Source organism: Wolbachia endosymbiont (group A) of Gymnosoma rotundatum, from assembly GCF_947250765.1.
Classification (GTDB): Bacteria; Pseudomonadota; Alphaproteobacteria; order Rickettsiales; family Anaplasmataceae; genus Wolbachia; species Wolbachia pipientis.
In genome coordinates, this window is the sequence record NZ_OX366347.1 from 461,372 (window position 1) to 519,042 (window position 57,671).

Genomic DNA, 57,671 nt, shown 5'->3' on the forward strand with positions numbered 1-57,671 from the left:
AGTATTATTTTAGCGATGTAGGGGGCTACGTTGAGTTTTTCAATTGTTTGAATGCAATAAGAGTTGATGTTGTATACGAAGCTGGTTATGACAATGTTCCTGAGCAGATAAAACTAGGTATTATGCGGCATGTTTCTGCTCTTTACAAAAATCGTGAATCGGAGGTAAGTAGCCATTTATCTGAAGTGAAGAAGGTATATTCTCCATTTCGCGAACCAAAGGTTGTTTTGTAGCTCTTTCTGGTCATTCAAACTGGGCTACTACGTCATACCGTTACGGATAGATCCCGCTAACAAGCAGCGGGATGACGAGTTTCTATATATCTTTCGAGGGTTAATCATGGAAAAAATTCAAGCTATAAACGAGTTGTACAATAGCGTTTATGCAGCACTAAAAGCAAATTCTGATTTAAGGAAATATGTTACTAACATTTATGACTACTTACCTAAACAGGTCACCATTCCTTACTTGAGATTGCGCGCAGTGAATTATAATAACCTGCATATGCTGTCCAATTTTGCTACAAAGGCAAGATTTTCATGCGACATATATACTTATCATATAGACAGTATGTTTGCCATTATAAGGCATATTAACTTGATACTTAAGAGCATTGAAGGTTTTAATAATGAGGCCATTTTAGAAAGTAATTGTGCTATGGATCAGCACGATGAAATTTTACATTCAACAATTAATTTTGATATTTTAATAAAAGGAGGTGATAATGAGCAAATTACAGCTAAAAATTAAAGATCATGACAATAATTTTATTGTGTTAAATAATATAAGAAACCTAAGGTTTACTTTGCGTAATAACAGAGAAGAGGTGAAAGATATTTCTTCTTTTGGCTGGAGGAAAGTGCTCGATTGTGCTGGAAGCAGACACATTACGATAAAAATTAATGGAATTTTAGACTCTGTATTAGCTGATGAATTATTACGTAATTCTGCTATGCTAAACTCTAATAATGATTATGAAATTAGTTTTAATGCTAAGGAAAAGATAAGGCTTAGGTGTTCAGTTGAATTGTATGAGAGGTATTATGATCCTGTTACTTTTGACAGCTTTACTGTAGTTTTAACTAGTGCTGAAGTTGTAAACGCTTTTCATTAATGTTAATTTAATTTTTTTATATACAATAGTAACTGGTGAGAATTTTAACTAAATTAAAAAAAATCATGAACGACAAAGACCTTTTCGAGGAAGACGGTGATAATATTGAAGAAAATAACGATGATAAAAGAGAGAGAAGTTTAGAGAATGAAAATCAGTTAAATCAAGAAAAACAACACAAAGAGGAAGATAAGCAATACATAATACAGTATATTCAAGAATATTTAAAAGCTTTTGAGGATATTCTAAATCAGATCGACGAAGGAATTGATAATTCGGATAGTTACGAAAGGACTATGCAAATAAAGCGAAGCATAGATAGGCTCATAGAGACTTTATATAGTCAGGCTGCGTCCGAAGATATTGATGCAGAACTTGAAACTACCAAACACACTCGCGATAAATCAGAATCTATGAAAAGAGTTAGAGAGAAGAGAAGAAAGCAAGTGATAGAAGAAGTATTAAGTAGCATGTTTGCCCAGCAACAAAAGGAGCTAATGAACGCTAAACACTTAAGTCATGGACATGAAACAGCAAAAGATGGGGATGTCCACGAAGCAAAGGAAAAAGTGAAGTCTTCAATCAGGGGAGTGTTGTTTTCGGTGATTGCTCATAGGATGGATCCAAGAAGGAGGGCAGGGGAAACTGCTGACGGTAACGAAAAGCAAGCTCATATATATGGCAGGGAAGCAGTTGGTGGAGCTTTAGGTGCATTGTTAAAAACGTTTTTAACAGCAGTTATTGCCGTTGTGCGTGAAATTGCTAAGCCACTTCAGAAACCGGAAACATCTTTTGCAAAACAAGTTGAAGAAAGCAGAAACGCAGATTCACAAAAGGGTCGATCTGTGTAGATTTCTCCTTGTAATAATCTTTCGATTCTACTGTCTGTTAATTCAAATTAGGGTTATAAAATTTTAGAAGCCAGCTCTTATATAACCAATTTATAGCAAGAAATTACGATACAAAAATCAGCGTCCGTTAGAAAATAAACATAACACAGGGTGATAGAGTTGCCCCTATCCATAAGCGTCAGTTAAGCTCAAAATTGTAAGCTTAAAATATGGTTGAATAATTATTAATAATAGTATATAATTATTAACGTTTTTCAGGCATTTTTGTTATGGGTGCGCCAAGTAAGCGTTTAGAATACAATTGGTGAAAATCCAACTGACCTTACCCAGAAAAAGTGGAGAGAAAGTGTGGAATGTTTTTTACAAAAAGAATGATGCATCAAATTGTTCTGGAATGCAATAGTTAATAGTGACGTTGTTTGTTATAAAAAATTTCTATGTATTCAAATATTGCAGTTCTAGTTTGTTGAGCAGAGTGTTGTGAAGTATCAATAAGTATTTCTCTTTTCAATGAGCTAAAGAAGCTTTCTGCAACAGAATTGTCGTAACAACAGCCTTTATTACTCATCTATATTCTTTACAGCTAAGAGATATTGATACCCTTGCGCAGTATATTGTGAACCTTGGTCACTGTGCAGCAGTAGATTTTTAACAGGTTTACGCCTATTAATGGCCATTAATAAAGAGTTCATAACCAATTGTTTATTTATTGCACTACTCATTAACTACCATACGTGAGAATTATTGCTGCCAAATATAGCCATCCCTCCTTGGTTTTGATGTAAGTAATCCCATACTTTATTTGGTTGATCAACAATAAAGTTTTGATCTAGTATATTGGGAGCTACAGCTCTATTATCTGTTTGTTGTTTTTTAATTTTAAACTTTCTTTTCAGTATAGCCCTGATGTCATTTTTCTGCATAATACTTTGCACCGTTTTCAAATTGCAACTTTTACCCAAAGCCTTCAATTCAGCATGAATTTTAGGAGCTCCATATCTACATTTAGAAACTTGATATATTTTTTGAATAGCTTCGAGTAGCTCTTTATTTGCTGATTCTCTACTGCTTATTTTTCTTGTGGTCCACTTATAGTAGCCACTAGCAGAAAATCCTACATAATTCCTGTACTTTATAGCAGTTACTATATAAAAAAATATTTTACTCTTTTTGACTGGCCAGGGCTTTTTTTTAAATGTCTCTTTCCCTTGTTACTCTTGCTTTGTAAATCAAACCTCTCTTTGTCGTAAGGAGCCATGTTACCTCTACCTGGAAATGCATCTGCTGCCGACTTTTTTTCGTTGTGTTTCTTTATCCATTTTCCTAATAAACCACCCTTTATTCCTAAATCCTTTGCTGTTTTTGTAATTGTTTGACCTGCCTTTCTTTGTTCATTTGCCAGCTTAACAGCTTCCAATTTGAATTCTGCCGTATATTCTCTTGCCATTTCTAATCCTCCAAAATTTTATTTTACCCAAAAAAACTCTTTTCTTTCTCTCCACTTTTTCTGGGTAAGGTCAGTCTTTAGGCACCCAAACAAAGGGAAATGCTGGATAAAAAGAAAATACTTTAAAAAGTATAATAACGATAACTGGCGTTTTATGACAAGTAACAAGATACATCTTATTATACACAGCGATCATGATATTAAACGACATATCAAAGTGCAAAAAACCAGATCTCCATATGATGGTGATTGGGTATATTGGGGTAAACGTCTGAGAAAAATACCAGATAAGCCGTTAAGAGTAATAAAACTATTGAAGTTACAACAAAGTAAATGTGATAATTGTAGACTATGGTTTAAAAATGATGATACAATAGAAATACATCACAAAGACCGGAATAGACGAAACAACATGATCAAAAACTTATCTTTGTTACATGGACATTGTCACGATGAATTACACAGGAGGTGTGCATGAAAAGCACCAAATTGGAGAGAAGCCGTATGAGGCGCAAAGTCTCACGTACGGTTTTGAAGTCGAGTGAGGAGGGGCGACCTTCTTCACTTAGACAACAATATGTAGATGAAACTACGGAAGAAGACTTAAGGAAAATAGCAGAAAAAGCACCAATAATAAAGTTAGTCTACGATGAATTAGACAGGTTTAGCTGGAATGAAAAAGATTTAGTAGCATATGAAGAAAGAATAATGGATCTGCGGAAAGAAGAAGGCATCCTCGCTAAAAAACTTGATGAGGGAAAGATTGAAGGAAAGATTGAAGTAGCAAAAAACCTACTTAAGGCTGACATCTCTATTGATATTATCTCTCAGACAACCGGCCTTCCTCAAGCTGAGATTAAACGACTTCAGGAAGAAATCACCTAAAAGGCTAATGATCAACGAAAAAATTGTAAGAGAGAACTTAAAAAAAGTCATAGAGCAAAAAAGCGGTAAAGATGTGACCGCTCTTGGCATAATATCCTCAATTATTATTAAAGGTCAAGATGTTGGTTTTGTGCTTGAAGTTGCCGGTAACACGCAAGCAAATGAAGAATTAAGAAAAAATTGTGAGCAAGCTGTTAAAGCTATACCGGGGGTGACAAAAGTGACCGTGGTTGCTACTGGTCAAAAACAAACTGGGCAACAAAAAGCTAAATTACATATCGAAGGAGTGAAAAATATAATCGTTGTGGCCTCTGGTAAAGGCGGTGTGGGCAAGTCCACAGTTGCGCTAAATCTTGCTCTCTCATTAGCAAAGTTAAAACACAAAGTTGCGCTGGTTGATGCAGATATATATGGTCCTTCAATTCCTAAAATGCTTGGCGCTGAAAAATTAAAGCCAGAAATACAGGATAGTAAAGCAATGCCTATAGAAAAGTATGGACTGCATACTATTTCAATTGGCTATTTTATCGATAAAGATCGTGCAGCAATATGGCGCGGACCTATGATTACAAAAGCACTTTATAGTCTGCTAATGGGAACAAAATGGTCCGATATAGAGTATTTGATAATTGATACACCACCTGGAACTGGCGATGTGCATTTAAGTCTTATGGAAAATTTTAACTTAACTGGGGCGATAATAGTTTCAACTCCACAGGAGCTCTCTTTAATCGATGCTCGCAAAATTTATGATATGTTTACAAAGCTCAGCGTACCGGTTATTGGCATTGTAGAAAATATGAGTTATTTCATTCAAAGCGGCTCAAAAATATACATATTTGGAAAAGACGGTGCAAAAAAAATGTCTGAGGAGCTGGGCATCAAACTTCTAGGCAGAGTTCCTCTAGATCCACAAATATGCCATGCTTCTGATTGCGGAAATCCTTTAATGTTAAGTGAGGATTTGGCAGAGATTTATGAAGACATTGCTCAAAGTATAGTTAAACAATAGAATAAGCGTGAGAAACATGCGAATCAAAGTCCTCTTTTGTTAGTTACAAAATAGACTGCTTGCATAACCATTATTTACATGAAAAATTAGCAGCTTTTGTCATTCCAGCGCGTGACGCTGGAATCCAGAAAAAAAGAAGAATGGATCCCAGTGGGCTTTGTTGCATCGCTAGCTATGATGGATTAAAGATAAAAAAGATGGAGAATATCAGTAGCTTATTATTCTGGTATTTATAACAAGAACGGTCAGTGAATACCTAAATTTGAGTAAAAGAAATTTCACTACCACTCACTAATCCGGCTAAAATTCAAGAATTTCAATGCTTTAGCTATTTTCAATAGAATTAAATTTATTAATGTAAATAATAAATTACTATTCTTAAATTTGATCAGATTGATTGCAAAAAAACAAGATTTTCAATAGGTTACTTATAATCCTAACTATAGTTAGCCTTTCATAAGTAGCGATGCAACAAAGCCATCCCAGTGTCAAGCACTGGGATGACACCTTTATGTTTGAGGCAAAACCGGCCATAGCATTTAACATACTGCCTTCGCAAAATGTTCGTACAGTTGTTCGTTACGTGCTGGAATGACAAGGTGGAGTGTCTTTAGATGTCATCCAAGTAGCTGACACTGGGATCTAAAAAATTTAATTTATATATAAAGTTTGTTTAAACTATTTTCAAAACAGATAAAATATAATTTTACAATTAGCGTAAATAAAATGAATTATGATGTAATCATTTCAGGTGGTGGGTTACTTGGTCTTATTACTGCCATTGGCCTCAGTTGTGACTCTGTGTCTGTAGCTGTGATTGAAAAAAATAGTCTACCACGTGTAGTAGATGATAATCGAGCATTTGCTATTTCTCAAGGCTCGAAAAAAATATTGGAAAAGTTAGGGATTTGGCAGTTTGTGGAAAGTGAAGCTGAGCCAATACTTGATATATGCATATTAGATGCGGTTACTGTGCATTACAATCATAAAATGGTTAGCGAAGAGCCAATGGGTTATGTTATCAACAATGCTACTATATGGAATGCAATCAACAATAATTTTCTAAATAAACTGAATATATACTCTCCACATTCCTATAAAACAATTGCTTGTGATTCAGGATATGTGGAAGTGATTCTTGATAATAACCAGGAATTAATATCATCGCTACTTATCTGCGCTGAAGGCAAAAACTCTAAATTACCAGAGTTATTTTCTATACCGACAGTGAAATTTGACTATAAACAAAGTAGCATAGTATTTAATGTAAAGCATGAACTGCATCACCAAAACTTAGCTGTGGAGCGTTTTTTCCCTGGCGGTCCATTTGCAATTCTACCGATGAAGGGTGGCTATACTTCTTCGATAGTTTGGACAGAAAAATCTGAAATTTCAAAAATGCTAATGGATCTGTCTGAAGAAGAATTTATTATAGAGCTTAAAAAAAGATTTGGTTCTTATTTAGGAGAGATAAAATTAGAGGGTGAAAGAAAACTTTATCCTTTAAGTTTTGCTTTTGCAAAAAAGTTATATAAGGGTAGAGTTTTGCTTATCGGCGATGCAGCACATTCAATTCATCCAGTTGCAGGTCAAGGGCTTAATCTTGGAATTAGAGATGTAGAAAGTGTTATAAAGCACGTAGTTGCTGCAAAAGCGGCTGGTACTGATGTTGGCAGTAGTTATTTATTAAAGAAAATTTCACGTAACAGATACTTTGATAATTTTACAATGGCGCTTGCAACTGATGGATTAAATAGGATGTTTTCCAACAGAATATTCTGCGCTAAAGCACTAAGAAATCTTGGCTTGATTGCAGTTGAAAATTCAAATTTCCTCAAAAAACGCTTCATTCGGCATGCTATGGGATTTATATAAATCACTATTTTATAGCTAATGCAAGTCAGGTTTCCCACGTCATACCGCCGCGGTATCTTGGCCGCTAACACGTAGCGGGATGACGAATGTATCTGTTCAGCAGTTGTGTTAAAAGTCAATAGAAAAATTGATGTAGCTGTGGATAAGTACTTTTATCTGTATAAACGTGCTTATCCACAGCTATGCTGGCTCTTAGATAGAAACAGACAGAGAGTTATATTCCTCAGTAAAAACCCTGTCATCTCTGACTAAAGAGTTAGCAAGAATAAGCAATTTCCTCATGGCAGCAGTGGAAGCAATTTTATATGGCTTTTTATATTGACTATATAATCTAGTAAAGAAAGGTTTGATATAGGAATTAGGGGGGGAGGGGGGGATGTATGGTCCCAGAGTGTGATGGTATGATAAAATATGAGAAAACAATACCATCAAAGGAGGAATTATGGGACAAATATTACATGGGTGCGCCAAAACAACAGAGACAATTCGTAGAGCAATACAAAATAGTAAAGAGAGCATAGCAAAACTCTCCAGGTACTATAACCTTAATCCAAAAACTATCATTAAATGGAGAAAACGGTCTTTTGCCAAAGACGCTGATATGTGTCCGAAGCATGCAAGATCAACTGTTTTAACTTTAGAAGAGGAGGCTGTAATTGTTGCATTTCGTAAGCATACTCTATTGCCATTAGATGATTGTCTCTACGCTTTGCAAACCTCAATCCCACACTTGACTCGCTCTAGTCTACATCGTTGCTTACAGAGGCACAGCATTAGCAGACTACCAGATGTTGATGGCGAAGTTAAACCAAAAAAGAAATTCAAACAATATCCTATAGGCTATTTCCATATTGATATTGCAGAAGTCAGAACAGAAGAAGGAAAGTTATATTTGTTTGTTGCAATAGATAGAACATCCAAATTTACGTATGTTGAGTTGCATAAAAGTGCTACAAAACCTATAGCTGCTGAGTTTCTACGTAATTTGATTAAAATTTTACCATATAAAATCCACACTATTTTGACAGATAACAGTGTACAATTTACCAACCAAAAACGCCATAAATACGCTTTTCAACATATATTTGATAGAGCTTGTGAAGAAAATGACATTGAACACCGTCTAACAAAAGTTAGCCATCCTTGGACAAATGGGCAAGTTGAGCATATGAACAAAACTTTAAAGAATGCCACTGTTAAGAAGTATTACTATCAGTCTCACCAGCAACTCAAAGAGCATCTTTATGACTTTGTTATGGCCTACAATTATGCTAAAAGACTCAAAACTCTTAAGGGTCTTACACCTTTTGAGTTTATATCTTTACAGTGGACAAAATCTCCTGAATTGTTCATACTAAATCCACACCATCACACTCTGGGACCATACACTCCCTGTGTTTCGTAATATTATACAATCAAATTGATAAAAGCTGTATTATCTCCTTGCAGCATTAAGTGTATATTTTTTGCTATTTTTTCCACTAAGGGAGTAACATTATCAAAATTTGAAAATTTTGATAACACATAATCTGCTAAGCTTCTTTGATCTTCAGGTCTACCCACTCCAAATCTCAAGCGCCAATAATCGTTGCCAATAAAACTATCTATGGATTTAAGTCCATTATGTCCAGCAGAACTACCACCTTTCTTTACTTTTATTCTTCCAAGTTCCAAATCAGCGTCATCATGTATGACAACGATATTATCTAGCGATAATTTGTAAAAGTTTCGTATTTTTGCAACAGGGATGCCTGAATTATTCATAAATGAATAAGGCTTTATTAACATGATTTTATTATCATTAATCATGCCAGAGGTTATCAGATAATCGGCTTTTTTAGAGAACAACTGAAAACCCCAATATTTGCAGATTGCATCAACGGTGATGAAGCCGATATTATGATGAGTTAGCTCATATTGACTGCCAGGATTACCAAGCCCAACTATCAGGTGCACTATTCCTCTGTTTCTGCTTGAGGTTCTTCAACGTCACTATCGGCAGCAGAAATTGTAACAATGGTAAAATTTTCTTCTTCATGAGCTACAAACTTAACACCTTCTGGTAATTTTACATCATTAATATGTATAGACTGGCCAATCATTTTACCGGATAAATCAACTTCAATAACCTGAGGTATTTTATTAGGAGAGCATTTAACAGCAATAGAACGACACAAAACATTAAGCACTCCACCTAATTTGATTCCTGGAGCTTTACTTTCATTCACAAATGATAGAGGTATGTCTATTTTAATTTCACTGCCTTTATCAACAAACTGAAAATCAACATGTTGCACAGTATCCTTTACTACATGCAATTGGATATCGCGAACAAGAGCATATTCCTTTTTGCCCGAAATATTCAGCTCTATCAAATGTGCAGAAAGAGAGCCTGACTTATATTGCTTTGTGAATTCCTTTGCAGACAATGTCAAATTTACATTATCATGGCCCTTTCCATATATGATTCCAGGGATGTTTCCTTTCTTCCTTAGAGAATGCATCGCTTTTGTTTTTGTTATATCACGTAACTCTGCATTAATTGTTACTATTTCCTGTTGCGTCATCGGTTACTCCTATTCAGCTAATCCTTTTAATATAATTTAATAATAATATAACATAAAAATATTTATTTCAAACTTCATTCTTTCATACTAATTGTTTGTGAAAGGATTTATTTAGATATATATTTAAGCTTATTTAACAAGAACTATGGGCATTGACGATAAAGTAGTTTTTAGGATTTATAGACCAACAAGAACTGCAACACAATCTGGTTTAGGTAATACAAATTTCTGGCACCTGAAAATTGAATCTGGCTCTTACTACATTGAACCTTTAATGGGGTGGGTTGGCTCAAAAGATCCAAAAAAACAGATTGTATTAAAGTTTGATTCTCTTGAAAAAGCAGTATTCTACGCAAAAAAACGCAACGTTAAATACATAATTGAAATGCCAAAAAATGTTAAGAGGCTGCCAAAATCTTACGCAAGCAATTTCATACTAAAGTAAGTTGCACAACAAATGGTGTTATGCAAGTAGCTGACACTGCTTTCCTTTGTCATCCCAGTGCCCAGACACTGGGATCCAGGAATTTTATTAAGTTGGTAAGCATAAAAATAGCTGTTTTACGTTAAAATACAATGTTTTTGATGATTATGGAAAGGCTGGATCCCAGTGTCAAGCACTGGGATGACACCATTTGTTGTAAACTCACTTTTACTCTATGGTTATACTACCTTGCCGCTATCCTGAACGGATACAAAGTAAGTTTTATTGTGATGTGCTCATCTGTAAAAAATAAGACTTAATCTCACTGTTGATCATGGATTTTAAGTTGTGCTAGCACACTGCGGCCATTTAAAGAGTCAAGATTTTTAACCTGGCTAGCCAGTATTAAAGAGTTATTTTTCAGGTATTTCTTTACAAGGCTTGCAAGTCTTTTTGGATTATTCAAATAGCTCCACTCTGCTTGTAAAACTTTTATATCACTTTGTACTAAATTAATTTCACTTTTTATTTTTATTAGCTCTCTATTTAACGACTGAACATGTAATTTTACCTTAAATAGTCCTACAATGCTAAGAAAAAACATAACTATTGAGATGATGCAGAAAGTTCTCACGACAACCTCTGTATAGCTCTTAGTTTTGCTGAGCGTGAACGCGGATTTGCACTTACTTCTTCTATACTTGCTTCGATCACTTTTTTATTTAGCAGAGAGAATGTCTTGCAATCAGTAGCACATAAATCTTTAAAAAAAGTTTTGACTATACGATCTTCTAAGGAATGAAAGGTGACGACAATTAATTTGCCATTCTCACTTAAAATCTCAGATGCAGCTTTAATACCCTTTTCAAGTTCTCCCAGCTCATCGTTTACCCATATTCTGATTGCCTGAAATGTTCTGGTTGCAGGATCAATTTTGCTTTTTCCACGAAATACCACGGAACGTACAATATCCGCAAGCTCAAATGTAGTTTTGATAGTTTTCTTCTTCCGTACATTTATTATTGCTCTTGCAATTTTGCGAGAATGACGTTCGCCTCCGTAGTTATATATAGTATTTGCGATTTCTTCTTCGCGTAAAGCGTTAACAAACGTTGAAGCGTTTATATAAGAAGAGTTATCCATGCTCATATCGAGTGGACCATCATGTAAAAATGAGAACCCTCTATCTCCATTATCAAGCTGCATAGATGAAACTCCGATGTCAAAGACCACTCCATCCACCCCGTTTGATGTCATTCCAGCGTGTGACCAGTTATTTTTTCCAGTATCAAGTACTGGGATGACAGGAGATGGCTCAACGCTGCTTAGTATACTTTTAATATTACTAAACTTCTCAATGAATAGTTTTATTCTATCTGGATATCTAACGCTTAAATCATCATAAAACTTAGTTACCGTTTCATCTCTATCAATTGCATATACTTTGCAATCAGCTGACTCCAATATTGCTTTGCTATACCCTCCAGCTCCAAATGTGGCGTCCACGTATATGCCACCATCCTGCGGTGATAGTAGTGATAGCATCTCTTTTAACAAAACTGGAGTGTGTGTCATATCAAAAAATTTAAGTACAGTTGGTGTAGATATCCTACTCTACTCTACTCTTCACATCAATTTTATTTATGTACATAGATTTTCTTGCCAAAATATGGTATCTTATCGGAATATATGAGCAATAATATTAAAATCAAGGTTTAATATTGTTAATATAATATTCACATAACGTTCACATTTTTTTTTATATATAAGATCAAACAGGCTATAGGGAAATTATGCAGCAAATAACAAAAGTAATATTTTCAAGTTTGATTTGTAACACTTTATTGTGGTATGACCACATGCTTTTTGGCCACTTAATAAACATAATAGGTGGTGTGTTTTTTCCATCGGATGATCAACTAACCAGCGTATTGAAGGCTTTTGGAGTGTTTGCAGTGGGTTTCTTAATGAGACCAGTCGGTGCTGCTATATTTGGTCACATTGGTGATAAACATGGCAGAAGAGTTGCCTTATTGCTCTCGATTATATTAATGACTTTATCAACCGTATTAATTGCTTTTGTTCCAGGTTATCAAAGCATTGGAATACTAGCGTCAATGCTGGTAGTGTGTTTAAGATTATTGCAGGGTATATCTCTTGGAGGAGAAGCAGGAAATGCACCATTTTTAATAGAACATGCTCCTAAAAACAAAAAAGGATTTTTTGGCAGCATTGAGGTATTAAGTGCAATTCTTGGTTCAATATTAAGCCTGATAGCGGTACTCATATGCAAAAAAGTATCTGATTTTGAATCTTGGGGGTGGAGATTACCTTTCATTTTCAGTTTAGCAATGGGATTAATTAGCATATATATGAGATATATACTTGATGAAAGCCCAGAGTATAAAAGACAAAAAAATCCGTCTAAATTGCCACTAAAAGAGTTATTAAACAATTACAAAAAGCCTGTTCTAATATCAATAGGTATTGACTTGGTTGAAAATGCGTCTCTCTATATATATTTGGTATTTTTCAATGTGCTTACGAATAAAATATTAACAGTAAATACTCATTTTAATCATATAGTGGAAATACTGAGTCAAATTGCGCTCGGAGGATTGACAATATTATTTGCTATACTTTCTGATAAGGTAGGAAGAGAAAAAGTTATGAAATTTGCATTTATAGCTTTTGTAATAGTAAGTTATCCAGTTTTTTCAATGTTATGTAGTGGCAATTACTTGCTGGCACACATTCTTTTTATAATTCCAATAGCTGCATCGCTTGGTCCTGTCAGTGCACTTATGTGCGAATTATTTCCAACAAAGGTTCGGTACAGTGGATTTGGTTTATCAAGAAATATAGCTGCTGGATTTTTTGGCGGCCTTGCACCATTTATATGCACAACAATTATCAAGGTTACAGGACAAGAGACTTCAGCTAGTTTTTACATGATTTTCTGTGCATTAATTGGGCTAGTTGCTATATCGCAAATTAAGGGTGAGCTTTCTTCAAAATTACCCAAAGTAAACCAAGTATAGTTGCAGTATAGCAGAATTTAAAAAAATCTAATTATAAGGCGGGAAGTGCCAATTTTTAGGTGATAATGTGAATATTTCAGCACCATCTTTTGTTACTCCGAGCGTATGTTCAAATTGAGCAGAAAGTGAAAGATCGCGTGTTGTCACTGTCCAATCATCGAGTTTACTGAGCAGAGTCTCATGTTTTCCAGCATTAATCATTGGCTCTATTGTAAAGAACATACCTTCCTTCAAGACGAGATTTTCATCTTGATCATAGAAATGCACTACATTTGGTGGAGCATGAAAGACTTTTCCTATACCATGTCCGCAGTAGCTGCGTACGATAGAATATCCAAAATCTCTAATATATTTCTCTATAGCAAGCCCTATTTCATTTAACTTATTGCCGGGCTTAACTTGTTTGATTGCTTCCATCAATGCATGATAAGTAGCGTCACACAAGCGTTTTGCTTTTATTGATGGCTTGCCAACCCAAAACATGCGACTTGTATCACCATGCCAGCCATTTAAAATCACCGTGACATCAATATTTAAAATATCTCCATCTTTAAGTGGTTTATTATCGGGAACACCATGGCACACAACTGCATTTTTTGAAGTGCAAATCGATTTTGGATACCCCCTATAGTTTAGTGGTGCTGGAATTGCACCTGCATTAATTATAAAATCATGACATAGATCATTTAACTCATTAGTTGTCACCCCTACCTTTACGTACGGTGCAATGAAATCAAGAGTTTCAGCAGCAAGCCTGCCAGCCTTGCGCATAAATTCAAAATCTTCTTGTGAGTGTATAGTTATGTTCATATTTTCCATGTCTTATTGTAATTGGTACGCTTACTCGCAAGTACATAAACATAATAATTTTACATATTATAAAAATAAGTCCTATGGATCCTAGTGTCAAGTCATTTGTATGAAAGGTGGTAAAACAGAAATCTAGACTGTAACTTTTGATTTAACCCAATTATACAATTTACTCATTTTACCATCCTGACCTAAAATACCAGAATTATTTTTATAAAAAGTGTCAACTATTAGCTTTATAGAGCCTATAGCAGCAGAAAATACAGGATTTTTATCATATTCGCCATCAAGACCGCTACAAGACTCAGGGCACCCAATTCGAACTTGCTTATTGAATATATAGCCTGCAATTTCCTTCATGCTTGTGAGTTGACTAGTTCCACCTGTGATCACTACTTTATTAATTGGATCTTTCTGCTCTTGAAATTGCTCTCTTACCATTTCAAGTATTTCTTCAACTCTTGGTCTTATGATGTTAATAAGCTCAGATTTGAATACTTGAGTAGGTTCATCATTTTCGTTGTTTTGCATTGTAATGTACTCATTCTCATCTATTGAAGTTACGATAGTGCTGCCATACAGTATTTTTATATACTCTGCACGTTCTATGCTTGTGCATAGCCCGTAAGCAATATCTCGAGTGATATGAACACCACCAATTGGAACGCTGCTTGCATACACAAGTTTCCCTCTTTTGAAAATTCCAATTGCAGTGCATCCACCGCCTATATCAACAATAGCAGTCCCGAGCTCTTTTTCATCTTCACTCAGACAGGCAAAACCTGCAGAATATGCAGAAGCAATACAACCTGCCATATTTAATCCACCATTATTGGTAATACAGTTTTCAATATTGGTAAGCGCTGGACGCGAAGCAGTGACAACATTAACATCAGCAGATAGTCTTTTTCCGTACAATCCACCAACTTCTTTTATGTCAGTCATGTCATCTAAGTGATATTTCAGTGGTATATTGTGAATGATAACATTCTCTTCAATATATTTCTCAAACGTCTGAAAAACTACACGTTTTATATCCCGGTCAGAAATTTCATGATTAGCTGCAATAATTTCATTATGTACATTGAAAGATGAGATGCCACATCCAGCAATATTCACATATATCTGATCTATAGTTTCCTCTGACACTTGCTCAGCTAAACCTATAGTTGATGAGATGGAGTAATTTGCGTGTTTTACATTAGTTATTGATCCACCGTTTACACCTTCTGCAATCTTATAACCCGTTCCTGTTACTTTATAGCTGAAGTTGCCATTTATCTTAACGATTAGACAAATAATCTTTGTTGTACCTATGTCTAAAACAGCAAAAACATTTCTCTTTGGTTTTGCTATTACTGCAGAGTACATTAGTTAACCTTATTACGCAATTTCATTTAAATTGTAGCTTTCTTTAATAATTTATATTTCTATTATAGATATAGCAACATTTTAATATACACTAAATTCTGGACAAAAGGAAAAGCAAAACATAGAATTATAATTTTTATGTCCATATTACCAATTGTAATTGCTCCTGACGAAAGACTAATCACACGTGCCAGTGAAGTAACAGATATAAACGATAAAATTAAAGAATTAGTAAACGACATGTTCAAAACTGTGTACGACGCAGAAGGTTTTGGCCTTGCTGCAGTGCAAGTTGGAGTGTTAAAGAGAATTTTTGTTATGGATGTTCAGCTAGAAACAATTGAAAATGAGCCAGCAGGATATGAATCAACTGGCAAATTTTGCATGATTAATCCAGAAATTACGGAATTATCTGATGAACAAGTAATTCTCAAGGAAGGATGTCTTTCTATTCCAGAGCAAAGCTATGAAATTAAGCGTCCAAAGTATTTAACTGTGAAATACAGAGACTTAAATAACGAAGAACAGACGCTAAAAGCTAGTGGTTGGCTTGCAAGGTGTATTCAGCATGAATTAGATCACTTAAACGGCATATTATATATTAGACATTTATCTAAGTTGAAGTATGATATGGCGATGACAAAAGCACAAAAGATTAAAAAGCAATATGAGCAATGAAGACCTAGAATTATTAAAATTTTACCATGAAGTGGGCGTTGATTGCACACTAACAGAGGGTGAAGAGGAAAAAAAGTTGGAGAGCAAAGAGAGTGTACAACCCTCTGTTATCCAAACTGGAACCAAGAAGAAAGATGCAGATACGCGCTGGAATGACACTAAAGATGGGAAAGAGCAGCAATCCATGTTTCCAAGTGACTGGATAATTGAAGCAAGGAAACTTGCAGGTAAATGTGGTAGTGTGGATGAATTAAGAAGTGCAGTTGAATCATTTGAAGGTTGTGAGATAAAAAAAACTGCAACTAATACTGTCTTTTCTGATGGTAATCCAAATGCAAAAATTATGCTCGTTGGTGAAGCTCCAGGAGCAAATGAAGACCTTCAAGGCATACCATTTTGTGGTGCAAGTGGAATGTTGCTCGATAAAATGTTAAATGCAATCAATCTTGATCGCACCAAAGTTTATATAAGCAATACCGTATTTTGGCGCCCACCTGGCAATAGAAAGCCAACCGACCTAGAGCTTGATATGTGCAGACCATTTGTTGAGAAGCATATTGCACTAGTTTCACCACAGGTTTTGGTTTTAGTTGGTGGAATTGCGTGTTATAGCCTTCTTGACAGCACAAAAACTATATCGAATTTGCGTGGTAGATTTCATACGTACACTAACCAATATTTGTCCAATTCAATCACCACAGCCGCTATATTTCATCCAGCTTACCTACTTCGCCAACCGGCACAAAAACGTTTAGCCTGGGAGGATTTGAAGAAGATTAGGGAGTATCTTGATAACACCAATAACTGCACAAATACCTAATAAAGTGGTAGACCTCTTGCATAGTTTTTTGCAGCATGTTAACAATCGTTAGAAACGAAAAACTTCCTTGACAAGCCTCGCCAGCTCCCTTATCATGATAGTGAAGCTATTGTATTTGCTTTCGCCAATCTGCAGATTAAAAGGTAAGGATTACTTAATGTATCGGCGTCTTATGTTCAATTTTTTGCAGTATATAGATACTGTATGTCTTTACAAAACTTCATCTACATCTAGATTTTTATCTAAATAAGCTGAACGCGCTTATAAAGCGTTACAAGACATCAAAAAATGCCAATACTCGACAGAGATAGTAAAAGACTAGCTAACTCGGGGATTCTTTGTCTTTTTTTCTGCTTAGTAAATTTCTTAAACATTTGCAGCGTAAGTTAGTTGCAATTAAAAGCAGCTTAATCTTGCTTGTCAAGCGTTTAAAACATAAAAAACGCCAATATTTTAAAGCGGATAATAACCCCAGGGCTTCTTTTGCCTTTTTTTTCATTTGGTAAATTTCTTAATATTTATGGCTAAACGACAATCGTCATCCCGCTGCTTGTTAGCGGGATCTATGCTTTGAGATACCGCGAATAAATCGCGGTATGACGTAGAGCTCGCGTTAGCTATACTTTTATGCTTACCAACTCAGTATCCAATCAAAATCCTGGATTTCAGTGTCAAGCACTGAAATGACACCAAAAGGGCTACTGCTGTTTTGGATGGAAACCAGTGTCAGCTACTTGAATCTGCCACGCAAATTGCCTGCAAATTGCAATGTTCGTACAGCTGTGCGTCATGCGCTGGAATGGCATCAAGGGGTAACTTTTTATTTAAACAATGATTGTAAAATGATTATAATAAGAGATCTATTGAAATTTTAAAGTTATTAAATATTGACGCTGTATACTTAAGTGTTAAAATAGAATGAAAAGTTTTTAGGAGTTTATATGGCAGCAGGTGGGAAAGCAAAGACAGCTAGTAAAAATAACCCTACTCAGCGTAAGAAGGCCGAGCAAAAAATGTATAAAGATAAACCGGTAAAACCTGTTAGATATATAGATCGTGACTCGCGCATGAATTATATGTCTGCTCAATATGACAACGGCAATCTGGTTGAAGATGAGGTAAGCGGCAATCCTATAAAGTGGGAAGCTGTATAATAGTTGTGGTTAAAGTTACTATTAATTCTAAGGAATGTGAAGTAGAGCATGGGCTCACTATAATTCAAGCTTGTGAAGTTGTGGGCGTTGAAATTCCACGTTTTTGTTATCATGAGCGTTTAGCAATTGCTGGTAACTGCAGAATGTGTTTGGTTGAAGTGGAGGGTGGACCTCCAAAACCAGTAGCCTCTTGTGCAATGCCAGTTGCAGAAGGGATGGTTATTCACACTGATACCCCTAAGGTTAAAAAAGCACGTGAAGGTGTGCTTGAGTTTTTGCTAATTAACCACCCGCTTGATTGCCCAATTTGCGATCAAGGTGGTGAATGCGATTTGCAAGATATCACGATGGCTTATGGGAAAGGAACCAGCAGACTTGATGAGCATAAGAGGGCTGTGCCAAAAAAACACTTCGGACCACTGATTGAGACTGCGATGAATCGATGCATTCATTGCACTCGGTGTGTTAGATTTTTGTCTGATGTTGCAGGTACAAATGAACTTGGAGGAATCGGAAGGGGAGAAAATGTAGAGATTAGCACTTACATAAAAAGGCATATTAGTTCTGAATTATCTGGAAATATCATAGATCTCTGCCCGGTAGGGGCTTTAACTTCAAAGCCTTACTCCTTTACAGCGCGTCCATGGGAGCTATCACATTGTGAGACTATAGATGTGCTAGATGCTGTGGGTAGCGCAATTAGAGTTGATTATCGTGGCCCGGAGGTTATGAGGATATTACCAAGGCTGAGCGAAGAGGTAAATGAAGAATGGATATCAGATAAAACCCGCTTTGCCTATGATGGACTAAAAGTTCAGCGTCTTGATCGACCTTATGTAAAAAAAGATGGTAAATTAGCCCCAGTTGATTGGAATGAAGCATTAATTATTGCTGCAAAGAAATTAAAGAATACAAAATCAAATAAAATAGCTGCAATTGCAGGTGATTTAGCAGATTGTGAGTCTATGCTTCTACTCAAAGAAGTGATGCAGAAGCTCGGCTCGGGGAATATAGACTGCAGGCAGGATGGTGCAAAGCTTATACCAAGTAATCGTGGGTCATATGTGTTCAATACCACTATTGAAGGTATAGAAAATGCAGATTTATGTCTGCTTATAAATACAAATCCAAGGATAGAAGCACCGATCATTAACATAAGATTGAGAAAGAGATATTTACAGGGCAACTTTCCTGTTGCAAGTGTTGGTCCTAACATTGAATATTTATATCATGTTGAGAAATTGGGCGATAATCCTGGTATTTTGAGTGAAATAGCAAATGAAAATCATAAATTCTGTGAGCTGCTGGTAGCTGCTCAAAACCCTATGCTGATTATCGGTCAAGATGCGTTGATAAGAGATGATTCTGAATCAGTTCTAATTCTAGCTGGCAAAATTGCAGAAAAATTTAACATGGTCAGAGATGACTGGAATGGCTTTAATGTGCTGCATAAAGCTGCAGCAAGAGTTGGTGGGCTAGATATTGGGTTTGTTCCTAAAAAAGGCGAAAGGGATATTAATCAAATATTGGAACATGCAGAAAGTGGTGAAATAGAAGTGGTTTATCTTCTTGGTGCAGATGAAATTGACACATCAAAGTTAGAAAACACATTTGTAATTTATCAAGGTCATCACGGTGATAAGGGTGCACATGTGGCAGATGTTATCTTGCCTGGTGCTGCATATACAGAAAAATATGCAACTTATGTAAACACTGAAGGTCGAGTGCAAAGAACAAATTTAGCTGTATTTCCTCCAGGTGAAGCAAAGGAGGACTGGTTAATTATTAAAAATCTCTCGCAATATTTGGATCTCTCCTTACCATATGATAGTTTATTTGACGTGAGAAAAAAATTAGATACTATCGGTCCACAGTTTAGAAATGCTGATCAAGTGATAAAAAACACATGGGTGCCAATTAGCAATGGTAAAATAAATTTAAGTAATACACCTTTTACTTTAAAGGAGTGTAATTTTTATATGACGGATTCAATAAGTCGCGCTTCAAAAATAATGGCAGATTGTACTAAAGCTTTTTATGAACACGCTAGTTAATATTTTATTTATTTTAGTACCGCTACTACTTTCAGTTGCATATTTGACATACTTTGAGCGTAGGGTCCTTGCTGCAATTCAACTGAGGCACGGCCCAAGTGTAGTTGGACCTTTTGGGCTATTGCAGCCATTTGCAGATGCTATTAAACTACTGATTAAAGAGCCGATAATACCATTTAGAGCGAGCACCATACTGTTCATTATGGCTCCAATGCTTACCTTTATCTTGGCATTAATTGCCTGGGCAGTTATACCGTTTGGTGCTGAAGTAATTGTAGAAAATGGCCAGCAAGTAGTTATTCCTAAGGTTATAGCAAATATTAATGTTGGAGTGCTTTATGTGCTAGCTATATCGTCGCTGGGAGTATACGGCGTGATTATTGCAGGCTGGTCAAGCAATTCTAATTATGCATTTCTTGGCGCTATACGGTCGGCTGCTCAGATGATTTCGTATGAAGTTTCAATAGGCTTAATAGTTGCTACAGTCGTTATTACCACTGGAACATTAAATCTTGGAGAGATGGTGGTAGCGAAACACAATATGCCATTTTGGGTTGATTTACTACTAATGCCTATAGGAATAATATTTTTTATTTCTTTGCTTGCAGAAACTAATCGTCACCCATTTGATTTACCAGAAGCTGAAGCAGAGCTTGTCTCTGGATATAACGTTGAATATTCATCCATGCCTTTTGCCCTCTTTTTTCTTGGAGAATATGCAAATATGATTTTAGCAAGTGCTATGATGACAATATTCTTTCTGGGGGGATGGTATCCTCCGTTAGAACTTGGTTTGCTTTATAAAATTCCAGGTTTAATTTGGTTCGTTTTGAAGATAATTATACTTTTATTCGTATTTATTTGGATTAGAGCAACAATACCTCGTTATCGATATGATCAGCTAATGCGCCTTGGTTGGAAAGTATTTTTACCAATATCAGTGTTTTGGGTGATACTCATTTCAGGGGTGTTGCTCTTTACTGGGAATTTGCCTGGATCCAATGTTTAATTTCCCAAATACAAGATTAAGACGCAGGCGCTCGAGCAAATGGGTTCGCAATTTAACAAGTGAAAATAGTTTATCAGTAAATGATCTGGTTCTTCCTCTGTTTGTTCATGACAGAGAAGAAACAACTGAACCAATTTCTGGCTTACCAGGCGTAAAGTGTTATTCAATAGATGGATTAGTGTCTATAGTTAAGGAAGCTAAAGATTTAGGGATTAATGCTGTTGCAATTTTTCCTGTAGTTGATAGTAAACTAAAATCTGAAAACGCTGAGGAAGCATATAATTCTGACAACTTAATCTGCAGAGCAATTTGTGCTGTAAAATTAAAGGTACCTGAAATTGGTATTATTGCAGACGTTGCATTGGATCCATACACTATTCACGGCCATGACGGCATTTTAAAAGATAATCAGATGGATGTAGAAAACGATGAAACTATATCAGTGCTGTGTAAGCAAGCGTTTGCTTTAGCGAAAGCAGGATGTGATATAGTTGCTCCTTCTGATATGATGGATGGTAGAATAGGAAGAATCAGAAAATCATTAGATGATAACAACTTTCAAGACGTATTAATATTATCTTATGCAGTGAAATACTGCTCTAGCTTCTATGCTCCATTCAGGCAAGTCGTTGGTTCATGTGGGCTATCACATTCTATAGACAAAAGTGGTTATCAAATGGATTATAAAAATGCGCGCGAAGCAATGTGCGAAATTGAAATGGATATAAATGAAGGTGCAGATTTTATTATGGTTAAACCGGGTATGCTATATTTGGATATTATCAAAACAGCAAGTGATAAGTTTAATTTTCCGATTTTTGCTTACCAAGTAAGCGGTGAGTACGCAATGATAAAAGCTGCTGCAAATAATGGCTGGCTAGATTATGACAAGGTGATTTATGAATCTTTGATTGGTTTCAAACGTGCGGGTGCAAGTGCAATATTCACTTACGCTGCACTTGATATTGCAAAAAATTTAAGTGCATAAGCCCTATAAAATTATTAAATTTTTGGCGCACGTTCTTCTACTGTTGCTGCATATTACCTAAAATCTTCCAATACATGTTTTAAGCTATTGATAAGTCTATTACAATACAGTATTATAAATAATATAAACCAAGTGTTACTTAGAACATGGGGATTTTTTTTAAATTTTTGGGGAAGATGCTAGGCAAGGTTTTTCCTGCTAAAACAGTAAGCTCTCTTTTAGGAATAGGATATTTACCAAGTTGGCAGAACTATTGGTCTTCTTTTTTAATATTATTTATTGTCGATGTTATATTAATTCTTACATATGGAGGCGAATACTTACTATATAAAATGCCAGACTCAGGAATAGTTGTAGCTGCTGTTTTTACAAAATTGGCAATAGTTATGTTAGTAATGCAATTAATTGGAATATTTATTTTTCATGCTCAAGACCCTTCAGCAAACAGTGGTGAAGAAATAGTAATACAAATAGCGTCAGGGCAAGTACTGACTGTAGCACTTTCAATGCCAGCAATAATGTCAATTTATTATGCTGTAAGTAAACTCTATGGGAATATATGTAAGCAGATGTTTCAATGCCCATTTTGGTTTAATGATTTTATGCACTTTTTCTTTTTTCTTATGATACCTTACGTATTTTTTAATGTCGTAGAAGTGATAAAACCATGGCCAATAAGTTCAATACAGCTCAGCTATAATAATGCAATGTCAATTACATTTGAGGGGATTTTTCACACATTTTATGCGGTGATTTTACTGTATTTAACAGCATTTATATTCTGCGATTTAACTATGCATGATGCAATTGTCCTAAATAAAAGCATAATTCAGTATGTGAGGGAAAGTTCAGCAGTTTTAGGTGATTATTTACATGATACTGTTAAAAAAATAGGTATTGAATAGTACTTATTTATTTATATATTTAGTATAAAAAGTGTGCAATTTGTGTGAACTTACAAAGTATAATAAAAGAGTTACAAGATTTTTGGGCTAGTGAAGGATGTGTTATACTTCACTCATACACATCTGAAGTTGGTGCTGGCACATTACATCCTGCAACAATTATGTCTGCAATTGATACAAAACCGGCAAAAATTGCATATCTACAACCAGTAATTAGGCCAGCAGATGGGCGCTATAGTGATAATCCTAATCGTTTGTATCAACATCACCAATATCAAGTTATAATAAAGCCATCTGGTAATAATTTACAAGACGTCTATTTAGATAGCTTAAAAGTTCTTGGCATATCTACAGAAAAATATGATATTAAGTTTGTTGAAGATGATTGGGAAAATCCGAGCGTTGGAGCATCAGGACTTGGATGGGAAGTTACATGCAATGGAATGGAAGTAACACAGCTTACTTATATACAGCAAGTTGGAGGGATTGACTGCAAGATGATTCCTGGTGAGGTGGCATATGGGTTGGAACGTTTAGCAATGTGCATACAAGGTGTAGATAATGTTTACGATATAATTTGGAACGATAACGGTGTAACTTACGGAAATATTTTTAAACAAAGAGAATATGAATTTTCTTATCTAGCATTAGATTATTATGATACTAAAGTGGTACAGCAGCAATTCGAAGATACGGAAAAATTGTGCAAGTTCCTTATTGAAAAGGAGCTACCAATGGCAGCTTATGACCAATGTATTAAAACTAGTCACCTACTTAATCTGCTTGATGCAAGAGGTGTGCTTGGTGTGAATGAACGTACAGCTTATATTGGTAGAGTTAGAGAGCTGACAAAAAAATGTTGTGAATTGTACATGAGTAAATAGCGTATGTCGTTGCAGTTGTTATTTGAGTGCCTTTCAGAAGAAATACCACCGAGAATGCAGAATTCAGCTACAGTTCAAGTTAAGAGCTGTATTGCCAATGTTTTTAACAAAAATAATGTAAAATTTACATCAATGGAGGTTTTTATAACGGCACGTCGCATTACCCTATTTGTCGACAACATAAATGCTTTGGAGCTAAAGGATTCCAATAACGAAGTTAAGGGACCAAACATTAACGCACCAAAAAGTGCTATCGAAGGTTTTTTAAGAAAATATCAGAAAAATGAAGAAGATTTGCTCGTTCGAAAAGTAAATAATGAGGATTTTTACTTCATTAAAAGAGAAAGCTGCTCATTTAACATTCAAGAGTTTCTTAAAAATCAACTGGAGGAAATGCTCAAAAACTTTTCTTGGTTGAAGAGCATGAGATGGGGCAAAGGAAAAGAAAGGTGGGTTAGGCCAATTAAAAACATTTTATGCATTTTAAATGATGAAATAATACCTGTATCTTTTGCAGGGATTACAGCATCTAACACAACATATGGCCATCGATTTCTCTCAAGTGGTACGGCGCTTACTGTTAAAACACCTAAAGACTATTTTGAATTGCTAGAAAAAAACAGTGTAATTCTCCAAATGGACAAAAGAAAGCAATTTATACTAGATCAGATTAATAAATTCACAAAAGAGCAGAATTTACAACTTGAGAAAAATGATTATTTACTAAATGAATTGACAGGGCTTATAGAGTGGCCAATCGTACTGTTTGGTGAAGTGAATCAAGAAAAGTCATTTGGATTACCGAAGGAAGTAATACTTAGTATAGTTAATACACAACAAAAATACCTTGCTTTAAGTAATGGAAAGAGAATTTCACACTTTGTCACTGTTGTCAACGTCAACAATGGTGAAGTTGTTAAAGGACACGAAAGAATATTAGAAGCACGTCTTGCTGATGCCCAATTTTTAATATCTCAAGATAAAAAGGAAAATCTAGATTATTATGTCAAAAGATTAGGTTCAATATTATTTCATGCTTCACTTGGCAGCGTGGGGGAAAAGGTGAAGCGTATTACGGCTTTGTCAAAGTATATAGCTATATTTATTCCACATGCTTCGCTGATAAAAGTTGAACGTGCTGCATATTTGGCAAAAGCTGATTTGGCAACATCGATAGTAAGAGAGTTTCCAGAATTACAAGGAGTAATGGGTGGATATTATGCTTCTTATTTTCAAGAAGATAGAGAAATAGTGGAAGCTATAACTGAGCATTATAAGCCAATCGGGCCAGAGCAGGAGTGTCCTAAATCTCCTTCTGCAATTGCTGTGTCAATTGCAGACAAAGTGGATAGCTTAGTTGGTTTAATTGCAGCAGGTGAGAAAATCTCTGGTTCGTATGATCAATTTGGTTTGCGGAGAATGACAATTGGTATAATTAGGACAATACTTGAAAATAATTTGCATGTTCCAATTAGGCTAATGATAGACAAGTCAGTATCTTTATATTCAAGGCTTCTATTTAATAAAAATACAGCGTCAGTTGATAAGCCGAATAGAAAACAAATTTCAGAACTAGTATTTAGATTTTGCTTAGAAAGATTCAAGGTTATTTTAAAAAATAGAGATATAAGGCAAGATGTTGTAGATTCAATACTATATAAAATCGATATTAATGATCTGCTGACAGCAGAAAAGCAAACTGTTATATTGGATCGTTATCTTAGTACTCCAGAAGGTGAACAAATTCTAAGCACTTACAAAAGAGTCAGTAACATGATGAGCAAAGCAAGGAAAAGTGATGGCACTACTTATAGTGCATCTTACGGTAAGAGGTTTTTGATTGAAAGTGAAGAAATTGCGCTATCAAATTGTGCTATAACTGCTTGTAAAAACATAAAACAAGCGATAAAAAATAACCACTTTAATGTAGCACTTGATGAACTTGCTGGTTTTGCTCCGTTTATCAATCAGTTTATGGACAGTATAAAGATTAACTGTGATTCTGATAAGCTGAGAAGAAACAGATTATCTTTGCTTGAAAATGTAGTTTCCATCTTTCATTTAGTAGCAGATTTTAACCTCATACAGGTTAAACAATGGATAAATGCTCAGGCAATATAAAGAACAAATCAAATCATCTCCACAATCCTGTGGCGTGTATAAGATGGTTGGAGATAAGAATAAAGTTTTATATGTTGGAAAAGCAAAAAACTTAAAGTCAAGGTTATCCGACTACCTTCAATTCGAAAACCTTTCTGAACGAATTAGAGTTATGCTCTTACAGGTTATTAAGGTTGAAATATTCATCACTGAGAATGAAATCGAAGCACTGCTTCTTGAAGCACAGCTAATAAAATCATTGAAACCACTTTATAATATTGTGCTCAAGGATGGAAAATTTTATCCTTATATAACAATTTCCAAGCACGATTATCCAAGAATAGCAAAATATAGAGGCAAATTTAAGAAAAATGAGTTTCATTATTATGGTCCCTTTACATCTGCCGCTGCTGTTAAGCAAACTATATTGTCATTGCAAAAAGCTTTTCTCCTAAGAGTATGTTCAGATCAATACTTTTCCTCAACAAAAAGACCATGTATTGAATATCAAATTAAGCGCTGCTCAGCACCATGCATAAACAAAATCACAAAAGACAACTACTGCCAATCAGTAAAACAGGCACGAAATACATTGCTTGGAAGAAATAAGGAAGTGAAAGAACAGTTACTTTTCACAATGAGAAAGTGCAGCAGTGAAGAAAACTATGAGCTTGCTGCTATATATAGAGATCGGGTAAAGTTTCTTGAGCAAATTCAAATACAGCACACGGATTTTTCTTTTGAAAAAGATGCAGATTTCTTCAGTATTGTACGTGAAGAGGATCTAGCATGTATTAGTGTGTTATCGTTCAGAAATAAAGACAACTACGGCAGCACTCCTTACTTTGCCGAGAACTGTGGTGATCACTCAAATGATGAAATTTTATCCACCTTTTTGGTCAATTTTTATAATTCAGCTAACATACCTCCAATACAAATTTACGTTCCAGATTCTATTGTGGATAAGGAAATTATAGAACAAGCACTATATAAGGTTGCTCAAAAGCCAGTAAAAGTTCTGCATGCAAAGAATAAAAAAGAGCGTGATTTATTGAAATTTGTTTATGATAACTCTCAGCATAGCTTAGAGCAGAAGCTTATCGATTATAGAAATAACCTAGAAAAGCTTGAGGAGCTTAGCAAAATCTTCTTGTTACCAAATATTCCAAAGCGTATTGAAGTTTATGACAATAGCCATATATTTGGAAATCAACAAATTGGTGTAATGGTTGTTGCAGGGCAGGAGGGTTTTTTAAAGAGTGAGTACAGAAAATTTACTATAAAGGAAAAATTTTCAGGCGATGACTATAAAATGATGAGGGAAGTGCTAACCAGACGTTTCTCCGGCAATATAAAAGGCATAATACCTGATTTTTTACTGATTGATGGTGGACCAGGACATGTTTCCATAGTACAGAATGTACTGGAAGTATTGAATATAAACGTTCCTTTTGCTTGTATGGCAAAAGGTCCTGATCGTAACGCAGGAAATGAAAGATTTTATATGCTGGGCAGGGAAGAATTCAGTCTGGCAAATGACAGCAAAGTCATGCTTTACTTACAATCGCTGCGTAATGAAGCCCACCGTTTTGCGATAACTTCACATAGAAAAAAACGCGATAAACAGTTTATAGTTTCACAATTAAGCAAAATACCCGGCATTGGCAACAAAAGAAAAAAAGCGTTGATGTCTTATTTTGGTTCAGTGAAAAATATAAGCAAAGCTTCTCTGGCTGAAATTCAAAACGTACCTGGAATTAGTAAAGGTTTAGCAGAAGTCATTCTTAAATACGTGAATTATAAGAGAGGAGTACTGGAATGACACAAAACCCGTTTTATTATTAGGGAATTTATATCTTAAAACCGCAAAAAAAGGTGTGCGTATTTGTGAAAAAAAATCTCCATAAAATTTGTGAAGCAATGTGGTGGGACTAGTGCGATTCGAACGCACGACCTTCGGATTAGGAGTCCAACGCTCTATCCTGCTGAGCTATAGTCCCGTGTTTCCTACCATTTATGTAAAGTTATAGCAAAAAATCCTTCTCTTTTCTAGATTTCTTGCATAACCAATTTATGACGACAAAAAACATTTCTGTACTTCTTGAGTATAATGCTATTATATTTAATAACATGGTTTAAGTAAGATTAATGCTAGTTAACAATATTGGTTATTTCTATAACAATCAAAACGACTTTGCTTTAAGCAATATAAACATTAAAGTAAAGAAAGGAAATGTTGCATGTTTATTGGGGCATTCTGGCTGTGGCAAGTCAACAATTTTGAAATTAATTGCGGGGATAGAAAATCCAAAATCTGGAACTATTTTTATAAATGATAGGTTAGTTGCGAGCAATAAGGCATCAGTCGCTATAGAGCATAGAAATATCGGATTGATTTTTCAGCATTCTGCATTATTTCCTCACAAAACAGTAGTAGAAAATATAACCTTTGCTATCCGCAGCTCTTCCAAGAGAGAAAAGCACCTAATTGCATTGGAAATCTTGAAGTTACTCAATATAGAAAAATATGAAAATATGTACCCTAACGCCTTATCTGGAGGACAACAACAATTAGTTGCAATAGCAAGAGTGATGGCACAAAACCCTGATGTTGTGTTGTTAGATGAACCATTTTCTAATTTGGATATACTGCTCAAGTGCCGAATCAGACAACATATATTGTCCCTTTTTAGAAGTAAAAATATCCCTGTGCTAATGGTAACTCATGACCCGCAAGAAGCATTGAAAGTTGCAGATTTTATCTACGTAATGAAAAATGGTAAAATTATTCAATCAGGAGTTTCTAGCGATATATACCATAAGCCTAAAGACGATACGCTAGCAAAGTTTTTTAGTGAGCTCTCTTCTACTCTACAGTTAAGCGAAAAGTTTCCACTTATTCGCTGCAAGAAAATAATCTAGTTTGGGATTGTTATAAAATAATTAAAAAACCTTGATTTATAATTAAATAAAGGTGATATAATCTATGTGTTACTTGACTTCAGTCAAGTTTTAATATTTAAAGGTCAATATTTTAAATGGAGGTGAAAATGAGTTTAGGACCATGGCAATTGTTTCTAGTCTTAATAATAATTTTAGTTCTGTTTGGTGCAGGCAGATTACCGCAAGTTATGGGTGATTTAGGAAAAGGCATCAAAAACCTTAAACAGGAGCTTAAGGACTCAGAAAAATTATCGTCTAACGAACCAGATCGTTAGCGTCCTCATACTTCGTGACATGCACCTTAGTGCATGTCATCTGTTTAAAAACTTAGTCAGGTTAAAGAATGAAAGAGATGAAGTGTTGGTATGAAATAAATAACAAATATTGAAATACAGCAACAACTATGTTAGCTTAAGAGGAATATTTTATTAAAGGATAATTGTGCAAAAAAGTGAGAAACTAACTAAAGATAAAAAATTAGCTTCTGATATTCTAAAAGAAGTTGCAGATACCAATAACAATGATAGCGATAAAGTAACTTTGTTTGACATTAAAACAGCTTTGCATGAGCGTGGTTTTGGTATTTTAATAATCATCTTCTCCTTGCCGCTATCGGTGCCTATACCGGTTCCACCTGGTTATACAACTATTCTTTCTATACCTTTAATCTTATTCTCATTGCAGCTTTTATTTGGATTTGATTCTCCTTGGATGCCCAGTTGGCTAGAAAGAAGATCTTTTCAGCGTTCAACACTAGCTCTTGTGGTAGAGAAAACTTCCCCTGTATTAGAAAAAATAGAAAAATTCATGAAGCCAAGACTGTCTTTCATTTTCTATGGGCCTGGTGAGAAGATTCTGGCTTTTATGATGTTGCTTTGTGCAATAATAATAGCTCTTCCATTACCTTTTACTCACTTCCTTCCTGCAATTGGCACAACTCTTATTTCACTTAGCATTATGAGTAAAGACGGGTTTCTATCCATATTGGGAGTTTTAGTGTCATTGTGTGCGTTGTTGCTTACTCTTGTTGTAATAGTCAAAGGACCACAACTTATAACCGGAGCACTTTCTCTTCTTAAAAGCTTTACAACACTTTAACAAAAGAACGAATTACTAGCGCAAAATGAATAATGCATATTGAAATAAAACAATAATTGTGTTAAGAATTATTTTTATCAAAGGTTTTTCGTGTCAAAAAATGATAAGTTGACTAAAAGTGATAAATTAGCTTCTGATATTCTAAAAGAAGTTGCAGATACCAATAACAATGATAGCGATAAAGTAACTTTGTTTGACATTAAAACAGCTTTGCATGAGCGTGGTTTTGGTATTTTAATAATCATCTTCTCCTTGCCGCTATCGGTGCCTATACCGGTTCCACCTGGTTATACAACTATTCTTTCTATACCTTTAATCTTATTCTCATTGCAGCTTTTATTTGGATTTGATTCTCCTTGGATGCCAAGTTGGCTAGAAAGAAGATCTTTTCAGCGTTCAACACTAGCTCTTGTGGTGGAAAAAACTTCTCCAGCATTAAAAAAAATAGAAAAGTTCATGAGACCAAGAATGTCTTTTATTTTCTATGGGCCCGGTGAAAAAATTTTAGCTTTTATAATGCTGCTTTGTGCGTTATCAATAGCTCTTCCACTACCTCTTACTAACTTCATTCCTGCAATTGGTACGACTCTTATTTCACTTGGTATTATGAGTAAAGATGGGTTTCTATCTATATTGGGAATTTTAATATCATTGTGTGGACTATTGCTTACTCTTGTTGTAGTAGTCAAAGGGCCACAACTTATCATTGGGGCATTTTCTTTTCTCAAAAGCTTCGTATATGGTTAGGCTTTACAACACTTTAACAAAAAAAAAAGAGCTCTTGACACCGATCGACAAAGATCATGTAAAGATGTATGTTTGTGGACCAACAGTATATAATACGGCACACATAGGCAATGCACGTTCTGTTGTTGTTTACGACGTATTATTTCAACTGCTCAAGTTTTGTTATGGCAAAGTTACTTATGTGCGCAACATAACTGATATTGATGACAAGATAATCAACGTGGCAAGTGAGAAAAATAGTAGTATAGAAAGCATCAGCACATACTACACTAGGGCTTTTCATGAAGACATGAAAAGCCTAAACTGTGCAGAACCAACATACGAACCAAAAGCAACAGAAAATATAGATTGTATCATCAAATTAATTGAACATTTGCTGCTATCTGGTCATGCCTATGAATCCAATAAGCATGTATATTTTAGCGTAGAATCTTACTCTGAGTATGGTGCTTTATCAGGAAAAAAAACTGATGAATTGGTTCCAGGTAGCAGAGTTGAAGTTAATGAAAATAAAAAGCACCCTGGAGATTTTGTACTGTGGAAGCCTGCAAGTGATATTGACTACAAACTTTCAAGTTATTGGGATAGCCCATGGGGAGAGGGCAGGCCTGGATGGCATATAGAATGCTCAGCAATGTCATATGCTTATCTTGGCAAAGATTTTGATATTCATGGTGGCGGCATAGATTTACAATTTCCTCACCATGAAAATGAAATTGCACAGAGTAAGTCTGCATTTGCTGGATCAATGTTTGCAAAATACTGGATACATAACGGCTTTCTTACAGTAAATGAAGAAAAAATGAGCAAGTCCTTATTTAATATAGTCAAAGTAAGAGATTTGCTAGATAGTGGAATAAAGGGTGAAGTAATACGCTATGCACTGCTCAAAACTCACTACAGAAAACCACTTGATTGGACAGAAAACGTTATTTCTGATGCACAGGAAACCTTAAACAAATTTTATCGGTTATTACGTGGTTTAGATATAACGAATATTGATGAAAGTAACGCAGAGATTTCTAAAGATTTTATAGACGCTTTAAAAAACGACTTAAACATCCCTGAAGCTCTAGCTATATTACATGAAATGGCTGCAAAAATTAACAAAATGAGTAATGAAAGTGAAAAGCTTAAATTAACTGAGAGTTTTGTTAAAAGTGCCAGATTTATTGGTCTTCTTGAGTCAAGTTATGAAAAGTGGTTTGCTGTGGATGTAAATCATCAAGAAATAGAAAGGTTGATAGACTTAAGAAAAATTGCAAAAAAAAATAAAAATTACGATACTGCAGACAAAATAAGAAATCAGTTGAAACAAATGGGGATTACAATTTCTGACAATGAAGATGGTACAACAACCTGGTAAATCTTACTATTACCCACAAATATAAAGTTCGTGAGCAAGTCGCCATCCTTCTGCTAGATCAAAGAGACGTCTCCATCCTTTCCAAATAGTAATGGGGCCTGGTTCTAGATCATTTTTTCTAGCCAAATGTCCTCCAAGTTGAGCAATCCATGAAACAGCTTCTTTTATAGTAGGAGTTGCATTTGAACATGGTTTTCTATGTATTTTTACATATAGAACTTTCCATTCTTCTTCGGCTAATAAGGTAGTACACGGTAATGTTGGATCAATTCTTGCAATTGTTGTAATAAAGAAAATTCTCCAAGCAATAATACTCATTACTGTTAAATATCGCATCAACCTTTCTGCTGTTCCAAGCCTACATTCTTCAACTTTGAGACCAGATTTTAAAATTTTATGTAATATTTCTATTTTCCATCTAAGACAATACCACCTAACTTTTTCAACAGCTTCATCAAAGGTATTGACTGGAAGATTTGTTAAAAGCATCCACTCTAGCGGACTTGTTTCAGAAGGAAAGTCTTTTTCAACAACGTAAACTGCATAGTGTGGTAATTTAAGTAATTCTTCTGTCTTATGCCTAATACTATTCTTAGATGGATGCATAATAAACTTTCCGAATCTAACTTCCAAATGTGCTGTTCTTTTTGGCTTATTATCTTTTGCAGGAACTTCAACTTTTACCGTACCTGCACAATGAGAGGATTTAATAAATTCCCATAACTTCTGCTCACCTTTTTCAGGATATCGAGATTTTCTATTTACTGCCCTATCTTTGGAAGCTCTAACTAACACTGCCGAATTAAGATTATGTGCAAGCTCAAAAAACTCATATATATCTGCTTCTCTATCGCATATAGTTATAGTCTCAGTTTGAGTTGAATCAATAATGTTGTTTGTGTTGCTTAAAGTTTCTAACCATTTTATACTCTCTTTATCTTCAATGCGGATACTGTCATTGTTCTTTTTTTTTATGTTTTCAGATTCTTCAGGTCTTGAATAAATTTTTTGATCTAGTATCCCTAGTACCAAACCTTCTATACTAACAGCTAGAGCTGTATGCATTATAATACCTTGACTATGTTTTCTTGTAATAACTCCCAATCCACTTGTTTTTTCATGGTCTGTGTATGAAATATAACTTGTATCTTGGATCACAAAAATTTTTTTATGGGCTTTTGTTCTTTCAACTGTTTTAGCAACGTGTGAAGCTAGAATATCGCCTTCTTTCACGTTCTCATTTTGAAAAAAACGATATGCTGCTTTTGCTTCTGACCAACTTCCACACGCCTGATTGATTGAGCTTTCAGGTAAACTTGTAAAACTATCAGCAATATTTACTAATCGGTCAGTTAACCTTTTATCTCCAAGTACAGCATCTCCAAATTCATTTTCAGCCCATTCATTATTCCTGTTTGCCATTTTTTACCCTCAATGTTTGCAAACTTTAATGTTGTAATACTTTATTTTTATGTCCATTTATATTTGTGGGTAATAGTAAGCTGGTAAATTCATATGGAAAATTACTTTCTGTTATTCACAGATAGTCTAGTATCATCATTAGTCTTACCCATATATCAAGGTTTTGTGTTCAATACGATGCTTTGTTTCAGGTCGTATTACACTCCACTACTGATGTTATTTTTTGGAGTACTAGGATCAAGCCTTGGTGGAATAGTTAACTGGTATTTAGGTAGAATAACAATCTCTATACGAAAATCATACCACAAACTAGAGAACGAGCATAAAACACCAAAAATCGTAAGAAATCTACTGATTTGTGCAGTTACATTACTTTCATGGGTGCCAGCACTTGGAAGTGTGATTCAAATTTTATCAGGTTATTTCAAGTTAAACCTTTATATCCTTGCCCCTTTAATCATTCTATCTAATTTCCTCTGTTTGTTATATCTAATACTTACTTTTGGAGTATAACAGCTATAGTACTGCAGCTATTAAAGCCCACTTCTGTCATCCTATGCCCTGACAGAAGCGGAGCTATAAATTAAATGCAAAATTTCAGTAATCACAGGATGGATGCACCATGAGCTAAAAGCAATTCCACAAGGTCCCTATGATTGAAATCAGTGGCATAATGTAATGCTGTCTTTCCTTCATTATTTTTGGCGTTAACGTCTGCGTTGTGTTTTAATAATACCTTAACTACATCAATCTTTCCCTTCATAATAGCAAGGTGTAGTGGAGTATTACTATTTCTATTTCTGGCATTAACATCTGCACCCTTTTCAATAAGATATTCTGTTATTTCTAAGTTTCCATGAAAAACAGCATAGTGTAGTGGAGTTTCATAATATCCACCCTCAGCACTAGCAGCCTTCTTAAAAAAATATCCTACTATATCCAGCCCACGTAAACTAGATAGATGTAATGGAAGGAACTTGCTCTTAGCATTAATGTCAACCCCTCTACTCACGAGATACTTTGCTACATCCAGTTCTCCACTACAAACAGCCAAATGCAATAGAGTATCATTATATTTATTATTAATATCAGTTTTATCAACTAGATATTTTACTATTTCCAATTTTCTATTCCGAATAGCAAAGTATAGAGGGATGTTAGCATATTCATCTTCAGCGTTAATATCAGCTCCTTTCCTTATAAGATATTTTATTACACTCAAGTTTCCATTATCAGCAGCAAAGTGCAATGGAGTTCTACAATCTATGTTCTTAGCGTTAACGTTAGCACCTTTAAAGACCAGGCACTTTACTATGTCCAATTCTCCACTATCAGCAGCAAAGTGCAATGAAGTACTGCAAAGTCTGCTCTTGGCATTAATGTCAGCACCTATATCAATTAGGTACCTTACTGTATTCAATTCTCCACCATAAACAGCTGACATCAAAGGAGTCCAGTCAGCTTCATCTCTGGAGTTAATATCAATACCTTTACTAATTAGGTATTTTACTACATACAATTTCCCATTTTTAGCAGCAACGTGTAGTGCTGTCTTACCATAATTTTTCCTAGCATTAATAACGTTATTAAAACTACTTGAATGTTCTTTTTCTATATGTGTTAATAGAGCCTTAATTGCTTTATAGTTACCATTCTCAGCAAGTAAATGCAAAGGGGTACTTATCTCCGTATAAGAAATTTCCTGGTAGGTATAAACCGAGTCAAAATAAAAATCATCAATTAACCCACTGTGTTTACTTGCATATCCCCAAACAGATGTAACATGACTCATACTATCTTGTACTAAATTACCACTATTTACCAATTCTAGAGCCTTTCTAAGAACTTTTTCTCTTCTGCCTTTCTCTTGCAATTTTAATCTTGTTACTTCTTGTACTAACCTATGGACATTTAATACACTTTGGTTTTGTTCACCGCCCACCATGGAATATCTCACAAGTAAACGGATGGCTAGCTTTAACTGCTTTTTCTTATAATCACTTACCGAATTTAAGAATATTTCTCTAGCGATTTTATCAGGTGCAAAATAAGCCAAAACATCTAAAATCTCTGAAGCTAATGGTCCATATTGTTCATCACTTCTTACTTTATCCATCGTAACTTCCCAAGCTGTAAAAGTTGTTTTAGTATAGTTATTATCAATTCCTTGAAATATTTTAGACTTAAGCAACTTCTTAGCTTTCTTTTCATACTCTTTTAGGTAATCACTAATTTTAAACTTCTCTATTATTCTCTGATCTTCGATATATGATATTGCTTGTTGTATAGCTAAAGGAAAGCATTGCAACCTTCTTACCAAATTTTCTATCTCCCGATCTTGCGATTTATCTTTTTTTAGTATATTAAATCCTTTTTTAACAAACTCTATAGCGTCTCTTTGTTCCAATTCTCCTAGCTTTATAACGTCTATTCCCTTTTCCAGTTCCTGATCATGCGAGGTAATCAAAATATGAGGCTTGTTAAGATCAGGAGATAAAGAAAATGGCAAAAATTTACTTATCTTTTTGTACTCTTGAACGTTATCGAAAATGAACAGGCTCCTCCTTCTTGCAAAGAAAGCAAATACTTCTCTAACAATAGTTTCTATCGTTTTGTCGTTTCTGTACTTATCTTTGGGAGAAATACCTAGTCTATTATCTCTAGCTAATCTCAAGAAAGAATCTTTCATAGTTTCAAAGTTTTCAGCGTCTATCCATATAACATTGCCGTCATAATATCTTCTATATTTACAAGCATATTTTCTAGCCAACTGGCTTTTTCCCATCCCCCCAGGACCACTAATAGACGTTATGTATGAAATTACAGCACCTTTGGGATTGCGTCGTAGCGAATCATGTAGCATTCCCAATTCCTCATCTCTTCCTGTAAATAGTCTGACTGGACCTCTGACATCAAACCAAACCGCTCCTAAAATTTCCTCTCTTATTTTTTCAATTAGGGCTTTCGCCTGTTCATATGATAGAAACTCCTCTTCTTCTTTTTCCAGCAAAATCAGCACTTCTTCCTGGTAACGGCTGTAGAAGTGACTTGCATCAGTATTGCTGAATTCCTTGCCCAATTCACTCTTAATAATTTCACTAAGTTCAGTTCCGCTTGGCAAATTGACTGCAAATACTAATTTATTTAAAAAGTCTTCTATTTCTTTATCGCTGACTTCTCTACCTACCTCACGCTTTACAAAATCCTTATTTTCCTGCAAGTATGAGATAATACTATTATCAAATTTATATCTTACACCATCACCTACATCCAGAAACTCATCTTGTGTGTCTATTCTTATGACTGAAATTTCCTTTCCTTTATTCTTCCCACTCGGCATCATTCTCAGCTTTCTTACTGGATGCGATGTCGAATCCGCGGAATCAAAATCATCATTTGTAATAATGACAAAATCCTCTATTTCACCCTCAAACTCTCCACTACTTTTGATCTTTAAATAAGCAATGAGATATTTTATTAAGCCAAACGCACCATTCTTTCCCGGTGTTAATAAGTCACCTATGCTGATCTTTTTGTGCCTACTCTGCCTGTGCTTGACTTGTATGAATCTATGTACTATTTTCCCATCTTGTTCATACCGAAGAACAATATCATCAAAATCCTTAGCTGATTTTTTCTCTGTGAATAGGCGGAAAGAATACTCTCTATCTACTGCATGTTTAGGAAACAGCATTAGCCATCTCGCTTGATACATAATACCATGAAAGGTGCGCTTAACCGCCGAGCAGGATAATCTTACAGGCACCTCACTCTAATCTCTCACTCAAAATTGAATTCACCACATCAGGGCTGGCTTTTCCTTTGGTAAATTTCATAACTTCGCCGACAAAGAATCCGTATAACTTTGTTTTACCGCTTTTGTATTCTTGAACTTTATCTTGGTTGTTATTGACGATTGTGTCGATAACTCCTGATATTTGACCTCTATCGGTTATTTGTTTTAGGTCTTGCTCTTCTATAATTAAAGATGCAGGTTTGCCAGTTTCAAACATACTATCGAATACCTGCTTGCCAAGTTTAGCAGAGATTGTTCCATCAACGATAAAATCTAAGAGTTCGGACAAAGCATTTGCTTTGATTGGGGAGCTCACAATATCAATACCTGCTTTATTTAAACGACCAAAAAGCTCTACGGTTAACCAGGTAACCGCGAGCTTTGAATCATGTTTTTTTATCAATTCCTCAAAATAATCAGCAATTGCCTTATCGGAAGTAATGACGTTTGCATCGTATTCGTTGATACCCAATTCCTCAATGTATCGCAGCTTTTTTTGATCTGGCAACTCGGGTAAAGATGATTTAATAGAATCGATTTTATCCTGGCTTACCTCAACAGGTAATAAATCAGGCTCAGGGAAGTATCTATAGTCGCTTGCATCCTCTTTGCTTCTCATCACTTTTGTTTTTCCCAAAGCAACATCAAATAATAAGGTATCTTGACTTATTTCTTCTCCACTTTCTAAAATTTCAATTTGTCTTTGTATTTCATAGTCTATAGCTTGCACAATATAACGTATCGAGTTCAGATTTTTTATCTCACAACGAGTGCCAAGTGCGCTACTGCCTTTTAGGCGGACAGAAACATTTGCATCACAACGAAGTGATCCCTTTTCCATATCACCATCACACGAACCAATGTAACGCAAAATCTGCCTCAATTTTTTCATGCATTCTGCAGCTTCCGCAGATGAACGGAGATCTGGTTCTGAAACAATTTCCATTAAAGCAACCCCTGCACGATTTAAATCCACATAAGTTTTGCTTTCCTCATGAACGCTCTTTCCTGCATCTTGCTCTAAATGAATTCTCGCGATTCTTATTTCTTTTTCATTATCGTTGATAAATACTCTACCATTTTTAACTATTGGCTCAAAAAACTGGGTTATCTGGTACCCTTGCGGTAAATCAGGATAAAAATAATTTTTCCGATCAAAGTAAGAATACTTATTAATTTCTGCAGAAAGTGCAAGACCGGTGCGTATTGCTTGCTCTATGCAGTAATAATTTAGTATTGGCAGCGTACCTGGCATTGCCGCATCAACTAGAGAAACTTGAGTGTTATGCTCAGCACCAAACTCCGTTGATGAGCTAGAAAATAGCTTCGTATTAGAAGAAACTTGAGCGTGCACCTCAAGCCCAATTACTGCTTCCCAATCCTCTTTCGTCATGTATTTTATTTAAACGATAATCTTAATATTCTGCAAAATTAGCACAAAAAGTCAAAACAAAACTCATGTTAGCTAAGTGGTATGCAGATTGTTTTACCCATAGAAACGGGTTAAATGCAAAAGATTACTTGACAAGCTTCGCCAGCCCTCTTATCATAAAATTGAAGCTATTTATTTATCTTCTCTGTACAGATTAAATGACAAAAAAACTCACGTATCTGGCGTCTCATGTTTAATTTTTTGCACTATGTGCACCTTATGTCTTTATAAAACTTCTACCTACATAAGCTGAAACGCGCTTATAAAGCGTTTAAAACATAAAAAAACGCCAACTTAAAAAATGGATAGTGAATAACTAGCTACCCTAGGGTTTCTTTTGCCTTTTTTTCTGTTTAGTAAATTTCTTAACGTTTATAATTTAGATTAGTTGCGGTTTAAAAGCAACTGAATCGCGGTTATTAAGTGTTTAGAATAAAAAAACGCCATACTTGAAAGTATAATGTAAGTAATTAGCCAACCACGGGGCTTCTTTTGCCTTTTTTTTCGTTTGGTAAATTTCTTAATGTTTGTAGCTAAACGATAACCGTCATCCCGCTACTTGTTAGCGGCCGAGATACCGCGAATGAATCGCGGTATGACGTAGGATTGCTGTCATTCCAGTGCCAAGCACTGGGATGGCTTTGTTGCATAGCAACTGAAAAAATCTGGTGGCTACTGACAAAATTCATTATAAAATAGCCATTTAACCTTGAAAGAAAAAATATGCCACAAAAAATGAGGGTCAGTAACCATAGCGAATATAACAAATTTCTAGAAAAAAGAGGAAATATTTTTCATTATATCAACGAAGCCATAGAAAAGTGGTACGAGAATGGTCCAAAAATACCAGGTGGCAACAATATTTATAGCGATAAAGTTGTAATTTTGGTGCACATAATAACTTGTTTATTTAGAATAGGCCTGAGGCAAACAGTTGGGTTTATAGCAGGATACCTTGAGCAAATTGGGAAAAATTTGCAAGTTATCAGCTATTCACAATCATCAAGAAGGTTTAAGAAACTCAATATTAAGATCAATGATTGCAGAATTGATAAAAATAATATGGAAGATATCGAAATTACTATAGACAGTACAGGAATTAGTATATACAACAACACTCCTGGTCATAGCAAAGAAAATAGCGAAGATAGAAAGTATCGCAGCTATGAACAGACAAGAAAATTGCATGTAATGTTGAATACAAACAGCAAAAAAGCCATAGCTGTAAAATACAGTAACGGTGTCTACTCTGATCACTATGGAGCTTGTGATTTGCTAAAAGAAGTCGATTTTCAGTATGTCATAAAAGTACTATATGCAGATAGGGCATATGACAGAGAAAAGCTCTATAAGCTGTGTAATCAATATGGTATAAAAACGAAAATTCCTCCGAAAAACAACGCAGCAGAGCATCCAAAATTGGATTATATGCTTGATAGAAATGCCGCTATTCAGTTAATGAAATTACATGGTGAGAATGGTATAAAAAGATGGAAAGAAGAAGTAAATTACGGAAAAAGATCGTATATTGAAGGATTTTTCTCAAGGTTGAAGCGAATATTTGGGTTTAGTTTTAGGAGCAAATCTGAGATTAATCGTGAGAAGGAACTGCTACTCAAGTGTTATTTGCTTAACAAATTTACTGAAATAGGCATGGCTAAGTTTGAGATAGCTTCATGAATTTATTGTACGTTACCTACTATCCGAAGAGCGATGCAACAAAGCCCACTGGGATCCAGCCTTTATTATTTGGTTGAAATTAAGTCTTCTGGATCCCAGTGTCAGCTACTTGGATGACACCATTCTTTTTCCTGGATTCCAGTGTCTGGGCACTGGAATGACATCATAGGGGCACTGCCCTTTTGGATGGAAACCAGTGTCAGCTACTTAGATGATACCTTTTTTCTACTTAGTTTGGGTTATGCAAGAAGTCTATTGCATTCCTGAGCAATTTGATTCATTATTCTTTTTGTAAAAAATTTTCTTAACTTTCTCTCCACTTTTTTGGTAAGGTCACTTTAAAGGAAGTCTAATAGATGCTACATAGAAATCCAGATGAGTTTCTAAAGTCTATTCCAAAAGATAAGCGCATAATGTGCCTTGACATGGGAGAAAAGCAAATAGGCATAGCATTTAGCGATAAAACACAGCTCATAGCCACAGCTCATAGCATATATCACAGAAGAAATATGAGCAAAGATTTAGGTTATCTGCATAGAATATTCAAAGAAAATGAATCTGGATCAATGGTAATAGGACTACCATTAAAAATGGACGAGCAAGAAACTAAATGGTGTAAAACTATAATCCAATTCGCAAATAAAATAATAAAAAAATATAAAGTAAATATATACTTACAAGACGAAAGCTTCTCAACATCTATCGCAACTCATACACTAAAAATTACTGGAATATCAATCACAAAATCGAAAAAAATAGATGATAAAATCTCCGCATGTATTATTTTGCAACGAACGTTAGACAAGATAAATACAATCAAATAGTTTTTCCAGATCTGGAAATCTTCAAACTGAATCCCATATAAAAGTTACTCAACAAAACAAGAACCTTTCGTATAAGCATGACAAATTGCTACAGCAAGAGCGTCAGCAGCATGGTGGCATTTTATACTCAAATTTTTAACTATTTGCTTCACCATAAATATAATCTGATCCTTATCAGCATGGCCATTTCCGGTAATGCTTTTTTTTACATAGTTTGCATCATATTCATTCATAGTTAGCTTTGTTATTTTTAACGCTAAAATTACAACCCCTCTTGCATATCCTAAAGTTAGTGAAGATTTAGGATTTTTATTAACAAAAATTTTCTCCACCGCAGCTTCATTCGGAGAGTATAGGGAAATTACTTTCTTTAATTGTTCAAAAATTATATGTAGGCGTTCACCTGTACCCAATTTACCATCAGTTGATATGGTACCGCCGCCCAAAAATTCAATATTATTTTTTTCGTTCAGGCTGATAATGGCCCACCCAGTCTTGCTTATTCCTGGATCTAGACCTATTATTTTAACCACTTAATAAACGCTTAACCAATAGACAAACAAAAATAAAAATATCCAGACTACATCTACAAAGTGCCAATACCAGGAGGCAAACTCAAAGCACAAATGGTCCTGAAGTGTAAATTGGCCTTTCCGTGCTCTAAATAAACACACTGATAAAAATATTATTCCTATTATAACGTGTGCGCAGTGAAAACCGGTAATCATATAAAAATTGGATGTATAAATAAGCTTTTCTCCTGTTTCTTGTAGAGAAAAACTCGCTTCATGATACTCTATTGCTTGCACTATTATAAAAAAAACTCCAAGCAATATAGTTATGGACAGCATTTTAATCATGCTCTTTTTATCATTTTTAAGTAAAGAGTGATTTGCCCAAGTAATTGTTGTACCAGAAAGCAATAATATTAATGTATTCATGAATGGTAGTGACCACGGATCAGGTGGCAAAATTCCCTCAGGGGGCCATTCAACTTTTTTTGCAGGAGAAAACGCCTCAAATAAAAAAACTGGATCAAGCCAGGCTTTAAAGAATGAACAAAAGAACACTATAAAAAATACGACCTCCGAGAGAATAAACAAGTACATTGCAAATTTGAGTCCATGTTTTACAATGGCAGTGTGACATTTGTCATAAATGGCTTCCCTTATTACATCTCTCCACCAATAAAACAGCACCCCTGATACTGCGGAGATTCCCAAAACTAAACAAAACATTCCGACAATTTGTTTATGAAGCGCGCCAACTAATCCAAGTGCAAGAATAAGAATTGCTGCTGATACAGCAATTGGCCAAGGGCTTGGATCCACTAAATGAAAATCATGTTCTTTACTTTTCATAGCATTTTAAAAAATACTTATTAAGGATACAAATTAGCTTAAAATTGTCAATGTTCCTTAGGAAATTGATTGAATCTTGAAAAATTATATGCACCGTTCAAAAAATCTAACACAAATTGTGCAGTTATTCTAAACAACTCAAGCATTCTGCTCTTTTCGTTTTCTCTTGCTCTGCTGCAATATCCATCAACAATATTTTCCAAAATAATGCATCCAGACTTTACTGAATCACTGTAACAAAAATTAAACCAATCCCTATATCTATTATTTTTCTTGAATCTATTTTTCATGCTATCAACGACAGTCTCGTATATAAACATGCAAGAATACAAAACCGTCATAGCCTCATAGGTATTACTATGCGAGATGGATAAAAGAAAATTAGTGAAATTAAAACACTCAAGAGATTTCTTTTCGCGACTTATACCGTACATAGTAAAGTAGTAGTCATATAGCATTCTCCTAAGAAACTCCCTCAATTAGCTCTTCCTGTTGCACCAAGATATAACCAAAAACCCGTGCCTTTTTGATCAAATTTTTCACGACTCTCTCTTTGTAACGTGTTTCGTAATAGTTCATTCCTTTTTCCACATACTCTTGTCCGTATCTCAACATTTGATAGAAGATACACGCTAATTTCCTTGCTGTAGCAGTAATTGCTTTTGGGGATCCCAGTTGCTTTTTTAATCTTCTATAATATGCACCCAATGCACTCTTACTTTTTCCCACGGCATAAGCAGCCATTCGAAATGCATTCGCAGCACGATTGATAACCTCACGAGTTCTTGTCCTAAATACTTTTTCCCCTGTAATCTTATTAGCAGGACTTAGCCCCAACCATGAAGTAAAATGCTTTTCTGATTGCCATTTACTGTAGTTAATACCAACTTCCGAAATAATAGCTTGTACAGTTAGTACATCAAATCCAGGAATTTTAGTAAAATCTATACCGGTTACTCGATACAATTCTTCACGCAAGGCAAAGTTTAGCTTATCTTTTCGATACTTACTTCTTTCCTTGCTTAACTCTCTACTCTCGTCAGATTTTGCTTCAAATGTCTTATAGTGGTTTTCAATATTTTTGTCACACTCTGCTATTTTTTCCTGATAAACATTGTATAGTTCAAATTCCTGCTGTAATGCAAATAAATGTTCCTCTCTGTAGTCACCTGTTAGTGCTTTGGCAATAGCCGATTTATCACTCTTTATTCGCACATCCCTTAATTCAGCTAATTTATTAGGATTTCTTTCACCTTCGATTATAGCCTTAATAATTTGCATTCCAGTGACACCTGTTATATGGCTTATTACTTTATGTAACTGAATATTCATTTGTACTAACGCCTTTTGCATCCTATTAATGTGTGTAGTCGCACTTTCTGTAAGATTTTTACGTTGCCGAACATAACTACGCAATATGCACATTTGATCATCTGGCCTAAACGATCCTTGGATTAACCCATAACTGTGTAGTTGTTGTAGCCATTGGCAATCCTGGACGTCTGATTTTCTCCCAGGTACATTTTTTACATGCCTTGCATTTGCCAGTTTTACTTCGAATCCATACGATTCAAGTACTTGGAACAAAGGAATCCAATATACTCCTGTTGACTCCATAGCTACTGTAGTAACTTTACACTTCTTTAACCACTTTGCTATATTGTGAAGATCTTCTGTGAAGCAGCTAAACTTTTGTACACGTTGTTCATCTCTTTCTTCAGGTATACATACATAATGCACAGATGAACCGATATCTATTCCTGCTGCGTTAGGATTCATTATCTCTAATTTACTTTTTGCTTTTTTCATGGTAGCTCCTATAATTTATAATAACGAAGCGCTTCAGCTTGGGAATGGTTAAGATTATACAATCTCCTAAACGAGGTAGTCATAAAATATGGCTCCATCAATGGTTCGAACGTTCCTCCCAAAACCATGCTATAAAACGGGCACTTATGGCACCAGTGAAACATTCGGTTATAACTGCAAAAGCACCTCCTGTACAATTGTACTTAAAAACTACTAAAACTTAAATTGGAGAGTTTCTTCCTGGTTTGACAGATTTTTCTGTTCGGTGCTATTAACAGTCACTACTCTTTGGGCTACTTCAGCAAGCGAGATAATACTACTATAATCTTCCATTCTGGATGCAGTAATTAAGGTGGTACGAATATAATCACCTAAGAACAACGTCTTTTGTTGAGCATAGAACTTGAAGTTCTCTATATTTAGGGTGTTATTCGCTAACTCAACATTAAAAGGGTGCTCAATTATATCCTTTAAAAGATTTGACCCGTAACAGCTCCTAATTATGCCACTGAACACTGTAGTTACCGATAAAAGATCAAGTTAACGTAAATAATCCGCTGCTAATATTCTTTGCTAGATATATTAGAGTAATATGCCTCATCCCAAAACATTATTTCTAATTCCAGCCCTTTCTTAAAAAACTCATACATCCTCTTTTTTTCACAGTCACTAGCTTTTTTATATAGCTTATTTGTAATATCAGTAACCTCATCAATTACAGCATTTACTGTTTCGCTACTATAAATGTTGATCCACTCTTTGTATTTGTTATTTTTAACCCCTTTAGTTGTTATCTCATTTACCATATGGCGTATAACGATTTGGTATATGTTAAAGCAAGAATAAGATGCTACTAAAGCTTCATTAACAGAATTGTGATATGCGGCACTCATGAAAAAGTCAGTAAAGGCAGAACAAGCTCTTGACTTTTTGTGATCATCAGATAGATCACAATCTTCAAAATATTTTTTATACTGTTCTCGAACATAAAATGCTCCTTGTGCCAAATTGATTAAACTACTCATCATTTCAATATCATCAACTCTAGCTGCAACAATTAAAAAAGCACGAGCGCAATCTATACAATACAGAAAATCCTGCTGAAGGTAGAATTTGAATTTTTCATAATCTAATGTATTATTTATCAATTCAACATTAAAAGGGTGTTCTTTTATTTTATCAATAAGATCAGAAAACTCTTTTACAATTACGTTGTACAGTTCTCCTTCTATTTCGTTATACACTTTATAAGCCTCACAATAAAAATTGAATATAAAAATTATTACTAATGTGGTATAATTATTATGAAAAAGCGTGCTATGCTTTAACAATAAGCTAGTATATAAATATGTGGCTGTAAATCAAAAATTTTAGCAATCTAAAGAAATTTTACTATTACCTTCTATATTGAATTCTCTACAAAGATCAGCAGACAAGTTCATGCTTTCCCAAGAAAATCCACCGTCCCTTTCCGACTGTTTACCAAAATGTCCATAACAGGCTGTACGTTTATATATAGGATGATTAAGCGATAAATGCTTGATTATGCCTTTTGTTGATAAATCTATATTATTCTCGATAAACTTTTTAATTACTCTTTCCTCTACCTTATTCGCACCAAATGTATCAATATAGAATGAAGTAGGTTTTGATACACCAATTGCATAAGAAAGCTGCACAAGACAACGTTCAGCCAAACCTGCAAAGACAATATTTTTAGCAAGATATCTTGCCATATAAGCCGCAGATCTATCAACTTTGGTTGCATCTTTTCCGGAAAACGCTCCTCCACCGTGTGGAATATAACCTCCATAAGTATCAACCATAATTTTTCGTCCGGTTAATCCACAATCACTAACCGGTCCACCAATAACAAATCTACCAGTTGGATTGACTAAGAGATTTTCCTCAGAACACATCCATCCTTCAGGTAAAGATGAAACTATGTAAGGGTAAATTATTTCTTTTACTTTTGATTGATCCAAATCCTCAGGGTGCTGTATTGAGACAATAATACTTTCAGCACGTACCGGGAGGTTATTCTCATATGCCAAAGTGATTTGTGACTTTGCATCTGGACCAAGTTTTGCTTCTTTAACTGCGCTCATGATATTTTTCAGAATCGAGTGTGCATAAAAAATGGGTGCCGGCATAAGGTTTTCTGTCTCTGTTGTTGCATAGCCATACATTATGCCCTGATCTCCAGCACCTTGATCCAACCCTATTGCAATGTCATTTGATTGCTCATGCAGCAATATATTTACTTTCACTTTTCTCCAGTGGAACCCATCGTGCTTGTAACCAATATCTTTTATTGTATTCCGTACAATACTTTCAATCCTGCTATTTTTGATGTTAGGCCCAAACACTTCCCCAGCTATAATAACGTTATCTTTGGTGACTAAAGTCTCTATTGCAGCTCGCGCAAAAGGATCAGTAAAAAGGTACTCATCAAGTATTGCATCTGAAATTTGATCTGCTACTTTATCTGGATGACCAGCCGCCACTGATTCACTGGTTACTAAATTTTTATATAAACTCATGTTTTTGCTTATACAATATCAAAACCGCTATAGAAAACACAGTTAGTAACTACTAAATGGTGGGTCTGGGAAGAGTTGAACCTCCGACCTCACGCTTATCAGGCGTGCGCTCTAACCACCTGAGCTACAGACCCATGATTTATTCAAGCTGAAGCTTTCATATTATCTGTAGGCACGATATCAATAAAAGTCTTTTTATTTGCTGACCTTCTAAAGCTGACCCAGCCTTCTATTTTAGCAAAAATCGTATGATCTTTACCTATACCAACATTCTTTCCAGGATGGAATTTTGTGCCTCTTTGGCGCACAATTATGTTACCAGGAATAACCTTCCCATTCTTCTTTATTCCTAACCTACGACCCGCTGAATCTCTACCATTACAGGAACTACCACCTGATTTTTTAGTTGCCATATCTTACCTCTTACTTTTGAAGACTAATTTCATTTATACGAAGAACAGTTATATACTGCCTATGACCAGTTTTCCTACGGTAATTTTTTCTTCTTTTCTTCTTAAAGATTATAATTTTTTCCCCCCTGCACTGCTCCAACACTTCAGCTTTAACAGTAGCATTAGATGAATAAGATAAGCCATTATTTGAAATACAAATCACCTTATTGATTTCCACCTCTTTTTTTTCTTCAGCTTCTAACTTCTCTACCTTTATTATACTACCTTCTTTTACTAAATATTGCTTTCCACCAGTCTCAATTACTGCAAACATGATAAATATAAATTATTGTTATTAACTTTAATCGTAAACGATGTCATATACGCTGTCAATATAAATAAAAAGCATGACTTAACGTTCTTTTTGAGCTACTAAAATACTTCTATCTGTTTTCATCTTTTATCTACCTTCTAAGAAACTTCCCATTAGTTATTCCTGTTGAACTAAGATATAACCGAATTCCTGTGCCTTTTTGATTAAATTTTTTACAACCCTCTCTTTGTAACGTGTTTCATAATAGTCCATACCTCTTTCTACATATTCTTGTCCATACTTCAACATACTATAAAAGATACATGCTAATTTCCTTGCCGTAGCAGTAATCGCTTTTGGTGCACCTAGTCTTTTTTTTAACCTTCTACAATATGCACCTATTCCGCTATTGCTTCTTGATACACAGTGAGCAGCCATTCGAAATGCATTCGCGGCACGATTAATGACTTTACGTGTTCTTGTGCTAAACACTTTTTCCCCTGTAATTTTATTAGCAGGGCTTAGCCCCAACCACGAAGTAAAATGCTTCTCTGATCGCCATTTATTATAGTTAACACCAACTTCCGAAATGATAGTTTGTACAGTTAGTATATCCAATCCAGGAATTTTGGTAAAATCTATACCAGTTACTCGATATAATTCTTCATGCAAAGCAAAGTTTGGTTTACTTTTTCTATGCTTATTTTTCTCTTCACCTAACTTTTTACTCTCATCAGACTTTGTCTCAAATGTTTTATAATATTCTTCAATGCTCCTGTCACATTCTGCTACTTTTTCCTGATAAATATTATATAGCTCAAATTCTTGCTTTAATGTAAATAGGTGTTCTTTTCTATAGTTTCCTGCTAATGCTTTTGCAATAACAGATTTATCACTTTTTATTCGTCCATCTCTTAGTTCAGCCAATTTTTCAGGATTACTCTCACCATCTATTATTGCTTTAATAATTTGCATTCCAGTTACACCAGTTGTATCGCTTATAACTCTATGTAGTTGAATATTCATTTGTGTTAGCGCTTTTTGCATACGCAAAGTATGTGTAGAAGCATTTTCAATTAAATTTTTACGTTGCCGAACATAACTACGCAATACACACATTTGATCATCTGGCCTAAATGACCCTTGGAGTAACCCGTAACTGTGTAGTTGTTGAATCCATTGACAATCTTGCACATCTGATTTTCTCCCAGGTACATTTTTAACATGTTTTGCGTTTACCAGTTTTACTTCAAATCCGTGTGATTCAAGTACTTGAAACAAAGGAATCCAGTACACTCCTGTTGACTCCATGGCTACTGTATTAACTTTACATTTTTTCAACCATTTTGCTATGTTGTAGAGATCTTCCGTAAAGCAGCTAAATTTTTGTATACGTTGTTCATCGCTTCCTTCGGGTACACATACATAATGTACAGCCGAGCCAACATCGATTCCTGCTGCATTAGGATTCGTTATCTCTAATTTACTTTTGACCTTTGCCATTTTTAATCTCCATTATATAATAATCCATAGTTGAGAAGTGCTTAAGCTTGGGACGGTTGAGTTATACATTCTTCTAATCGAGGTAGCCCAAAAGGCTCCATCAGTGGTTTGACCGTTCCTCCAAAGCCACGCTATTCTACGGGCACTTAAGGCACCATTGCACAGTTCGGCTATAACTGCAAAAAGCTCTTCTCTACAAAATTATATATAAAATTTGCCACACACTCAGCTAGGAAGTTTCTTTTTGGTTTGACAGGTTTTATCTGTCCGGCGCTTTTCTCAGACAGTAGACTTCTTGCATAACCTAAGCAGAAAAAAGGCAAATAGTTATTATAGCTCTAAGTTTACCGACACCGTCATGCAAGTAGCCCCTTCTCCTGTCATCCGAGTAGCTTGACACTGGTTCCTGTATGACGATGTCATCCAAGTGTCAGCTACTCGGATGACAAAAAAAGGAGCACTAGGATGACATCATCCTTTTTTGGGATTCCAGTGGGCTTTGTTGCATAGCAACTGAAAAAATCTGGTGGCTACTGACAAAATTCATTATAAAATAGCCATTTAACCTTGAAAGAAAAAATATGCCACAAAAAATGAGGGTCAGTAACCATAGCGAATATAACAAATTTCTAGAAAAAAGAGGAAATATTTTTCATTATATCAACGAAGCCATAGAAAAGTGGTACGAGAATGGTCCAAAAATACCAGGTGGCAACAATATTTATAGCGATAAAGTTGTAATTTTGGTGCACATAATAACTTGTTTATTTAGAATAGGCCTGAGGCAAACAGTTGGGTTTATAGCAGGATACCTTGAGCAAATTGGGAAAAATTTGCAAGTTATCAGCTATTCACAATCATCAAGAAGGTTTAAGAAACTCAATATTAAGATCAATGATTGCAGAATTGATAAAAATAATATGGAAGATATCGAAATTACTATAGACAGTACAGGAATTAGTATATACAACAACACTCCTGGTCATAGCAAAGAAAATAGCGAAGATAGAAAGTATCGCAGCTATGAACAGACAAGAAAATTGCATGTAATGTTGAATACAAACAGCAAAAAAGCCATAGCTGTAAAATACAGTAACGGTGTCTACTCTGATCACTATGGAGCTTGTGATTTGCTAAAAGAAGTCGATTTTCAGTATGTCATAAAAGTACTATATGCAGATAGGGCATATGACAGAGAAAAGCTCTATAAGCTGTGTAATCAATATGGTATAAAAACGAAAATTCCTCCGAAAAACAACGCAGCAGAGCATCCAAAATTGGATTATATGCTTGATAGAAATGCCGCTATTCAGTTAATGAAATTACATGGTGAGAATGGTATAAAAAGATGGAAAGAAGAAGTAAATTACGGAAAAAGATCGTATATTGAAGGATTTTTCTCAAGGTTGAAGCGAATATTTGGGTTTAGTTTTAGGAGCAAATCTGAGATTAATCGTGAGAAGGAACTGCTACTCAAGTGTTATTTGCTTAACAAATTTACTGAAATAGGCATGGCTAAGTTTGAGATAGCTTCATGAATTTATTGTACGTTACCTACTATCCGAAGAGCGATGCAACAAAGCCATTCCAGTGTCACGCACTGGGATGACAGCAGTCCTACGTCATACCGCCGCGAACCGTCATACCGCGATTCATTCGCGGTATCTCAGCAATAGATCCCGCTAACAAGCAGCGGGATGACGATTGTCGTTTAGCCATAAACATTAAGGAATTTACCAAATGAAAAAAAAGGCAAAAGAAGCCCCGTGGTTATTGTCCGCTTTAAAATATTGGCGTTTTTTATGTTTTAAACGCTTGACAAGCGAAATTCAGCTGCTTTTAATTGCAACTAACCTACGCTGCAAATGTTTAAGAAATTTACTAAGCAGAAAAAAAGACAAAGGACCCCCGAGTTAGCTAGTCTTTTACTATCTCTGTCGAGTATTGGCATTTTTTGATGTCTTGTAACGCTTTATAAGCGCGTTCAGCTTATTTAGATAAAAATCTAGATGTAGATGAAGTTTTGTAAAGACATACAGTATCTATATACTGCAAAAAATTAAACATAAGACGCCGATACATTAAGTAATCCTTACCTTTTAATCTGCAGATTGGCGAAAGCAAATACAATAGCTTCACTGTTATGATAAGGGGGCTGGCGGAGTTTGTCAAGGAAGTTTTTTTGTTTCTATTCCCAATAAAAGTTTGTTATATGGTTATGCAAGAAGTCTAATATTAAAAATGACACAACAACATAATTAAATTAGACTACTTTATTCTCTTAGTTACTTGCTTTTCTCTTGCTATTGCAAGGCTTTTTTCTGGTACATCCTCAACTATAACACTACCTGCTGCAATTACAGATTCATCATGAATATTAAGCGGCGCAATTAGTGAGCTATTGGCGCCAACAAAGCAATTGCTCCCTATATTCGTTTCATGTTTATTTTTCCCATCATAATTACAAACAATAGTGCCTGCTCCTATATTACTCTCCTGCCCTACTTTAGCATTTCCTATATAACTTAAGTGTTTTATTCTAGTGTTTTGACCAACTTCACTTGTTTTCACTTCCACAAAATTTCCTATTTTTGCCTTATTACCAATTGTTGTGTTTCCGCGTATTCTGGTAAATGGACCGACCTCAGCACCACCTTTAATTAAGCAGTTCTCCAAATGCGAAAATGACAGTATTCTTGCACTAGACTCTATTTGTACTCCAGGGCCGAAAAAAACATATGGGTAAATAACTGAATCTCTGGCAATTTGCGTATCAAGAGAAAAGAAAACAGTTTCCGGCGCAACAAGCGTTACTCCGGCGTCGGTAAAAATTTTTCTTTTATTTTCTTGAAAGTAAAATTCAGCTTTTATAAGGTCATTTCTGTTATTTATTCCCGTTGCTTCTTCTCCACCCGTAATAACGTAACCGACATTTAAATTACTCTTCACTGCAATGGAAACTATATCGGTCAAGTAATATTCATGAGTTGAGCTATTGCACTCTATTTTCTCCACCAATTCACGTAAATTCTTTGCACATGCAACCATTATTCCAGCATTGGCAAGAAACTCTTCATGATTATTTTTATCACTCTTTGCTTCTACGATTTCTCTTAAGGAACCATTCTCAATGATTAACCTACCATATTCTTTATTGCTTGCCCTAAAACCTAGGCAAACTAGAGTCTTGCCTTCTAAATAACTAACCATTTTAGTTATTGTGCTGCTTTTTATGAGCGGAGTATCTCCATACTGCACAACAACTATGTTCGAATCTGGCAATTCTTTCAGGTTTCTCATCGCAGTTTTGACTGCATCTCCCGTGCCGAGTGTTGATTCTTGTGTAATTAACTGTATATCCTCAAAGCACTTTAGTCTTTCAATTAAAGGCTGATCAACTACAACAGCAATATTTTCAGGATTTAACTGTTTTGCATTGTAAATGACATGCTGAAGCATGGAAAAATTGCCTATTTCGTGCAGAACCTTAGGCAAATCTGAATTCATCCGCCTGCCATGCCCGGCAGCAAGTATGATAAAAGTATGAGCTTTATTTATCACTTATCTTAAAGATGAAAAATGAAAACCATAATGATCAAGCCAACTGATTTTGTTATCGTAAAAGCTTCTTAGGTCGCTGATTTGATATTTTAGCATCGCAAGCCTTTCTATACCAATGCCAAACGCAAAACCGTTGTATTTAGTATGGTCTATTCCAACATTTTGAAAGACATTTGGATGCACCATACCACATCCAAGCACTTCTATCCATTTACTACCTTTATAACTTATGTCCACTTCCGCAGAGGGTTCAGTAAAAGGAAAAAAACTATTACGAAAACGTATCTTCAGCCCTTTATCTCCAAAAAACTTATTAAGGAAGTGATGAATAGTAAATTTTAACTGGCCCATATTGACATTCTCATCGACATATAACCCCTCTATTTGATGGAACATAGGGGTGTGAGTTGCATCAAAGTCGTTTCTGTATACTCTACCTGCGGCTACTATTTTAATTGGGAATTTTTTTGTTTTTTCCATGGTTCTAATCTGTACAGATGAGGTGTGAGTGCGCAGTACCATTCTTTTATCATCTATTTTATTCTTTAAGTAGAAGGTATCTTGCTCCTCTCGTGCAGGATGATGACTTGGAGTATTCAGTGCATCAAATACATGAAATTCATCTTCAATGTCAGGGCCATCAACTGCCTTAAAACCCATATGTGCAAAAATAAGCTTTACTTCATTTAGAACCTTACTGAGTGGATGGACCTTGCCCATTTTTTCTGGTCTAACGGGCAACGTGATATCAACCGCCTCGTTCTGCAATTTAAAGCTAACTTCTTCGGCTTTTAGTATATTTTCCTTATTCATTATAAGCTGATCTAGCTTATTACGTAAAACGTTGATAACTTCGCCTAAATCACGCTTTTTCTCTGCATTTTCTATCTTTTTTAAGTTATCAAAATACGCTCTAACTACACCCTTTTTTCCCAAATATAATAGTCTAACTTTTTCTAAATCTTGCAAAAAAGAAGCATTCTCAATTTCGGAAACTGCTTTATCTTCAAGTGAAAGTATGTCATCTAATAACTCTTTATTCATCTTAAAAACGCTGGCTTAAACTTTCATTATAGTGAAATTTTAAATATCATCAACAATTCGAAAAATTGCCCTATTCTGATTATTAATTTATTGACTGATTAATCTTTTTTATTTACCTTTGCGTTGATGAATTCACTGTATCAACTATGCACAACAGTAACACTGAAACTAAGAATAAGTATAAAATAGAGGATTTACCTAAGCTCTTTAAGGAAAAATCCAAAAATATAAGTAAAGCATTTTCTAGCGAAACAATTAAGATCAGTGCTATTCGCTCGAGAAGTATTGAAAGCAATATACAAAAATTTTCATTTGAGCTAACAGCAACAGATAAAGACACCTTTAATATAAGATTATTTCGAATAAACCCTTTAATTGATTTTTTCAAAATCTGTCTTCCTCAGGAAAAAAATTTTACAGTCAACATGAAAGTGCCGAAAGAAAGCAGTGAATTATATAATAACCACTGTAAAACTAACAGTTACAAAACTGTAGAAGAATTCATAAATAATGCTCCATCTCAAATTCTCTTACAAGGAGTAACAATAACACTACAAACAGATGCTAAAGACATTAACCTGGATAATTTGCACCAAATCGAGTTATTTCTAAATGAAAAGCTACAACATGCAGAAAAAACTGAAAATCAAGACAAAAAAGAACAGAGTGAGACTAACCAAAAAAACGCACAAAATAGACAAATCGTACCAGTGACAGGCCTGTTTAGCTATAATTTAACAAGTAGTAAAAAGCAAGTGATGCGGGTTCCAATAGTTGTTGCTGCAATGCGTGACAATTTTTTTTGGTTTGGATCTTCTTTTCGGCTACCCAATTTTTTTAATACAATACAATTCTTCTTTCAACAGCCACCAAAACTGTCCATACGAAACCAGAGGGCTTTGACTTACCACCCAACACTTCAAGAGGCAAAACAGGACAAGGTAACACAAAAAGATGGAATCGATGAAAGAAGAATAGAAGACGTCACAACGCTTATTTCTGATTTCGGTCAAACTACTTCGCACACAGAGTATTTTAAAGCTAATAGAAAAAAGAAGTCAAAAAAGCAGACCAAAGAACTATCAGAGAAAGAAAAACAATTAGCCATAAAACAAGCACGAAATGATGCTAGAGTAGCTATGATAGATAACCAAATTGAGCACAGGGGAAAAAAACTCGATGAAATATTTATTGAAGTGATAAATGGATACAAAGATCAAGATCCAGAAACATTTCGCAATGTTTTTAACTCAATATTCAATATTATTTATTTTCAAGATAAACAATTACATGAAATCTTAGAGCCAGGCGAAATAACAGAAGTATTACAGATACTCGAAAGGCCACAACCTCTTAATAACTCACTTTTAGGTAAAGAATATTTACAAAAACAAGTATATAGAAAAAAAGAGCAATTAGTTTCAAGTGTTTATATACAACAACCTCCTACGCAACATAAGAACACTCCTCATAAATCTACAAACCCTTTACCAATTAAAGATCCTTCACCAGCAACAAATGAAGCTAAAACTCTACCACCTACTAACATTGCACTCAAATCACCGTTAAAAACTGTATTTTCCTCAAAAAAGGCTTATTTTTGTCTATTTATAATAGTAGCATCTGCATCAACACTTTGCTTATGGCATTTTCCATCAGGAAAAGTGTCAATGTTAAAAGGATTAGTGCCACCAGAAAAAAGAGAAAGTATTGGGCTAGCATTGAACATAGGGTTACCAATATTAACTGCATTATGTGTTTTGAGTTTAGCTTACTTTATATATTCTGAGTATTCTATAGAATCTATTAAGCAAGTAAGTGAAAACGATCCCCTTTCTCGCACCTATAGCTAGTGCAGACTCAGTTTTCCTGCGTCATACCGCGATTCATTCGCGGTATCTCTAGATCCCGCTAACACGTAGCGGGATGACGAATTTGTCGTTTTTTAAATTGTTGGTAAACCAGAATTACTTTAACTATAACAAAATAGAAATAAGTTGTTGTAAAAAATTTTTCATGGTAAAATTATTTATTTTCACCATATGTTTAAAGGGATTATTACGGATATTGGAACTATAACTGATACTACCACTCACCCCAACTCTGATCAAATTTTCCATATCAAAACACAAAATTTATCCTCTATAAGTAAAGGAGATTCAATAGCTTGCTCTGGTGCGTGTTTAACTGTTGTTGATATAATGAGCGATATATTTACAGTCCAAGTGTCTCAAGAAACTATGAAGGTTGCTAACTTAAATACGTGGAAAATAGGGAAAAAAATAAACCTAGAACAAGCAATGAGATTAAGTGATAAGATCGATGGCCACCTGGTTCAGGGTCATGTTGATGGGATAGTAAAAATTTTAACAATTAATCAAAATTTAGATTCTCATGAAATCAAGCTATCGTGCTCACAAGAATTAATTAAATTTGTTGCAAAAAAAGGCTCCGTTACACTAAATGGGGTTTCCCTCACAGTGAACTCAGTTATCACCAGACCCCTTTCGAAATTTGTTTGTGGTGAGAAATTTTTAGGAGAAGCACAGGCGAGCACCGCAGAATACTTAAATGTATTTGAGGAGCACAGTCAAGCTTTGACAACAAAATTGCCATCAGAAATCGAATTTCAAAAGGGGTCTGCCGAATTTACAGTAAATATAATTCCCTACACATGGGAAAATACAACTTTTCAGTACAACAAAGTAAATGATTATTTGAATTTAGAAATTGACATGATCGCTAGGTATTTAGATCAATTGATGCAGCATAAATACAATTAATTTTACAACCTTGTTATTTACAACTATTATATCTTGAAAACCATATAGATATAAAACATGCTTTTCGATAGCCTAATTATCTTCATTGTTGTTCTATGCGTAATAATCTCGGTAACTAGAGGCTTTATAAAAGAGCTATGCGCACTAATGTTTCTATTTTTATCGGTCTTTCTGACAGCTAATCACTATGATTTTTTCACTCCAAATTATAGTAAATATTTTGATTCTAAAGTTACACTAAACATACTTTCTACAATCTCTGTATTTATTATACTTAATCTTATATTCATGATAATAAATAACTGGCTAATGTACATATTATCACCCATAAGGTTGGGGTTTATCGATAGAGTTACTGGAATCTTTCTCGGAGTGCTTAAAGGAATATTGCTCTCTTATGTATTATTTTTTGCTGTGCACTTATATTGCTACACAGTATATGACAAAAAAGAGGGAGAGTATAAAATAGAAGCAGAAGACATATTGCCTAATTGGATAATAAATTCACACTCTTATCAGGCTTTATTTGTGACAGCAGAAGAAGTAATTGACATGTATGTACCAGAGTCGTTGATACTAAAAATAAAAGAGATCGGTGGAGAAATGGTTGATCAAGAAAAACCTAAAAACAATAAAAAAGAAGAGTAAATATTTATTTATAAATATTTTCATTGGGAGTATTCAAAAAGCCATATGTGTCAGGTTAAGAGCACAGAATTTTTTACTGGAAATATTAATTTTGTTTTAGCAATAAATCAACTTAAGGTCATAATATCTTGACATTTATTTAATGTTGCTATATAATAGCTATGTACATTTTGTGTACTATAGCAATAAAATTACCTTGTAATAGGTGTATTGGACCCGAGGGCAGTACTCGGCGTCTCCACCATGTTTTTTAATTTATACGGGGACGAATAAGGATCGACATGCATAGTAAAGATGGTAGCTTTGCTCGGTTAGACACCACCGCTAAGAGTTCATAATTTAAATGCAAACGATAACTTTGCTGCTGGTAGTAATGAATGTTGTGTTGCTGCTTAATTTAGCACAACCAATTTATTA

Annotated in this window: 56 protein-coding genes, 2 tRNA genes, 1 other RNA gene and 2 pseudogenes (2 of these 61 running past the window's edge); 36 read left to right on the forward strand and 25 right to left on the reverse strand. The window is 34.9% G+C overall.

Annotated elements, in window-relative coordinates; translation table 11 throughout:
- The 4 genes from OOK97_RS02295 to OOK97_RS02310 form a co-directional block, all read left to right on the forward strand.
- Window positions 1-233, forward strand: partial view of a head-tail connector protein gene (locus OOK97_RS02295; RefSeq protein WP_264705531.1) — the end only. Its footprint begins 316 nt before the window's first position; 233 of the gene's 549 nt are visible here — the last part of the coding sequence; the start codon falls outside the window, past its left edge; the stop codon is at window positions 231-233.
- A 106-nt stretch (window positions 234-339) separates the two neighbouring features.
- The gene (gene gp17 / locus OOK97_RS02300; RefSeq protein WP_182319876.1) at window positions 340-750 is read left to right on the forward strand and encodes a tail completion protein gp17; all 411 of its coding nucleotides are present in this window, start codon (window positions 340-342) and stop codon (window positions 748-750) included.
- Window positions 725-1,114 carry a phage tail tube protein gene (locus OOK97_RS02305; protein ID WP_209473189.1) on the forward strand — a complete coding sequence of 130 codons (390 nt, stop codon included), beginning with the start codon at window positions 725-727 and terminating at the stop codon, window positions 1,112-1,114. Before gp17 ends, OOK97_RS02305 begins: the two co-directional genes overlap by 26 nt.
- 65 nt (window positions 1,115-1,179) lie before the next feature.
- On the forward strand, window positions 1,180-1,965 hold the full coding sequence (locus OOK97_RS02310; protein WP_264705532.1) for a hypothetical protein: 786 nt from the start codon (window positions 1,180-1,182) through the stop codon (window positions 1,963-1,965).
- A gap of 360 nt (window positions 1,966-2,325) precedes the next feature.
- Here the strand turns inward: OOK97_RS02310 and OOK97_RS07565 are convergent.
- Window positions 2,326-3,412: pseudogene (locus tag OOK97_RS07565) on the reverse strand (IS3 family transposase).
- 154 nt (window positions 3,413-3,566) lie between these two features.
- Here OOK97_RS07565 and OOK97_RS02335 point away from each other — a divergent pair.
- The 3 genes and pseudogenes from OOK97_RS02335 (at window position 3,567) to OOK97_RS02345 (ending at window position 5,309) form a co-directional block, all read left to right on the forward strand.
- Window positions 3,567-3,890: a hypothetical protein gene (locus OOK97_RS02335; protein WP_264705533.1), complete on the forward strand. Its 324-nt coding sequence runs from the start codon at window positions 3,567-3,569 to the stop codon at window positions 3,888-3,890.
- A gap of 95 nt (window positions 3,891-3,985) precedes the next feature.
- Window positions 3,986-4,297 (forward strand): annotated as a pseudogene (locus tag OOK97_RS02340) (nuclease/transposase family protein); the annotation flags it as partial.
- Window positions 4,298-4,304: 7 nt separating this feature from the next.
- On the forward strand, window positions 4,305-5,309 hold the full coding sequence (locus OOK97_RS02345; protein WP_236515147.1) for an Mrp/NBP35 family ATP-binding protein: 1,005 nt from the start codon (window positions 4,305-4,307) through the stop codon (window positions 5,307-5,309).
- A gap of 378 nt (window positions 5,310-5,687) precedes the next feature.
- Here the strand turns inward: OOK97_RS02345 and OOK97_RS02350 are convergent, their stop codons facing one another.
- A complete protein-coding gene (locus OOK97_RS02350; RefSeq protein ID WP_264705535.1) occupies window positions 5,688-5,855 on the reverse strand; it encodes a hypothetical protein in 168 nt (55 codons plus the stop codon).
- A 180-nt stretch (window positions 5,856-6,035) separates the two neighbouring features.
- On the opposite strand from OOK97_RS02350, the gene ubiH reads away from it, so the two are divergent.
- Window positions 6,036-7,184 carry a 2-octaprenyl-6-methoxyphenyl hydroxylase gene (ubiH, locus tag OOK97_RS02355; protein ID WP_213863120.1) on the forward strand — a complete coding sequence of 383 codons (1,149 nt, stop codon included), beginning with the start codon at window positions 6,036-6,038 and terminating at the stop codon, window positions 7,182-7,184.
- 442 nt (window positions 7,185-7,626) lie between these two features.
- The gene (locus OOK97_RS02360; RefSeq protein WP_264705536.1) at window positions 7,627-8,589 is read left to right on the forward strand and encodes an IS481-like element ISWpi4 family transposase; all 963 of its coding nucleotides are present in this window, start codon (window positions 7,627-7,629) and stop codon (window positions 8,587-8,589) included.
- Between the two features lie 2 nt (window positions 8,590-8,591).
- On the opposite strand, the gene pth is transcribed toward OOK97_RS02360, so the two are convergent.
- Window positions 8,592-9,140, reverse strand: a complete 549-nt coding sequence (pth, locus tag OOK97_RS02365) for an aminoacyl-tRNA hydrolase (RefSeq protein WP_006280288.1) — start codon at window positions 9,138-9,140, stop codon at window positions 8,592-8,594.
- Entirely contained in the window at window positions 9,140-9,751 is a 612-nt protein-coding gene (locus OOK97_RS02370; RefSeq protein ID WP_264705537.1) for a 50S ribosomal protein L25/general stress protein Ctc, read from the reverse strand. Before OOK97_RS02370 ends, pth begins: the two co-directional genes overlap by 1 nt.
- A gap of 145 nt (window positions 9,752-9,896) precedes the next feature.
- Between OOK97_RS02370 and OOK97_RS02375 the strand changes: the two genes are divergently transcribed.
- The gene (locus OOK97_RS02375) at window positions 9,897-10,196 is read left to right on the forward strand and encodes an NADH dehydrogenase ubiquinone Fe-S protein 4 (RefSeq protein WP_065094969.1); all 300 of its coding nucleotides are present in this window, start codon (window positions 9,897-9,899) and stop codon (window positions 10,194-10,196) included.
- A gap of 301 nt (window positions 10,197-10,497) precedes the next feature.
- Here OOK97_RS02375 and ftsL read toward each other — a convergent pair whose 3' ends face one another.
- On the reverse strand, window positions 10,498-10,809 hold the full coding sequence (ftsL, locus tag OOK97_RS02380; RefSeq protein ID WP_007548286.1) for a cell division protein FtsL: 312 nt from the start codon (window positions 10,807-10,809) through the stop codon (window positions 10,498-10,500).
- Entirely contained in the window at window positions 10,806-11,750 is a 945-nt protein-coding gene (gene rsmH / locus OOK97_RS02385) for a 16S rRNA (cytosine(1402)-N(4))-methyltransferase RsmH (protein ID WP_264705538.1), read from the reverse strand. Before rsmH ends, ftsL begins: the two co-directional genes overlap by 4 nt.
- Before the next feature lie 218 nt (window positions 11,751-11,968).
- Between rsmH and OOK97_RS02390 the strand changes: the two genes are divergently transcribed.
- Window positions 11,969-13,216 (forward strand): MFS transporter, encoded by a 1,248-nt coding sequence (locus tag OOK97_RS02390; RefSeq protein ID WP_264705539.1) that lies wholly within the window; start codon window positions 11,969-11,971, stop codon window positions 13,214-13,216.
- A gap of 27 nt (window positions 13,217-13,243) precedes the next feature.
- Here OOK97_RS02390 and map read toward each other — a convergent pair whose 3' ends face one another.
- Entirely contained in the window at window positions 13,244-14,026 is a 783-nt protein-coding gene (gene map / locus OOK97_RS02395; RefSeq protein ID WP_006279681.1) for a type I methionyl aminopeptidase, read from the reverse strand.
- Between the two features lie 132 nt (window positions 14,027-14,158).
- Entirely contained in the window at window positions 14,159-15,397 is a 1,239-nt protein-coding gene (gene ftsA, locus OOK97_RS02400) for a cell division protein FtsA (protein ID WP_264705540.1), read from the reverse strand.
- Between the two features lie 138 nt (window positions 15,398-15,535).
- Here ftsA and def point away from each other — a divergent pair, with 138 nt between their 5' ends.
- The 11 genes from def (at window position 15,536) to uvrC (ending at window position 27,811) form a co-directional block, all read left to right on the forward strand.
- On the forward strand, window positions 15,536-16,075 hold the full coding sequence (gene def / locus OOK97_RS02405) for a peptide deformylase (RefSeq protein WP_264705541.1): 540 nt from the start codon (window positions 15,536-15,538) through the stop codon (window positions 16,073-16,075).
- On the forward strand, window positions 16,065-16,895 hold the full coding sequence (locus OOK97_RS02410; protein WP_264705542.1) for a uracil-DNA glycosylase: 831 nt from the start codon (window positions 16,065-16,067) through the stop codon (window positions 16,893-16,895). The genes def and OOK97_RS02410 overlap by 11 nt, the downstream gene beginning before the upstream one ends.
- Window positions 16,896-17,563: 668 nt before the next feature.
- Window positions 17,564-17,770 carry a hypothetical protein gene (locus tag OOK97_RS02415; protein WP_038250894.1) on the forward strand — a complete coding sequence of 69 codons (207 nt, stop codon included), beginning with the start codon at window positions 17,564-17,566 and terminating at the stop codon, window positions 17,768-17,770.
- A 66-nt stretch (window positions 17,771-17,836) separates the two neighbouring features.
- Complete coding sequence (locus tag OOK97_RS02420) at window positions 17,837-18,049, forward strand: hypothetical protein (protein ID WP_006279675.1); 213 nt, start codon at window positions 17,837-17,839, stop codon at window positions 18,047-18,049.
- A gap of 5 nt (window positions 18,050-18,054) precedes the next feature.
- Complete coding sequence (nuoG, locus tag OOK97_RS02425; protein WP_264705543.1) at window positions 18,055-20,103, forward strand: NADH-quinone oxidoreductase subunit NuoG; 2,049 nt, start codon at window positions 18,055-18,057, stop codon at window positions 20,101-20,103.
- Window positions 20,087-21,112, forward strand: a complete 1,026-nt coding sequence (gene nuoH, locus OOK97_RS02430; protein ID WP_264705544.1) for an NADH-quinone oxidoreductase subunit NuoH — start codon at window positions 20,087-20,089, stop codon at window positions 21,110-21,112. The genes nuoG and nuoH overlap by 17 nt, the downstream gene beginning before the upstream one ends.
- Window positions 21,105-22,100 (forward strand): porphobilinogen synthase, encoded by a 996-nt coding sequence (gene hemB, locus OOK97_RS02435; RefSeq protein ID WP_264705545.1) that lies wholly within the window; start codon window positions 21,105-21,107, stop codon window positions 22,098-22,100. Before nuoH ends, hemB begins: the two co-directional genes overlap by 8 nt.
- Before the next feature lie 146 nt (window positions 22,101-22,246).
- Complete coding sequence (locus tag OOK97_RS02440; protein WP_182364786.1) at window positions 22,247-23,005, forward strand: phosphatidylglycerophosphatase; 759 nt, start codon at window positions 22,247-22,249, stop codon at window positions 23,003-23,005.
- A 44-nt stretch (window positions 23,006-23,049) separates the two neighbouring features.
- Window positions 23,050-23,889 (forward strand): glycine--tRNA ligase subunit alpha, encoded by an 840-nt coding sequence (locus OOK97_RS02445; RefSeq protein WP_264705546.1) that lies wholly within the window; start codon window positions 23,050-23,052, stop codon window positions 23,887-23,889.
- Window positions 23,890-23,892: 3 nt separating this feature from the next.
- Window positions 23,893-26,010, forward strand: coding sequence for a glycine--tRNA ligase subunit beta (gene glyS / locus OOK97_RS02450; protein WP_319803569.1), 2,118 nt, complete (start codon window positions 23,893-23,895; stop codon window positions 26,008-26,010).
- Window positions 25,994-27,811: an excinuclease ABC subunit UvrC gene (uvrC, locus tag OOK97_RS02455; protein WP_264705548.1), complete on the forward strand. Its 1,818-nt coding sequence runs from the start codon at window positions 25,994-25,996 to the stop codon at window positions 27,809-27,811. The genes glyS and uvrC overlap by 17 nt, the downstream gene beginning before the upstream one ends.
- Before the next feature lie 101 nt (window positions 27,812-27,912).
- Here uvrC and OOK97_RS02460 read toward each other — a convergent pair.
- Window positions 27,913-27,989, reverse strand: a tRNA-Arg gene (locus OOK97_RS02460).
- A gap of 148 nt (window positions 27,990-28,137) precedes the next feature.
- Here OOK97_RS02460 and OOK97_RS02465 point away from each other — a divergent pair.
- From OOK97_RS02465 to cysS, 5 genes are all read left to right on the forward strand, one after another.
- On the forward strand, window positions 28,138-28,911 hold the full coding sequence (locus OOK97_RS02465; RefSeq protein ID WP_006280146.1) for an ABC transporter ATP-binding protein: 774 nt from the start codon (window positions 28,138-28,140) through the stop codon (window positions 28,909-28,911).
- A gap of 128 nt (window positions 28,912-29,039) precedes the next feature.
- A complete protein-coding gene (tatA, locus tag OOK97_RS02470; RefSeq protein WP_006013840.1) occupies window positions 29,040-29,207 on the forward strand; it encodes a twin-arginine translocase TatA in 168 nt (55 codons plus the stop codon).
- 166 nt (window positions 29,208-29,373) lie between these two features.
- Window positions 29,374-30,030, forward strand: coding sequence for an exopolysaccharide biosynthesis protein (locus tag OOK97_RS02475; RefSeq protein WP_264705549.1), 657 nt, complete (start codon window positions 29,374-29,376; stop codon window positions 30,028-30,030).
- A 90-nt stretch (window positions 30,031-30,120) separates the two neighbouring features.
- Window positions 30,121-30,777: an exopolysaccharide biosynthesis protein gene (locus OOK97_RS02480; RefSeq protein ID WP_038249253.1), complete on the forward strand. Its 657-nt coding sequence runs from the start codon at window positions 30,121-30,123 to the stop codon at window positions 30,775-30,777.
- Complete coding sequence (gene cysS / locus OOK97_RS02485) at window positions 30,770-32,143, forward strand: cysteine--tRNA ligase (RefSeq protein WP_264705550.1); 1,374 nt, start codon at window positions 30,770-30,772, stop codon at window positions 32,141-32,143. Before OOK97_RS02480 ends, cysS begins: the two co-directional genes overlap by 8 nt.
- Window positions 32,144-32,152: 9 nt before the next feature.
- Here cysS and OOK97_RS02490 read toward each other — a convergent pair whose 3' ends face one another.
- Window positions 32,153-33,565, reverse strand: a complete 1,413-nt coding sequence (locus tag OOK97_RS02490; protein ID WP_076612417.1) for an IS4-like element ISWosp2 family transposase — start codon at window positions 33,563-33,565, stop codon at window positions 32,153-32,155.
- A gap of 93 nt (window positions 33,566-33,658) precedes the next feature.
- Here OOK97_RS02490 and OOK97_RS07265 point away from each other — a divergent pair, with 93 nt between their 5' ends.
- Window positions 33,659-34,078, forward strand: coding sequence for a YqaA family protein (locus tag OOK97_RS07265; RefSeq protein ID WP_319803570.1), 420 nt, complete (start codon window positions 33,659-33,661; stop codon window positions 34,076-34,078).
- Window positions 34,079-34,169: 91 nt separating this feature from the next.
- On the opposite strand, the gene OOK97_RS02495 is transcribed toward OOK97_RS07265, so the two are convergent.
- Both OOK97_RS02495 and gatB read right to left on the reverse strand, forming a co-directional pair.
- On the reverse strand, window positions 34,170-37,280 hold the full coding sequence (locus OOK97_RS02495; protein ID WP_264705551.1) for an ankyrin repeat domain-containing protein: 3,111 nt from the start codon (window positions 37,278-37,280) through the stop codon (window positions 34,170-34,172).
- 52 nt (window positions 37,281-37,332) lie between these two features.
- Window positions 37,333-38,754 carry an Asp-tRNA(Asn)/Glu-tRNA(Gln) amidotransferase subunit GatB gene (gatB, locus tag OOK97_RS02500; RefSeq protein ID WP_264705552.1) on the reverse strand — a complete coding sequence of 474 codons (1,422 nt, stop codon included), beginning with the start codon at window positions 38,752-38,754 and terminating at the stop codon, window positions 37,333-37,335.
- 762 nt (window positions 38,755-39,516) lie between these two features.
- Between gatB and OOK97_RS02505 the strand changes: the two genes are divergently transcribed.
- Window positions 39,517-40,473: an IS5 family transposase gene (locus OOK97_RS02505; protein WP_253303449.1), complete on the forward strand. Its 957-nt coding sequence runs from the start codon at window positions 39,517-39,519 to the stop codon at window positions 40,471-40,473.
- Between the two features lie 356 nt (window positions 40,474-40,829).
- Entirely contained in the window at window positions 40,830-41,297 is a 468-nt protein-coding gene (ruvX, locus tag OOK97_RS02510) for a Holliday junction resolvase RuvX (RefSeq protein WP_264339254.1), read from the forward strand.
- Window positions 41,298-41,341: 44 nt separating this feature from the next.
- Here ruvX and ruvC read toward each other — a convergent pair whose 3' ends face one another.
- The 11 genes from ruvC to OOK97_RS02565 all read right to left on the reverse strand — a co-directional run bounded on the left by ruvC (window position 41,342) and on the right by OOK97_RS02565 (window position 49,218).
- On the reverse strand, window positions 41,342-41,830 hold the full coding sequence (gene ruvC, locus OOK97_RS02515; RefSeq protein WP_038199503.1) for a crossover junction endodeoxyribonuclease RuvC: 489 nt from the start codon (window positions 41,828-41,830) through the stop codon (window positions 41,342-41,344).
- A complete protein-coding gene (locus tag OOK97_RS02520; RefSeq protein WP_006279354.1) occupies window positions 41,831-42,658 on the reverse strand; it encodes a cytochrome c oxidase subunit 3 in 828 nt (275 codons plus the stop codon). It abuts the gene before it with no gap.
- 47 nt (window positions 42,659-42,705) lie between these two features.
- Entirely contained in the window at window positions 42,706-43,116 is a 411-nt protein-coding gene (locus tag OOK97_RS02525) for a TenA family protein (RefSeq protein ID WP_319803571.1), read from the reverse strand.
- Between the two features lie 4 nt (window positions 43,117-43,120).
- The gene (locus OOK97_RS02530; protein ID WP_264705004.1) at window positions 43,121-44,467 is read right to left on the reverse strand and encodes an IS110 family RNA-guided transposase; all 1,347 of its coding nucleotides are present in this window, start codon (window positions 44,465-44,467) and stop codon (window positions 43,121-43,123) included.
- Window positions 44,468-44,680: 213 nt separating this feature from the next.
- A complete protein-coding gene (locus OOK97_RS02535) occupies window positions 44,681-44,983 on the reverse strand; it encodes a thiaminase II/PqqC family protein (protein ID WP_264705553.1) in 303 nt (100 codons plus the stop codon).
- A 44-nt stretch (window positions 44,984-45,027) separates the two neighbouring features.
- Window positions 45,028-45,711, reverse strand: coding sequence for a TenA family protein (locus OOK97_RS02540; protein WP_038249063.1), 684 nt, complete (start codon window positions 45,709-45,711; stop codon window positions 45,028-45,030).
- A gap of 126 nt (window positions 45,712-45,837) precedes the next feature.
- Window positions 45,838-47,010 carry a methionine adenosyltransferase gene (metK, locus tag OOK97_RS02545; protein ID WP_264705554.1) on the reverse strand — a complete coding sequence of 391 codons (1,173 nt, stop codon included), beginning with the start codon at window positions 47,008-47,010 and terminating at the stop codon, window positions 45,838-45,840.
- A gap of 57 nt (window positions 47,011-47,067) precedes the next feature.
- Window positions 47,068-47,144: transfer RNA gene (locus OOK97_RS02550), tRNA-Ile, on the reverse strand.
- A 9-nt stretch (window positions 47,145-47,153) separates the two neighbouring features.
- A complete protein-coding gene (gene rpmA, locus OOK97_RS02555) occupies window positions 47,154-47,423 on the reverse strand; it encodes a 50S ribosomal protein L27 (protein ID WP_006279564.1) in 270 nt (89 codons plus the stop codon).
- 10 nt (window positions 47,424-47,433) lie between these two features.
- On the reverse strand, window positions 47,434-47,736 hold the full coding sequence (gene rplU, locus OOK97_RS02560; RefSeq protein ID WP_006279565.1) for a 50S ribosomal protein L21: 303 nt from the start codon (window positions 47,734-47,736) through the stop codon (window positions 47,434-47,436).
- 156 nt (window positions 47,737-47,892) lie between these two features.
- Window positions 47,893-49,218, reverse strand: coding sequence for an IS110 family RNA-guided transposase (locus OOK97_RS02565; RefSeq protein WP_172758466.1), 1,326 nt, complete (start codon window positions 49,216-49,218; stop codon window positions 47,893-47,895).
- 581 nt (window positions 49,219-49,799) lie between these two features.
- Here OOK97_RS02565 and OOK97_RS02570 point away from each other — a divergent pair.
- Entirely contained in the window at window positions 49,800-50,756 is a 957-nt protein-coding gene (locus OOK97_RS02570) for an IS5 family transposase (RefSeq protein ID WP_253303449.1), read from the forward strand.
- 730 nt (window positions 50,757-51,486) lie between these two features.
- Here the strand turns inward: OOK97_RS02570 and glmU are convergent.
- Together glmU and pheS are read right to left on the reverse strand one after the other, a co-directional pair.
- Window positions 51,487-52,779, reverse strand: coding sequence for a bifunctional UDP-N-acetylglucosamine diphosphorylase/glucosamine-1-phosphate N-acetyltransferase GlmU (gene glmU, locus OOK97_RS02575; RefSeq protein ID WP_213863099.1), 1,293 nt, complete (start codon window positions 52,777-52,779; stop codon window positions 51,487-51,489).
- The gene (gene pheS / locus OOK97_RS02580; RefSeq protein WP_264705555.1) at window positions 52,780-53,823 is read right to left on the reverse strand and encodes a phenylalanine--tRNA ligase subunit alpha; all 1,044 of its coding nucleotides are present in this window, start codon (window positions 53,821-53,823) and stop codon (window positions 52,780-52,782) included.
- A gap of 146 nt (window positions 53,824-53,969) precedes the next feature.
- Here pheS and OOK97_RS02585 point away from each other — a divergent pair, with 146 nt between their 5' ends.
- From OOK97_RS02585 to ssrA, 5 genes are all read left to right on the forward strand, one after another.
- Window positions 53,970-55,676 carry a hypothetical protein gene (locus tag OOK97_RS02585; protein WP_264705556.1) on the forward strand — a complete coding sequence of 569 codons (1,707 nt, stop codon included), beginning with the start codon at window positions 53,970-53,972 and terminating at the stop codon, window positions 55,674-55,676.
- 73 nt (window positions 55,677-55,749) lie between these two features.
- Window positions 55,750-55,902 (forward strand): hypothetical protein, encoded by a 153-nt coding sequence (locus OOK97_RS02590; RefSeq protein ID WP_264705557.1) that lies wholly within the window; start codon window positions 55,750-55,752, stop codon window positions 55,900-55,902.
- Window positions 55,866-56,606, forward strand: coding sequence for a riboflavin synthase (locus tag OOK97_RS02595; RefSeq protein WP_264705558.1), 741 nt, complete (start codon window positions 55,866-55,868; stop codon window positions 56,604-56,606). Before OOK97_RS02590 ends, OOK97_RS02595 begins: the two co-directional genes overlap by 37 nt.
- Window positions 56,607-56,663: 57 nt before the next feature.
- The gene (locus OOK97_RS02600; RefSeq protein ID WP_182318983.1) at window positions 56,664-57,254 is read left to right on the forward strand and encodes a CvpA family protein; all 591 of its coding nucleotides are present in this window, start codon (window positions 56,664-56,666) and stop codon (window positions 57,252-57,254) included.
- Window positions 57,255-57,378: 124 nt separating this feature from the next.
- Window positions 57,379-57,671, forward strand: a transfer-messenger RNA (tmRNA) gene (gene ssrA, locus OOK97_RS02605) (it continues 44 nt past the right edge of the window).

Coding starts and splice junctions, on each gene's coding strand:
- ftsA (WP_264705540.1), bottom strand. CDS start 15,397: ATGTACTCTGCAGTAATAGCAAAACCAAAGAGAAATGTTTTTGCTGTT.
- def (WP_264705541.1), top strand. CDS start 15,536: ATGTCCATATTACCAATTGTAATTGCTCCTGACGAAAGACTAATCACA.
- pheS (WP_264705555.1), bottom strand. CDS start 53,823: ATGAATAAAGAGTTATTAGATGACATACTTTCACTTGAAGATAAAGCA.
- OOK97_RS02360 (WP_264705536.1), top strand. CDS start 7,627: ATGGGACAAATATTACATGGGTGCGCCAAAACAACAGAGACAATTCGT.
- OOK97_RS02390 (WP_264705539.1), top strand. CDS start 11,969: ATGCAGCAAATAACAAAAGTAATATTTTCAAGTTTGATTTGTAACACT.
- OOK97_RS02505 (WP_253303449.1), top strand. CDS start 39,517: ATGCCACAAAAAATGAGGGTCAGTAACCATAGCGAATATAACAAATTT.
- OOK97_RS02370 (WP_264705537.1), bottom strand. CDS start 9,751: ATGACGCAACAGGAAATAGTAACAATTAATGCAGAGTTACGTGATATA.
- OOK97_RS02590 (WP_264705557.1), top strand. CDS start 55,750: ATGACGAATTTGTCGTTTTTTAAATTGTTGGTAAACCAGAATTACTTT.
- OOK97_RS02420 (WP_006279675.1), top strand. CDS start 17,837: ATGGCAGCAGGTGGGAAAGCAAAGACAGCTAGTAAAAATAACCCTACT.
- OOK97_RS02525 (WP_319803571.1), bottom strand. CDS start 43,116: ATGCTATATGACTACTACTTTACTATGTACGGTATAAGTCGCGAAAAG.
- rpmA (WP_006279564.1), bottom strand. CDS start 47,423: ATGGCAACTAAAAAATCAGGTGGTAGTTCCTGTAATGGTAGAGATTCA.
- OOK97_RS02465 (WP_006280146.1), top strand. CDS start 28,138: ATGCTAGTTAACAATATTGGTTATTTCTATAACAATCAAAACGACTTT.
- OOK97_RS02565 (WP_172758466.1), bottom strand. CDS start 49,218: ATGGCAAAGGTCAAAAGTAAATTAGAGATAACGAATCCTAATGCAGCA.
- cysS (WP_264705550.1), top strand. CDS start 30,770: ATGGTTAGGCTTTACAACACTTTAACAAAAAAAAAAGAGCTCTTGACA.
- OOK97_RS02585 (WP_264705556.1), top strand. CDS start 53,970: ATGCACAACAGTAACACTGAAACTAAGAATAAGTATAAAATAGAGGAT.
- metK (WP_264705554.1), bottom strand. CDS start 47,010: ATGAGTTTATATAAAAATTTAGTAACCAGTGAATCAGTGGCGGCTGGT.
- OOK97_RS02305 (WP_209473189.1), top strand. CDS start 725: ATGAGCAAATTACAGCTAAAAATTAAAGATCATGACAATAATTTTATT.
- nuoH (WP_264705544.1), top strand. CDS start 20,087: ATGAACACGCTAGTTAATATTTTATTTATTTTAGTACCGCTACTACTT.
- OOK97_RS02440 (WP_182364786.1), top strand. CDS start 22,247: ATGGGGATTTTTTTTAAATTTTTGGGGAAGATGCTAGGCAAGGTTTTT.
- map (WP_006279681.1), bottom strand. CDS start 14,026: ATGAACATAACTATACACTCACAAGAAGATTTTGAATTTATGCGCAAG.
- ruvX (WP_264339254.1), top strand. CDS start 40,830: ATGCTACATAGAAATCCAGATGAGTTTCTAAAGTCTATTCCAAAAGAT.
- OOK97_RS07265 (WP_319803570.1), top strand. CDS start 33,659: ATGGAAAATTACTTTCTGTTATTCACAGATAGTCTAGTATCATCATTA.
- gatB (WP_264705552.1), bottom strand. CDS start 38,754: ATGACGAAAGAGGATTGGGAAGCAGTAATTGGGCTTGAGGTGCACGCT.
- OOK97_RS02350 (WP_264705535.1), bottom strand. CDS start 5,855: ATGTTAAATGCTATGGCCGGTTTTGCCTCAAACATAAAGGTGTCATCC.
- OOK97_RS02595 (WP_264705558.1), top strand. CDS start 55,866: ATGTTTAAAGGGATTATTACGGATATTGGAACTATAACTGATACTACC.
- ubiH (WP_213863120.1), top strand. CDS start 6,036: ATGAATTATGATGTAATCATTTCAGGTGGTGGGTTACTTGGTCTTATT.
- rplU (WP_006279565.1), bottom strand. CDS start 47,736: ATGTTTGCAGTAATTGAGACTGGTGGAAAGCAATATTTAGTAAAAGAA.
- hemB (WP_264705545.1), top strand. CDS start 21,105: ATGTTTAATTTCCCAAATACAAGATTAAGACGCAGGCGCTCGAGCAAA.
- OOK97_RS02530 (WP_264705004.1), bottom strand. CDS start 44,467: ATGAAAAAAGCAAAAAGTAAATTAGAGATAATGAATCCTAACGCAGCA.
- OOK97_RS02345 (WP_236515147.1), top strand. CDS start 4,305: ATGATCAACGAAAAAATTGTAAGAGAGAACTTAAAAAAAGTCATAGAG.
- glyS (WP_319803569.1), top strand. CDS start 23,893: ATGTCGTTGCAGTTGTTATTTGAGTGCCTTTCAGAAGAAATACCACCG.
- OOK97_RS02570 (WP_253303449.1), top strand. CDS start 49,800: ATGCCACAAAAAATGAGGGTCAGTAACCATAGCGAATATAACAAATTT.
- OOK97_RS02375 (WP_065094969.1), top strand. CDS start 9,897: ATGGGCATTGACGATAAAGTAGTTTTTAGGATTTATAGACCAACAAGA.
- gp17 (WP_182319876.1), top strand. CDS start 340: ATGGAAAAAATTCAAGCTATAAACGAGTTGTACAATAGCGTTTATGCA.
- OOK97_RS02600 (WP_182318983.1), top strand. CDS start 56,664: ATGCTTTTCGATAGCCTAATTATCTTCATTGTTGTTCTATGCGTAATA.
- OOK97_RS02490 (WP_076612417.1), bottom strand. CDS start 33,565: ATGGCAAACAGGAATAATGAATGGGCTGAAAATGAATTTGGAGATGCT.
- uvrC (WP_264705548.1), top strand. CDS start 25,994: ATGCTCAGGCAATATAAAGAACAAATCAAATCATCTCCACAATCCTGT.
- OOK97_RS02495 (WP_264705551.1), bottom strand. CDS start 37,280: ATGTATCAAGCGAGATGGCTAATGCTGTTTCCTAAACATGCAGTAGAT.
- tatA (WP_006013840.1), top strand. CDS start 29,040: ATGAGTTTAGGACCATGGCAATTGTTTCTAGTCTTAATAATAATTTTA.
- OOK97_RS02335 (WP_264705533.1), top strand. CDS start 3,567: ATGACAAGTAACAAGATACATCTTATTATACACAGCGATCATGATATT.
- OOK97_RS02310 (WP_264705532.1), top strand. CDS start 1,180: ATGAACGACAAAGACCTTTTCGAGGAAGACGGTGATAATATTGAAGAA.
- OOK97_RS02520 (WP_006279354.1), bottom strand. CDS start 42,658: ATGAAAAGTAAAGAACATGATTTTCATTTAGTGGATCCAAGCCCTTGG.
- rsmH (WP_264705538.1), bottom strand. CDS start 11,750: ATGACACACACTCCAGTTTTGTTAAAAGAGATGCTATCACTACTATCA.
- OOK97_RS02410 (WP_264705542.1), top strand. CDS start 16,065: ATGAGCAATGAAGACCTAGAATTATTAAAATTTTACCATGAAGTGGGC.